A 56034-nucleotide genomic window follows, 5' to 3' on the forward strand; every position below is an offset into this window, starting at 1 on the left:
CCTCGATCCCCCCGAGTCTCGGCAGGTAACAGTCACTCACGTGAAAGATCCGCACCCCTCCCAGACTAATCTGGGCGTGTGCCTCCACGTACCGCGGTCTTCTTCCACGCCCATCCCGACGACGAGGCCCTGCTCACGGCGGGCACCATGGCGATGCTCGCGGCCGAGGGCCACCGCGTGGTGCTCGTGGTCGCGACCGCCGGCGAGCGCGGCCTGGCCGAGATCGGCCCCGGCGAGGAGCTGCGCGAGACCAGGCTCAAGGAGCTCTACGAGTCCGCCGCGCTGCTCGGCTGCGCCCGCGTCGAGTGCCTGGGCTACGGCGACTCCGGGCTCAGCCCCAAGGGCGGCGTCGCCGAGGAGCGGCCCGACAACGCCTTCATCGACGCCGACACCGAGGCGGCGGCCAGGGCCCTCGCGGCGATCCTGGAGGAGGAGAAGGCCGACCTGCTGTCGATCTACGACCCGGCCGGCGGCTACGGGCACCCCGACCACGTGCAGGTCCACCGGGTGGGCAAGCGGGCGGCGCAGATCGCGGGCACGGAGATCGTCCTGGAGGCGACGGTCAACCGCGACCCGCTGGTGCGGCTGCTGCGCATGGCGGGCCGGGTGTACAAGTTCCCGCCGGAGTTCGACGTGCGCACGTTCGAGAGCGCGTACTCGGCGAGCGACACGATCACCCACCGGGTCAACGTCCGCCGCTACGCCCGGCAGAAGCGCGCCTCGATGGCCGCGCACGCGTCCCAGGCCAGCGGCGGCGACAGCGACCGCACCCTCGCCGTCATGCTGAAGGTCCCCGGCACGCTCTACCGCCTGGTCTTCGGCACCGAGTGGTTCGTACGCCGTGACCTGCCCCCCGGCACCCGGCTCACTCACCCTTTCGACCCATGGCCGAAGTAGCACCTGAGGGTGACGTGCCGGCTCCGGCGACCCGTCAGACTGGTGGGCGATGAAGAACAAGCCGCTCCAGATCGCCCTGTCCGTCGTGTCGCTCGGGCTGGCCGTGCTGCTCGTGGTCTACCTGCCGCAGATCGTGCGCACGCTCACCGGCAAGCCGGTCTCCTGGCACGAGATCGGCGCGGTCTTCGGGGCGCTCAGCTTCGGTCAGATCGCCCTGATGACGGCTTTGTGGCTGCTGAGCCTGCTGGCGTACACGTTCGTGCTGACCAACTCGCTGCCGGGGCTGAACAACCTCCAGGGGCTGGCGCTCAACGCGGCGGGCAGCGCGGTCAGCAACCTGCTGCCGTTCGGCGGCGCGGTCGGGGTGGCGCTGTCGTTCGCCATGACCAGGGGCTGGGGCTTCGCCAACCGGCCCATCGTGGTGATGACGCTGGTCAGCGGCATCTGGAACACGCTGTTCAGGTTCATCCTGCCGGCCGTGGGCATCATCGCGCTGCTCATGGCGGACGAGGTGCTCGACCCGGCGTTCGTCAAGGCGGGCTGGACGGGCGCGATCTCCATCCTGGTGCTCTGCGTGGTCGTGGCCGTCGCCCTCTACTGGGACCGCGCCGCCGCCGTGCTCGGCCGGGCGCTCGACGGGCTCACCCGGCTGCTGCGCCTGAAGGTGCACGCCTCCGAGGCCTTCCACCGGCTGCGCGCCGACACCGCGGAGATCGTCCGTACGCGCGCGCTCGGCCTGTCGCTCGGCATGGTGTTCTTCCTGGGCTTCCAGTGGGCGATCATGGCGGCCTGCATGACGGCCACCGGCGCCTGGCCGGGCCTGGCCCAGTCGATCGCGGTCTTCGCGCTGTCCCGCGTGCTCACCAGCGCCGTGATCACGCCCAGCGGGGCCGGCATCATGGAGAGCGGCGTCGCCGCGCTGCTGATCACGTTCGGCGTGCCCGGCACTCCGGCCGTCGCGACAGCACTACTTTTCGGCTTCTGGACTTACACTATCGAGATCCCGTTCGGCGGTCTCGCGCTCGGCGCGTGGGCGCTCCTGCGCAGGCGCAACGGCCGGAACGCCGCCGCGGAACCCCCGTCCGCGATCTCGAAGGCCCCGTAGTGACAATCCCAAAGCCGTCAAAGACCTTGTGCGTCGTTCGGAAGCCCGCATAGCGTGGCGGCTGACATGGTGGCGTTCCGGGTTCTGGGGCCAGTCGAGGCGTACGAACACGACGACGAACTCGACCTCGGCGGGTTGCGGCAGCGGGCCGTCCTCGCCCGACTTCTCGTGGCCAGAGGTCAGGTCGTGCCGGTTGACACGCTTCTTTACGATCTGTGGGACGACGACGCCGCCAAGGGCGCCCAGTCGGGCCTGCAGGTCTACATCTCCCGCCTGCGCAGGGTGCTCGAACCGGGCCGGCCGCGCGGCGGCCCCAACCGCCTGCTGGTGACCGTCGCCTCCGGCTACGCGCTGCGCGTGGCCGCCGAGCAGGTCGACGCGCTGCGCTTCGAGCAGCTGGTCAGGGCGGCGGGCGAGCACCTCGAAGAGGGCGACCCGCAGTCCGCCCGCGGCCGCCTGGAGAAGGCGCTCGGGCTGTGGCGCGGCACCCCCTACTCCGACTTCGCCGACCAGCCCTGGGCCGAGGCCGAGGTCAACCGGCTGGCCGAGCTGCGCCTGGTGGCCCGCGAGCGGCACGCCGACACCGGCCTGCGGCTGGCCCTGCACGCCGAGACCGTCCCCGACCTGGAGGCGCTGACCACCGAGCACCCGCTGCGCGAGGAGGGCTGGCGGCTGCTGGCCCTCGGCCTCTACCGCTGCGGCAGGCAGGGCGACGCGCTGGCCGCGCTGCGCAGGGCCAGGAACATGCTGGCCGACGAGCTGGGCATCGACCCCGGGCCCGCGCTGCGCAAGCTGGAGTCCGACATCCTGGCCCAGTCCCCCGAGCTGGAGCTGGCCGCGCCGCCGCGTCCCGCCCGGCCCGCCCCGGCCACCGACACCTGGCCGCCCCGACCGGCCGCCGCCCACGTCGAGCCGCCGCCGCTGGAGCCCGAGCCGTTCGTCGGCCGCGACGCCGAGCTGGCCAGGCTGACCACGGCCGCCTCGCGCACCGGCCGCTTCCAGGTCGCGATCGTGACCGGCGTCGCGGGCGCGGGCAAGACCACGCTGCTGCGCCAGCTCGACGGCAGGCTCGGCGGCGACGGCTGGATCACCGCCTCCGGCGCCTGCCCCGACTCCAGCGCGACCCCGCCGGGCTGGGCCTGGGTGGAGATCCTGCGCTCGCTGATCGACGCGACCGGCGCCGGCGAATACGCCCAGCTCCTCGCCCCCCTGCTCGACGACACCGCCCCCGACCGCGACGAGGACGAGGTCTCGGGCGGCTTCCGCCTGCACCGCGCGGTCGGCGGCTACCTCGCCGGCGTGGCCCGCCGGGCGCCGGTGCTGCTGACGCTGGAAGACCTCCACTGGGCCGACGACCAGACGCTGGCCCTGCTGCGCGCGCTGCCGAGCCTGCTGGCCACCAGCCGCGTCCTGCTGGTCGTGACGTGCCGGGAGAGCGAGCTCGACGACCGCCAGTCCGACGTGCTGGCCGCCCTGGCCCGTCTCGAGCCGCTGCGCGTGGGCCTGTCCGGCCTCGACCCCAAGGCCGTGGCCGAGCTGGTCAAGGCCACCTGCGTACGCGAGATCGACGAAGACGCGGTCGAGTCCATCGTCGAGCGCACCGGCGGCAACCCGTTCTTCGTGCGCGAGACCGTCCGGCTGCTCGACGCCGAGGGCGCGGCCGACCGGGCCAGCGCCACGCAGGTGCTCTCGCGCGTGCCCTCGGGCGTGCGCGACGTGCTGCGGCGGCGCATCTCACGGCTGCCCGCGGGCGCCCAGCAGATCCTGCTCCAGGCCGCGGTGATCGGCCGCGACGTCGACCTCGACGTGCTGGTCACGGTCGCCGGCGACGAAGACGCGGTGATCGAGGCGGTCGAGGCCGCGCTGCTGGCCGGGCTGGTGACCGAGCCGGGGCCGGGGCTGCTGCGCTTCGACCACGACCTGGTGCGCGACACGATCTACTCCGACGCCTCCCGCCTGCGCCGCACCCGCCTGCACGCCGCCGTGGCCGCGGTGATCGAGCAGCGCACGTCCTCCGACGTGGCGGCGCTGGCCCACCACTACTTCCTGGCCGACGCGGCCGAGAAGGCCGTCCACTACGCGGGCCTGGCGGCCGAGCAGGCCGAGCGGCGTTTCGCCCACCGCGAGGCGGCCACCCTGTGGGAGCAGGCCATCGCGGCCTTCGACCGCGGCGGTCCGCGCAAGGACGACAAGGGCCGCGAGTCCGAGCCGGAGCGCGCGAAGGAGCGGCTGCGGCTGATGCTCCGGCAGATCAAGGCGCTGGCGTTGTGCGGCGACATGACGGCGGCCAGGCTGCTGCGCCGCCAGGCCATGGACGCCGCGCTGCCGCTCGGCGACCTGGAGATCACCGCGAAGGTGGCCGCGTCGCTGGCGGTGCCGCACAAGGGCATGGCACGCGACTTCACCCGCACCGCGTGGGAGATCGTCGACGTCACCGAGCAGGCGCTCATCGAGCTGCCCGCGGGCGAGCAGCGGCTGCGGGCGAGCCTGCTCACCACGCTGGCGCTGGAGCTGGAGGGCTCCTCCGCGCCCGAGCGCGGGCGGCAGGCGTCGCTGGAGGCGCTGGAGCTGGCCAGGCAGAGCGGCGACCCGACGCTGATCGCGGCGGCGCTGAGCGGCCGGCTGCGCCAGTCCTACGACATCCCGGCCGTCGACACCCGTGAGGGCATCGGCAGGGAGCTGCTGGAGGTCGCCCAGCGCTCGGGGCAGATGGCCACGCAGGCCCTGGCCCACCTGGTGCTGCTGGAGTGCGCGGCGGCCAGGGGCGAGTTCGCCGTCGCCGACGAGCACGCCGCCGCCGCCGACCGCCTGGCCAAGCAGTACGACCTGTCGGCCCCCGCCGCCGTCGTCGTCTGGTACGCCGGCCAGCGCCTGATGATCGCCGGCGACTACGCGGGCGCCGAACGCGCCTACCGCGAGGCCGCCAGGATGACCGCGCGGGCCGGCATGCTGGAAGGCCGCCAGGACCTCCCGCTGATCACCGCGTTCTGCCTGCAGCTCGTCGACGGCCGGGCGGCCGAGACCGTCGACCTGCTGGCGGCGGCCCACCAGCGCGGCGCCAAGTGGACGCTCGACGCCTACGCCCTCGCGCTGGCCTCGGCCGGGCACCTCAACGACGCCAGGGCCGTGGCCGCCACCCGCCCGCCCGTCCGGCCCGACTTCCTCTACGAGCTGGCGATGACCTGGCGGGCCCTGGCGGGCATGCTGCTCGACGACCGCGAGCGCATGGTCGACTGCTACGACAAGCTCAAGCCGTTCGCCGACCGGGTGGCCGGTGCGGGCACGGGCGTCGTGGCGTTGTGGCCGGTGGCGCTGACCCTGGGCGACCTGGCCATCCGGCTCGGCCAGCCCGACGCGGCGCGTGAGCACTACGAGAAGGCTCTTGAGGTGGCCCAGCGGGTGGGCGTGCCGCGCTGGGTCGAGGCGGCGCGCCGCTCGGTCAGCAGCTCACCTGGAAACGCTCGCTCGTGACGGTCCCGCCGGGCCGGGCGATCAGCTCGACCCGGTACCACCCGGCGTTGCCCGAGATCTGCGGCTGCCACTCCACGCTCTGGCTGCCGCCGGCGAACCCGGAGTGGTCCGCCAGGTAGGTGCGCCACGTCCCGGCGGCCGGGCTCCAGCGCGACAACCTCCAGCGGTACAGGACCGTCGTCCCGGGCCGCGGGTTGACCAGCAGGCTGCGGGCCAGGAACGACTTGCCGCAGCCGGGGGCGCCGTCGGTCAGGGCGCTGAGGGCGATCTCGCCCGCCCGGGCGGGGGCGCTCTGCCGGGCCGGGGCGGTGATGGGCAGCTCGCGGGCCGAGAGGGTGACCGTCCGCACCGGCTCGGCGGCCGATCCGGCGCTGCTGTAGGTGGAGAAGCCGACGTAGGCGCTGGTGAAGGCGAGCGCGGCCACGAAGAGCTTGACCGCGTTGGCGGTACCGCCTGCCAGGACCACCGCGCTTCTCGACGACATGATCAACACCCCTTTTACTCAGTTCAGGTATAGGGCGGGATGGTTGAGGGGTGGTTGTCGGCTACTTGCAGCTGGTGGCCCGGCCTTGCAAGCTGATGTGGCGAAACGCCTCTTCCTTGACTAAGGTAAGGCTGACCTAAGGCGTTGGAGTGGGGGTGAGCGGGCTCATGTGGCATGCGGCTGCCGCCCTCCCCGATCCCGCCCGGCCGTTCTGGTTCGGGCTGCCGTACTGGCTGGTGGGGGCCGTTCTCATCCTTGCGCTGTTCGGCGCGTTCCAGGTCTACTACTGGGTCGGCCGCAAGCTCGGCGAGAAGCTCTACGAGTCCAAGGTCGGCGTGCGGCTCGGCCGCGAGCGCGTCGCGCGGATCGAGGGCGTCGTCGAGAAGTGGGGCGCGCTGGCCGTCTACGGCTGCTTCTGGGTGCCCATGCTGCGGCACACGCTGCCGTGGGTGGCGGGCGCGCTGCGGGTGTCCTATCCCTGGTACGTGGTGGCGAGCGCGCTCGGCTGCCTGACCTGGGCGCCCATCTGGTGGTTCGGGCTCACGGCACTGGTGTGGGGCTGGCTGCAGCTGGCCGCCCGCTCGCCCGTCAGCGCGCTGGTCCTGCTGCTCGCGGTCGCGGCCGGCGTGGCCTGGTTCTTCGTCCGCCGTCGGCGCAAGGCCCTGGCCTCGTCCTAGATCGCGGCCGGGGTCTGGTCGTCGATGGCGGCCTCGGGAGCGTTCCTGCGCACGGTCTCGATGCCGTTGACGCAGGCGGCCTTGCTCGGATAGCCCTCGCCCACGGCCAGCGTCTGCCCGTTGTTCGCGACGAGCGCGAAACGGAACGTGCCCCGCTCGTCCTGACTGATGATGAACCTGCCTGCCACGGCCTCGTCTCCCCGCAGATGTCGGATCTATCAAGCATTTACCCCCAACTGAGGGCCACTTACGGCCGAGTTTCGCAAACCAGCCCTTGATCTCCTGCGAACATGTCTGGCATGCGTATTGGGGGTTTCATCGGCTCTGCCGTACTCGCGTTGCTTGTGGGGATCTCTTACCCGGCGTCCGCCGCACGGGCCGCCGACGTCCCGACCGTGAAGGCGGGCGCGGCATATGTAGTGGACTCGGACGGAACGATCCACTTCGCGAAGCGGGAGACCCGGCGGGTGCCGGTCGCCAGCCTGGTCAAGGTGATGACGGCCTACGTCGTCCTGCGCGAGGGACGCCTGAACGAGCCGATCACCGTCACCGCCGCCGACATGAAGCACGCCACCAGCAACGGCGCGACCACGGCCGGCCTGCGGACGGGCGAGCGTCTCGCGGCCAGGGACCTGCTGTACGGCCTCATGCTCCCCTCGGGCGCCGACGCCGCCAACGCCCTGGCCAGGAAGTACGGGCCGGGCAAGACGGCGTTCGTGGCCAAGATGAACCGGGCCGCGCGCTCGCTCGGCCTCGGCGACACCCGCTACACCAACCCCGACGGACTGCCCACGCCGGGCAACGGCGGCTACTCGACCGCCGTGGACCAGGTCAAGCTGGCACAGCGGGCGATGGCCGACCCGGTCTTCCGCACGGTGGTCGGCAGCAAGGTGTACAAGGTCGCCAAGTCGGGCCTGCACCGGGCGCACACCTGGCGCAACTCCAACAAGCTGCTCGGCCGCTCCGCGGACGTCGTGGGCGTGAAGACCGGATACACGAACGCGGCGCAGTACTGCCTGCTGTTCGCGGGCGACCGCGGCGGCAGGCGCGTGTTCGGCGTCCTGCTGCACGACGGGGACGAGCGCCGCTTCAGCACCGCCGAGCAACTGCTGGACTTCGCGGGCGAGCAGATCGCCGGCGGCTGACCCGCGGAGGTCAGCCGAAGGTCAGCCGGCCCGCCGCGGACAGCGTGCTCAGGCCGCCGGTCGCGCAGGCCAGGAGACCCATGGCGGGCGTGATCGTGCCGCGGACGCCCTCGCGGGCCAGCGGCCCCGACACGACCGTGCCGGTCAGGAAGCTGTCGGCCGGGCTCTGGGTGGCCAGCCGGTCGGCCCGCGTACGCACCTCCGAGGTGCCGACCGGCCGCCCGTCGAGGCCGAACCAGGTGATACGGGCGGTGCCGTGGACCTGCCGGGCGCTCGCGCACGAGGCCCGGCCGACGCTCTTCAGTGCGACCCAGCCGGAGCGCAGGTAGGGGGCCGAGCCGTCGCCCGACAGGCAGCCGGTGAGCTGGAGGTTGCCGCGGGCCGACACCGGCCGCGCGGTCAGGCCGATGCGCGGGCTGAAGGTCAGCGGCCGGCCCGCCGGCGAGCTGACGGCGCAGGTCAGGGCACTGCGGTCGGCGGAGGCGGCCCGCGGGTGCGTGGTCGCCGCCGGGCGGGCGGCCGCTCCAGCGCGCGGGGTCGTCCAGGCGTGCGGGGTCGTGAGGGCGGGCGGGGTGGCCGCGACCGCGGCCGCGATGATCCAGGTCGGCTTCACGGGACCTCCGTCGGTCGCTCTCGGTGATCGGCGGATCACATCTTGCCGCATCCTGTCGCGATTGAGGCCGCAGATCTCGGGTACCGGCTCGTCGCAACCGACGCCACCCAGGCGGACTTTCGCCACCAGAAGCCGACCCCATGGTCGATTCACGCAGATAGGGTGGTGAATGTACCCCTCCGCAATAAGGAAGATCATGGCGGAATTCCTCGAAGTCCGCACGACGATCGAAGGCCATGAGCAGGCCGCCGCGCTCGCGCACACGATCCTGCTCGCGGGGCTGGCCACCTCGATCGACATCGCGGAAGTCCCGGCCGCGCAGGCCGGGGTCTCCTGGCAGCTCACCCTCATCACACCACGCGAACAGGCCGCCGAGCTGGCGGCGCACATCAGCGCGAACGGCGGCACCGGAACCGTCGAGTCCCAGCCGGTGCTGCACGACATCGACGCCTACCCCGACTGGCTCACCGAGGACACCGACCGCCCCTGACCGGCTACTCCGGCGGCCGCTCCCAGTCCCAGCGCGGCACCTCGCGCAGCGGGTGGAGCTGGTCGTCGGTCTCGGCGTGGGAGTTCTGCAACGCCACCTGCGTGCCGAACTCCACGTGCGAGCGGAGCGAGGCCCGGAACGGCTCGTCGCCGGGCAGCTTGGCCGCGTCGGCGGCCTCCATGTACAGCTCGACGAACCGCCGCCGCTGGGCCTCCTCGATGCCCAGCCCGCGGTGCGCCTCGATGAGCAGCGGGAAGCCGCCCATCTCCGCCGAGAACGTGTCGGGGCCGCCGAACGTCTCGACGGTGAAGGCGGTCAGGTTGTCCACGTGGCTCGACTTGCCCTCGCCGAAGAGCGGCTGGAGCAGCGGGTCCGCCAGCAGGCTGCGGTAGAAGATCTCGATGAAGCGGCGTAAGCCCTCTTCGCCGCCGGCGTGCTCGAACAGGGTCTGCATGATTACAGGGTTACACCCCTGCTCGTAGCGCCACCAGACCCATTCGCGCGCCCTCGGCCGGTCAGCGCCCGGCGGAGCGCATCAGCCCGTGGCAGGCGATCGCCGCCGCGGCCACCACGTTGAGCGAGTCGACGCCGGCGTCCATCGCGGCCGGGCTCATGGGGATGCACACCGCGTGGTCGGCCTCGTGCAGCCAGTGGGAGGACAGGCCGTCGCCCTCGGCGCCGAGCAGCAGCGCCACCCGTTCGCCCATCGGGACCCGGTCGAGAGGGACCGCGCCCTGGTCGGGGGTCAGCGCGAGGCTCTGGAACCCCGCCGCCCGCAGCTCGCCGAGGCCGGTGTACCAGTCGTCGAGCCGCGCGTACGGGATCGAGAAGACCGCGCCCATGGAGACCTTCACCGCCCGGCGGTAGAGCGGGTCGGCACAGCGCGGCGAGAGCAGGATGCCGTCGACGCCGAGCGCGGCGGCGCAGCGGAAGATCGCGCCGACGTTGGAGTGGTCGACCAGGTCCTCCAGGACCAGCAGCCGGCGGGCGCCGCCCTTGATCAGGGTCTCGGCCGTGGGCAGCGGCAGGCGCCGCATGGAGGCCAGCGCGCCGCGGTGGATCGGGAAGCCCGCGATGCCGGCCATCAGCTCGTCGCTCACCTCGTAGACGGTGGCGTCGCCGATGACGTCGGACAGCGACTCGTACCAGCGCCGGGTGGTCAGGACCGAGCGGATGGGGTAGCCGGCGGCGATGGCCCGCCGGATCACCTTCTCCCCCTCGGCGAGGAACAGGCCGCGCTCCGCCTCCAGGCTCTTGCGCAGCTCGACGTCCCGCAGCCGGGTGTAGTCGGCGATTCGGGGGTCGTCGGCGTCGAATACGTAGTCAGGCACCTTCCGATACTGCCATGCGCCGCCTGACCTGCCAGACGATCGCATAGCAGGCCAGGACGGCCGAGAGCCCGACCACGGTGCCCGCGCCCGTCTTGGTGAGCACGCTCCGGTAGCCGAACGCGGGGTTGGGCTCGTCCACCAGCGGCCACAGGAGGGCGCCGGCGACCGTGCCGAGCGCGCAGGCGCCCAGCACGGCCCACCGTACGGCGGGCGCGAGCCGCAGGCGGCCCGGCACGTCGGCCGCCTCGGTCCTGGACAACGCGCGCCAGGCCCACCACACGACCACGGCCAGCCCGACGGCCGACGAGGTGTACTGCAGCACGCTGAAGAGCCTGGTCGTGCCGAAGACGGGGGTGTCCGGCCAGGCGCCCCAGCGGGCGGAGGCGTAGGAGTGGGTGAAGGAGTCCCAGAACAGATGGGTGGCCGAGCCGATCACGCCCCCGGCCGCCATCGGGAGGATCCTGAGCCGGCCCGGCCGCAGGAGCACCGCTGCCGGGCCGGCCAGGGACGCCGGCAGCAGCGAGATCAGCGGATCGCGCAGCACGAGATGGAACAGCGGCAGGAGCAGCAGCACCGCGGCCAGGTCGAGGGTGAACACGCCCGGCAAGGAGTGCCAGTCGCCGTAGACCGGCAGGAACGGCAGGAAGATCGGCAGGTCGGGGACCATCGCCCCGAGCGCGAGCGCCCACGGATCGGCGAACCTCCGCACCCGTCCGGAGGCCACCAGCGGCAGCACGGCGGCGATGTGACTGGGCGTGAACGGCACGATCCCTCCCCCGGACGCGATCACCGCCATTATCCGGTGAATCTTGAACATCCTTTGCCGCACAGGGCTTAAGGTCACGTTGAGTCATGGGTACGTTACGTAACGCTGTCGACGGCCGGATAGCCGGGAGTTCGGGGGTTCATGGTGTCTGACCAGCGGATTCATGAGCATCCGGCCGCGACGGCCGACTGGCTGCGAGCCGCCCGCGCCGCGCGGGCGCTGTCGGTGGCCACGCTCGCCTGGCTGGCCGTGGAGAGCACGCTGGGCCTGGCCGCCGGGCTGTCCGCGCATTCCGTCGCGCTGATCGGGTGGGGGCTGTCGGCCTTCGCCGAGGCCGGAGCGAGTTTGATCGTGGTGTGGCGCTTCACCGGCGCCCGCACGCTCTCGCCGCACGCCGAGACCACCGCCAGGCGCGCGGTGGCGGTGAGCTTCTGGCTGCTCGCCCCCTACCTCGTCGTGCACGTCGCGCACGACCTCGACGCCGGCCACCGGGCCACGCCGACCGTGCTCGGCATCGCGGTCACGACGGTCAGCCTGGTCAGCATGCCCGCGCTGGGGCTGGTCAAGCGGCGGCTGGGGGCGCGGCTGGCGTCGGCGGCGACGTCCGGCGAGGGCACCCAGAACCTGATCTGCGCCGCCATGGCGGCCGGTGTGCTGGCCGGTCTGTGGCTGAACACGCTGGGCTGGTGGTGGGTGGATCCGGCCATGGCGGTGGCCCTCGCGGCGGTCGCGGTGCGTGAGGGAGCGCGCGCCTGGCGCGGTCACGCCTGCTGCCATTGACCGCCACTCTCCGTAATAGGCGCACCAAAAGAGCGGTTTTGCCACACAGAGCCCACCGAGTAGTGTTCCCGGAGTATTGCGGAGCAACTCCCGCTAGGGTCTCCGGAAGGTCTCAACACACCTAAGAGGACATCGTGGGGCGACACCGGACAGACGAGCTCGATGGCGGCTACCGAGCCCAGGAACCACCCTCCCGCAGGCGGTCGGTCAGCGGGCGTGGCAGGGTGCTCGTACCGCTGGCCGGGGCCGTCGCGCTGGCCGTGCTCCTCGGTGTCGCGGCGTTCGTGATCTTCAATCGGGAGCACGACTGCTCGGCCGGCAAGCTGCCGCTGCGCGTCGTGGCCACCCCCGACATCCACCCCGCGCTCAACAAGATCGCCACCAACTACACCAAGGCCCTGCACTCGATCGACAGCAAGTGCGTCGAGGTCACCGTGACCAGGGAGGCGGCGGCCAAGACCGCGAACGGGCTGGCCGCCGGCAAGTCCGGCGCGGACGTGTGGGTGGCCGACTCCAGCCTGCTGGTGGGCAACCTCCGCAACTCCCCCGCGGGCTCGGCGCTGCCCGAGCCCGCCGGCTCGGTCGCCCTGTCGCCCGTCGTGCTGGCGGCGGCCAAGTCCGCCGCGGCGAAGTTGTCCGGCAGCCTGACGCCGAGCTGGGCGGGCATGATCGCGGCGGCGAACGTGGCCAACCCCGACGGTCCCGGCAGGAAGGTCCGGGTGCTGGCGCTCGACCCGCAGAAGAACTCGGCCGGGCTGGCCGCGCTGCTGGCCGCCGCCACCTCGGCCAAGGAGGCCGGGCAGAACAAGGCGCTGGTCGGCGCGCTGAAGGAGATCTCCGGCCAGCTCGCCTCCGACCCGGCGGCGCTGCTGGCCAGCCTGACGGTGAGGTCGGGCAGCAAGGTGCCGGTCGGCGTCGCCTCCGAGCAGGCCGTCTACGCCCACAACGCCAAGAAGCCCGAGGCCCCGGTGGTCGCCCTCTATCCCAAGGAGGGCACGCTCAGCCTCGACTACCCGATCACGATCGTCACCAAGGACCCGGCGGTCCAGAAGGCGGCCGCGGACTTCAAGCAGGACCTCGGCACGGACGCGGCCAAGAAGATCCTGCGCGACGCGGGCTTCCGCAGCCCCGACGGCAAGGCCGGCGAGACGCTGACGAAGGAGAAGGGGTTCGTCCCCGCCAAGCCGGAGGCGCTGCCGAGGCCCGACGCCAAGAGCGTGGCCGCGATGGTGCAGACCTGGTCGCGGCTGAACCTCGGCACCCGGCTGCTCACCCTGCTCGACGTCTCCGGCACGATGGCGCTTCCCGTCCCCGGCACGAACATGACCCGCATGCAGGCCATCAACAAGATCGCCATGGAGGGCCTGGGGCTGTTCCCGGCCGACTCCGAGCTGGGTCTGTGGACGTTCTCCACGCACATGGACGGACAGGGCAAGGACTGGCAGGAACTCGTCTCCGTCGGCCCGCTCGCCGAGTCCACCAACGGCGTGCTCCGCAAGCAGGCCCTGGTCCGGCAGTTCGGGCAGATCCAGGCCAAGGCCACCGGCGACACCGGCCTGAACGACACCATCAAGGCCGCCTACGGCGAGCTGACGAAGACGTACCAGGAAGACAAGATCAACACGCTGCTGATCCTCACGGACGGCGCGGGCAACGACGACCCCGACGGCGGCGTCACGAACGCCCAGATCCTGCAGTACCTCAAGAAGACCTACAACCCGAAGCGGCCGATCAGCATCCTGCTCATCGCCTTCGGGCCGGAGGCCGAGGCGGGCAGGAAGCAGATGGACACGCTGGCCAAGACGACCGGCGGCGAGGCGTACATCGCCAAGGACGTGCTCCAGGTCCGCGACTTCTTCCTCCAGGGCATGGAACGCCGGCTCTGCGCCCCCGACTGCGACGGCTGAGCCACTCCCGTCACACGGATCACGAGGTCATGCCGGTTGGGCATGACCGCGGCCGCCCCGGTCAACCTGGCCGATCGAGGCGGCGTCCTCTCCCGCGTGGGGGCTTCAGCGCCCGTTCCACCCGCGGGGAGGGGAATCCGTGCCTGGATGGCCGACGGTCGGCCGCGCCGACGATCAGGAACTGGTCGCCGCTCTGCGGCGGGCCGACACCGACGCTCCCGCCGCCCTGTACGACTCCTACGGCGAACGGCTCTACGACTACGCCCTCTCGCTGATCGGCGACCGGGACTCGGCCGCCGACGCCGTGCACGACGCCCTGGTGACCGCTCAGGGCTGCGTGGACCGGCTGAAGGAGGCCGGCCGCCTGCGCGCCTGGGTGTACGCACTGACCAGGTTCCAGGTCCGGGCCAGGATGGCGCACCGCGGCACGCCCGCCGGGGGCCTGCCGCAGGCGCCGCCGTCCACGCCGTCCGGGGAGCCGGACTCCGAGCTGGCCGGGCTGGTCCGCGAGACGCTGGGCGAGCTGAGCGGGAACGAGCGCGAGATCGTCCTGCTGTCGCTGCGTCACGGCCTGACGCCGGTCGAGGTCGCCTCGGTGCTGGGGCTGACCTCCCGTCAGGCCGCCACCCGGCTGGGCCGGGCCCGCGACCAGCTGGAGAACGCCGCCGCGGCGGTCGTCCTGGCGAAGACGGGCCGCGCGCACTGCCCGGACCTGTCGGCGATGGTGGACTCGTGGGAGGGGCCGCTCACGCCGTTGTTGCGGCGGCGGCTGTCGGGCCACATCGCCGGGTGCGAGGTGTGCACCGAGGGCAAGCACCGGCAGGTCCCGGCGTCGCGGCTGCTCGACCTGGTGCCGGTCGAGTTCCCGCCGCTCTCGCTGCGCCGCCGCGTGGTGGACACCTGCGTCGATCCCGGGCGCGACCAGACCAGGACGCTGATCACCGACCGCGGCGACAACTTCGACCGGACCGGCTTCCCGGTGGCCGCCGAACGACGCTCGCGCCGCCGCCGTCCGCGCCGCCTCGGGCCGGTGGTGCTGGCCGGCGCGTGCGTGCTGGCCGCGACCGGGGCGGTGGTCGTGCTGAACGGCGGCGACGCCGCACAGACCGCGCTCACCCTGACGCCCACGCCCACCCTCTCCTCCCCCGAGCTCACACCGGAGCCGGCGCCGGAGGAGGACGTGACGCCCGAGCCCACGCCGAGCGCCGATGCGCCGGAGACGTCCCCTTCCGCCACGCCGACGGTCCGGCGGCCCGCCCGGCGGCCCAGCGGCGGGCCGGCCGCGCCCACGGTGAGCCGCCGCAGGCCCGTGCCGGTCGCCCGGCTCGGCACGACGTGCCCCGCCTCGATCGCGGGCGCCGCCAAGATCGGGCTGCGCGCCCGCAACGCCGCGGTCTCCTGGGTGGCGACCGCGTCACAGGGCCTGGACGTGTTCCCCGCCAGCGGCTCGGTCAAAGCGGGCGGCTCGGTGTCGATCTGGGTGACCGTCGTGGACCCGAGCGCCGGCGGCCGCGGCCGCGTCTCGTTCACCTCGAACGGCGGCGCCGCCACTTGCCCGCTGGCCTGGAACGCCGACCGCGCCCCGGAGACCGATCCCCCCTCCGATCCGCCCACCCCCACCGCCGAGCCGTCCGAGACGCCCAGCGAGGCGCAGACGTCGAATGTGGACGCGGCACCCCAAGGGTGACGAACAGCTCCCCAGGGAGAGCGGACATAACGGGATAAACAGGACCCTGGCTCGAACATCATAGGCCACATAGGGCATTCTGGTTAGCTTGGGGAACACGCCCGGAAACCCGGAGTCACCATGTCGTGTGGCGGAAGTCACACGAGAAACTTCGCCATGCCGGTGAACCTCAACGGCTCACCAAGCGTCGGCATTGACGTGCCCGGACCCGGATTGGTCCCATGAAATTCGATCAACCATGTCTTGACCAGAAAGAGCAGGAGAGAAACAGGAGATGCTCAAGCACCGCAGAGCGCTGGCATGGCTGCTGGCGCTCGCCTGCATAGCGGGGGCCGTGGTCGCGCTGTTCGACCTCGACACCCCGCTGCGCCCGTTCTTGATCTCCCTGTTCCTCATGGTGGTGCCGGGGGCGGCAGTGGTGGGACTGTTGCGCGATCGTGACCCCCTTGCCGCACTATCAGTAGGAGCCGCGGCCAGCCTCGTCCTGAACGTGCTCCTCGCCGAAGCCATGCTGCTGTTCAACGCATGGTCGCCCAGAGCCGGCGTGGCGACGGTCGCCGTGCTCGGAGGGTTCATGTACGTGCTTCGCGTGTTGTACCGGGGGAAGAACATGCAGACCGAACAGGGGGCCAGGGCAAGGTGAACATCCAGGTAGTGCGCCCGAGAGACCTCGGAGACTCCGAACGCGCCCGATGGCGCGAGCTCCAGAAGGCCGATCCGAGTCTGGACAACCCGTTCCTCTCCGTCGAGTTCGCCGTGGCGATGGACCGCTTGCGTGACTACGTGAGGGTGGCGGTCATCTCCGACGGCAACCGCATCGCCGGGTTCTTCCCGTACGAGCGGCACAGCTTCGGCATCGGCAAGCCGCTCGGCGGCTTCCTGACCACCTGCCACGGCCTGATCGCGGTCCCCGACCTGCAGCTCGACGCCAAACAGCTGCTGCGCGCCTGCAAGCTCAGCGTGTTCGACTTCGATCACCTGGTCGCCGGCCAGCCGACGTTCGCCCCGTACGAGGCCGACGTGCGCCCGGCCCCCGTGATGGATTTCACCTCCGGCTTCGACTCCTGGCTGGAGCAGGTCAAGAGCAACTCCCCCAAGAACCTCAAGACCGTCCGCTACAAGGAGCGCAAGTTCGGCCGGGAGCAGGGCGGGCTGCGTTTCGAGTGGAACGCCACCGACCCCGAGGTCCTGCGCACGCTCCTGGCCTGGAAGTCCGACCAGTACCGGCGAACCGGCCGGGTCGACCGGTTCGCCCAGCCCTGGATCGTCGAACTCATCGACATGATGCATGCCGAGAAGTCATCGGACTTCTCCGGCATCCTCACCATGCTTTATGCCGGGGACGTGCCTGTTGCCGGGCATTTCGGTCTCCGTACGGCCACGACGCTTGTAGGGTGGTTCCCCGCCTACGACACCGAGTACGCCCGCTACTCGCCCGGCATCGTCCATCACCTGCAGATGGCCGAGGCCGCCGCGAACGACGGGATGCACATGGTTGACATGGGCAAGGGCGGCAAGGAGTACAAAGACTGGCTCAAGAGCGGGGTCCTGTACGTCGCCGAGGGCCGCATCTCACGACCGTCCGCGACCGCGGCCGTCCACTGGATGGGCCGAACTCCTTTCAACAAAGCTCGAACAATCGTCTTGGATCGACCGTCTCTTTATAAGGCGGCCGACCGCGTCCTCAAGGGCTTTGGTCGGGTGCGCACCTCGATGCAGCAGCAGCAGGAGTCACCCAATGTAGTCAAAGAACCAACGGGAGCCGGCTGAACGCTCCCGGCACCACCCCCCGGCACCAGCACACACCCTCACTCCACAGGACCCAACAATGAACCGTTCGTCGGCTCCGCCATTCCCGCAGCACCCGGGGATGGCTCCGTGCAGTGAGCGGGGCCGGGTCCCGGAAGGATATCCCTCGTCATGAGTCCCGAGATCACCAAGCACAACGGCAAGGTCCAGAAGTCGCCCTTGCGTTCCATGCCGCCCCCTTCCAGCTTCACGCCCGTCACCCCTCACCTGGCCATTTCCCCTACGGTGAGCGTGGTCGTCCCGGCGATGAACGAGGCCGAGAACCTGCCGCACGTCTTCGCGACGATCCCCCAGTGGGTCGACGAGATCGTGCTCGTCGACGGCAACTCCGTCGACGACACCGTCGAGGTCGCCAAGCGCCTGCGGCCCAACGTGAAGATCGTCACGCAGACCGGCAAGGGCAAGGGCGACGCCCTGTCCGCCGGCTTCGCCGCGTGCACCAGCGACATCATCGTCATGATCGACGCCGACGGCTCGACGGACGGCCGCGAGATCATCTCGTTCGTGGGCGCCCTCGTGACCGGGGCCGACTTCGTCAAGGGCTCGCGCTACGCCGCCGGCGGCGGCAGCGACGACCTGACGCTCAACCGGCGCCTGGGCAACAAGGTCCTCACCGGCATCGTCAACGTGATGTACAAGACCAGCTACACCGACCTGTGCTACGGCTACAACGCGTTCTGGGCGCGTCACCTCGACGTGCTCGACCTCGACTGCGACGGCTTCGAGGTCGAGACCCTGATGAACGTGCGGGCGGCCAAGGCCGGGCTGAAGGTGCACGAGGTGCCCAGCCACGAGCGCAACCGCATTCACGGCGAGAGCAACCTGCGTGCCGTACGAGATGGCTTCCGTGTGCTCAAGACGATCCTGAAGGAGTGGCGCCGCCAGCCCTCCGCCCCTCAGCCTGAGCCCACCGCCACTCCCGCCGCTGACCGAGGCGTCGCGTAAGAGGAACCGTTGTGAACACGTCTGTTGTCATCTGCGTCTACACAGAAGAGCGCTGGGAGGACATCAGGCAGGCAGTCGAGTCGGTCGAGAACCAGAGCCGCCCGGCACACGAGCTGATCCTGGTGGTCGACCACAATCCGGACCTGCACCTGAAGCTCAAGCGCGCCTATCCACAGGCCATCGTGGTGGAGAACACGCACGAGCAGGGGCTGTCCGGCGGCAAGAACACCGGCGTGGCCACGGCCACCGGTGAGATCGTCGCGTTTCTCGACGACGACGCGGTCGCCGACGCGGGGTGGCTGGAGGCTTTGGAGGAGGGCTTCCAGGAATCCGGTGTGGTGGGCGTGGGCGGGCGTACCGACCCCTTGTGGGCGTCGAAGCGCCGGCCCGGCTGGTTCCCGTACGAGTTCGACTGGACGGTCGGGTGCACGTACCGCGGCATGCCCGCGGTGCGCGCGCCGATCCGCAACGTCATGGGCGGCAACGCCGCCTTCCTGCGCGAGGTCGTCGCCGAGGTCGGCGGCTTCCACAGCGGCATCGGCCGCAGCGTGCAGGGCCGCAAGTCGCGCCCGCTGGGCTGCGAGGAGACCGAGTTCTGCATCAGGCTGAGCCAGCGCAAGCCGGGCTCGGTCATGCTGTTCGAGCCCCGCGCGGTCATCGGGCACAAGGTGTCCAGGCAGCGCGAGGGCTTCGCCTACTTCAGGTCCAGGTGCTACGCCGAGGGCCTGTCGAAGGCCCTGGTCACGCGGGAGGTCGGCACCCAGGACGGCCTGGCCAGCGAGCGCGCCCACGCGATGAAGACGCTGCCGCTCGGCGCGCTGCGCGGCGTGGGCGACGCGCTGCGCGGTGATCTGTCCGGACTCGGCAGGGCCGCCGCGATCGTCGTCGGCCTGGCCTGGACGACCTGGGGTTACGTGGTCGGCACGGCACGGCTGAAGGTGGCACGCTCATGATCCGCATTCCGATCCTGATGTACCACTCGGTCAGCGACAGCCCCAACGACGACACGCGTCCGCACGCCGTGCGGCCGTCCGACCTGGCCGAGCAGCTCGCCTACCTGTCGGAGAGCGGGTTCACCCCGCTCACGCTGGGCGACCTGGTGGCCGCGCTGAACAAGATCGACGGCCGTACGGTGCCGGCGAAGCCGATCGTCCTGACCTTCGACGACGGCTACGCCGATTTCCACAGCCAGGCGCTGCCGCTGCTCGACCGCTACAACTTCCCGGCCACGGTCTTCCTGACCAGCGGCTGGGTGTCCGACGCCGGCAAGGACGCCGCGGGCCGTCCGCTCGACGACATGCTGTCGTGGGGGCAGGCCCGCGAGGCCGCCCAGAACGGCATCGAGATCGGCGGCCACAGCCACAGCCACCCGCAGCTCGACCAGCTCCGCACCGACGATCTGCGGCAGGAGCTGCGCAGGAACAAGGGCCTGCTGGAGGAGAAGATCGGCGCGCCGGTCGCCACCATGGCCTACCCCTATGGCTACTCCAGCGCCCGGGTCCGCCACGAGGTGCGCAAGGCCGGCTACTTCGCCGCCTGCGCCGTGAGCAACACCATCGCGGCCGACCGCCACGACATGCTCGCCATCCCCCGCCTGACGGTCGGCAAGCCGACGACCATCAGCATGTTCAAGCGCGCCGTCGAAGGCAACGCCGTACCTCTCATCTACCTGCGCGAACGCATCCTCACCAAGGGGTACGCGGTCGTCCGGCGGACGAGGTACGGGCTGCAGCGGGTGCGCGGAAATGTCTAGCCTGCGGGAAAAGATCCTCCGCGACCTCAGCAATCCGCTCTTCCGCCAGGGTTACGCCCTGATGGCCAACACGGTCGTCACGGGCACCCTCGGCATGGGCTACTGGCTGCTCGCGGCGCACTTCTACACCCCCGAGGAGTTCGGGCGCGGCCAGGCGGTGATCACCGCGATGCGGCTGTTCGCGTCGCTGACCGCGCTCGGCTTCGTGGGCGCGCTGGCCCGCTTCCTGCCGGTGGCCGGGCGGCGCACGCCCGAGCTGATCCTGCGCGGCTACGGCCTGGCCGCCGCCACGGGCGGGGTCGCGGCGCTCGGCTTCCTGCTGACGCTGCCGCTGTGGGGGAAGACGTACTCGGTGCTGGCCGGGTTCGGGCCGGGGCTGTTCTTCCTGGCCTCGGTGCTGGTGTGGGCCGTCTTCACGCTCCAGGACGTCGTGCTGACCGGGTTGCGCAAGGCCACCTGGGTGCCGGTCAACAACCTGGTGTTCGGCCTGGTCAAGATGGGCCTGCTGGTCGCGCTGGCCGGCGCGCTGCCCGACGGCGGGATCTTCGTCTCGTGGATGATCCCCACCGCGCTCGCGCTGATCCCGGTCAACTGGCTGATCTTCGGCGTCGTCGTGCCCCGGCACGTCAAGAGCCTCGGCACCGCCCACGAGCCGCCCCGCCTGCGGCAGATCGGCCGGTTCCTGGCCGGCGACTTCCCCGGCACCCTGTCGATCCTGGCGATCGTCTACCTGGTGCCCGTGGTGGTGGCGACCAAGGTGGGCGAGGCCACGTTCGGGCGCTTCTCGATGGCCCACACCCTGGCCAGCATGATTGAGCTGCTGGCCATGAACATGGCGGTGTCGCTGACGGTCGAGGGTTCGTTCGACCGTTCCAAACTGGCCCTGAACTGCCGGCGGGCGCTGCGGCGCGGCTTCATGATCGTGACTCCGATCATCGTGGTGGCGATCATCGGGGCGCCGCTGATCCTGACCGTCTTCGGCGCCGAGTTCGCCGACGAGGGGTCCACGCTGCTGCGGCTGATGGCGCTGGCCGTGCTGCCGCGGGTGCTGATCGAGGTGTACCTGAGCGCGTTGCGGGCACAGAGCCACGCGCGCACGCTGGCGCTCGTGCAGATCGGGCTGGCGGTGCTGGTGCTGGTGTCCACGATGGCCCTTTTCCCGCGCTTCGGGGTGAACGCGGTGGGTTACGGGCTGCTCCTCAGCGAGCTGCTGGTGGCACTTCTGATCTTCGGAAATCTACGCAAAATACTCAATTTTGGTGAAACTGGGCAGCCGACTGTCACTCAGGGGTCGTCCGGGGCCGCATGATGGTCAACGTGAGGCAACGGGACGGCGATGGCATGACTAAGGGGAAGACCGGCTCCTCCGACGTTCGCAAGGACGCCGGGGAGGGGACAGAGACGCCCTTCGATCCGGAGGCCACGGGGGTGATCCCGCGGCTGACGTTCGACGACGGTCAAGGGGGCGCTCCGGCGTCCCCACCGGAGTCGGACGAGGAGGCGCCGGAGGCGTCCGACTCCTCGGCGAAGGTGAACGCCGAGACGACGACGGCCTTCCGCGTCCCCGGAGCCGTGCACATCGGCCACCCGCCCACGGCTGACGAGCCCGCTGCCGAGCCCGCTGCGGGGCCTTCGCAGGCGTTCGCGGAGCGCGAGACGGAGGGGCAGCCCGAGTCCGCGGGGCCCAACGCGTTCACCGCCAGGGCACCCCACGCCCCGGCCCCGGCGGCCGGCCCGTCCGGCCCCGAGGGGGCGTCCACGGACGGCGCGGCTTCGAGCGGCGCGGCTTCGAGCGGCGCGGCTTCGAGCGGCGCGGCTTCGAGCGGCGCGGCTTCGAGCGGCGCGGCTGCGGACTCCAAGGGCTCGTCGGCTGCCGGGACCATGCCGATGCCTGCGGCGGGGTCTTCCCAGGCTTCCGCCTCCGGGGCTGCCAAGGGCGGCTCCCCCACGACTGCTGACAGCGGCGACACCTCCTCGAAGAGCCCCTCTGCACCCACAAAGTCGAAGGGCTCCGGATCGGCTGGGTCACCTGCGACGGGGGCTGCTCGTTCCGGGGCGTCCGACGCGAAGGGCACTTCGCCGAACGGCGGGGCGGGCGCCGGTCGTCCCGGTGTCGCCGACGCGGGCGCGTCCGGCGCGGACGCCGCCCGTACTACCGGCGCCGGTGCGTCTGGTGTGTCCGGTTCCCAGGGCGGCGGGCCCGAGGGGGCTGGTGCCGCGGGTTCCAAGGCGGGCCGTGCTGGTGGGGCTGCCGTCGAGGGCGATGGTGAGAGTGACGGCAGGACCGTAGCCTTCCGGGCGCCTGCTTCCCGGACGGCCAGTGGCGGTACGGCCGGTGCCGGTGCCGCTGGGGGTGTTGTGGCGTCGGGGGTCGGGGCTCCGGTTGTCGAGCGGGCTCCGGCGGCTTCCGGTGACGGGCAGGTCGTGGGCGGCCCGCGGGGGGGCGAAGGCGCGCCCGTGGCCGCGGGGCAGAAGGGCCGGGTCGCCGGCGGGCGGGTCGGGGCGCTGATCGCCAGCGCGCCCACGTGGTTGCCCGTCGTCCTCGTGCTCGAGGGCCTGCTCATGTACATCCTCGCCCTGCGCGTGCCCCCGGGCCCGCTGCGGGGTGTGGACCCGGCGAACATCAACGGCCTGGGCCTGATCTCGGCGCTGCCTGCGACGGCGTTCATCGCCATCCTGATCATGATCGTGTCGTTCTTCGTCACGGTCGCCCAGAGCACCGACCGCAAGTTCCTGCTGCTGTTCCAGATCGCCGCCATCACGTTCGCCCTGCACGGCGCGGGCGCGCTGGTGGCCAGCGAGCCGCGCTTCCCCACGGCGTACATCCATGCCGGTTTCGTGGAGTTCATCTCCAGGACGGGCGAGACGGCGATCAGCATCGACGCCCGCATGGGCTGGCCGGGCTTCTTCGCGTTGTTCGCGTTCGTCACCAAGGCCGCCGGCATCACCGACATGACGACGATCCTGCAGTGGACGCCGCTCCTGTCGAACCTGCTCTACCTGCTCCCGTTCGTCCTGATCCTGCGCCAGGTGGTGGCGACGACGCGGGCCCGCTGGTTCGCGGCGCTGCTGTTCATCCTCGTGCAGTGGATCGGGCAGGACTACTTCTCGCCGCAGGGGTTCACCTTCGCCCTGTATCTGGCGTTCGTGGCGATCCTGTTGCGCTGGTTCGGACGGGTGGAGCCGCGAACCAAGCCGGTCCCGCCCAAGGGGCTGCGCAAGCTGCTGGGCAAGCTGGACGCGATGACGCCCGGCGAGATCGTGAACACCGGCACCTACCGGGCCGACAAGCTGCTGATGCTGCTGATGTTGCTGGCGCTGTTCTTCGCGTCGGTGGCCTCGCACCAGATCACGCCGTTCATGATGCTCGGCGTGGTGACCGCGTTCCTGATCTTCAAGCGGACCTCGCTGACGTGGGCGCTGCCGTTCTTCCTCGGTCTCGTGACGCTGGCGTGGATCAGCTACATGACGGTCGGGTTCTGGGCGGGCCAGATCGACGCGATCTTCGGCGGCCTGGGCAAGATCCTGCAGAACATCGGCAGCGCCACCTCCGACCGCGTCGAGGGCAGCGACCCGGCGCACGCGCTGGTGTTGCAGGCGCGGCTCGGCATCCTCGGGGTCATCCTCTCGCTGGCGGCGGCCGGGCTGTTCCGGCGGCTGCGCCGCGGGGTGTTCGACCGCTCCGCCCTGATCCTGCTGTGCGTGCCGGTGCTCGCGCTGGGGCTGCAGAGCTACGGCGGCGAGATCGGGCTGCGCATCTACATGTTCGCGCTGCCGGGCTCCTGCCTGCTGGCCGCCTACGCGTTCTTCCCGAACCTGCCGGCCGACAGCGCGGACGTGCGCGAGGAGACCGTGCCGCTGCGCAGGCGTAACGTGCGCTTCAACCCCGAGCTGACCAGGAAGATCTCGGTCGTGCTCGCGGCCTGCTTCGCGGTGCTGTTCGCCTTCGCGTTCCTGCTGGCCCGGTACGGCAACGAGAAGTTCGAACGGGTCACCACCGGCGAGGTCGCCGCCCTGCACTACGTCTACGACCACGACAAGCCGAGCGCCAAGGTGCTCTACCTGGTGCCCAAGGAGGGCCCGGAGGTCACGCCGACCCTGCCGTGGGGTGAGCGGGACGTCGAGCTGGTCAACTTCGGCGTGCAGGCGCTGGTGCACAAGGACCCGACGCAGATCGCCGACGCGGTGGCCAAGCTGAAGGAGCAGCCGCGGAACTCGTACCTGATGGTGAGCCGCGGGCAGGTCAGCTACCTGCAGCTCAACGAGGGCTTCCCGGAGGACTGGGGACAGCGGTTCCGGGCCGCGCTGGACGCCTCGCCCGACCTGAAGAAGGTCTTCTCCAACGACGACGCCGCGCTCTACACCTGGAAGAAGTTCGTGAAGGGCACGGAGATCCCCGATCCCAACCCCTACAAGGGACGTGGCGACCCCACCTCGCCGTGGACGCCCGTCGGCATCGGGGCGCTGGTCGTGACGTGGGTGGCGCTGTTCGGCTACGAGGTCATCGGGCTGAACGGGCCGAACCGGGCACGACGGGCGCGCAGAGGGCTGATGTTCCTGGCCATCCCGGCGTTTTTGATCTCTATAGCAGTGATCGTGGAGAGATTTATCCACATCGCACTAAATAACTGAATTCACAGGAAACGCTAAGGTTTTGCGGGATGATGTAGGCCTGATGAGGACACAGGAGACACTTCCCGCCATGCCCGATGCACGACTCGCGGCTGCGAGGATCACTTCTGTGGACGCCCTGCGCGGCTTCTCGCTGCTGGGCATCCTCGTCGTCAACATCGCCTTCCTGGCCTCCGGTTACCGGATGGCCGGGATGGCGGAGCCCGGCTTCGACTCCTCGCTCGACTGGGTCGTGCGCTGGACCGTGACGCTGTTCATGGAGAACAAGTTCTACCTGCTGTTCTCCTTCCTGTTCGGGTACAGCTTCACGCTCCAGCTCGACTCGGCCGTCCGGCAGGGGCGGGCGTTCGTGCCGATGTTCCTGCGCCGCCTGGGCGGGCTGCTGCTGATCGGCCTGGCCCACGCGGTGCTGCTGTTCCCCGGCGACATCCTCACCACGTACGCGTTCGTCGGGATCGCGCTGCTGGTGCTGCGCAGGATCGGCCCCAAGACCGCGATCGTGCTGGCCGGGCTGCTGACCCTGATGCTCGCGTTCGGCTTCCTGATGCTGGCCCTGCTGGCGATGGTCGGCCTGGACGCGTCCGGCACGGTCGCCGAGGGCACCGCGGAGGCCGCCAGGTCCGACACCGCCCTCGGCGGGGTGTTCTGGCAGATCATCTCCGAGCACATGCGCAAGCTGTCGCTGATCGTCCTGCTGCGAGTGCTGTTCCAGGGGCCGGCGGTGCTGGCCGCGTGCCTGATCGGGCTGGCGGTCGGCAAGCTGGGCGTGCTGCGCGACCTGTCGGCGCACAAGGTGGCGCTGCGCCGGTTGCAGTGGACCGGGTTCACGGTCGGGCTGGCCGGCGCCTTCGTCTACACGCAGTCAGCCTGGAACGGCACGGTGAACAAGTTCCTGGGCGAGGCCATCGACCTGGTGACCGCGCCGCTGCTGGCCGCCGCGTACGCGGCCACGTTCCTGCGGGTGCTGCCGTACCTGCCGCGGATGGGCCGGGCCCTGGCCGCTCCCGGGCGGATGGCCCTGTCGAACTATCTGGGCCAGTCGCTGATCTGTTCGCTGATCTTCACCGGTTACGGCCTGGCCCTGGTGGACCGGGTCAGCCCCGCCGTCGAGGTGCTGATCGCGCTGGCCATCTTCGCCGTCCAGGTGCTCTACAGCCACTGGTGGCTCAAGGACCACCGGTACGGGCCGGTGGAGTGGGTGCTGCGCTTCCTGACGTACTGGCGCAGGCCCACGGGCGAGCGGCACAAGACCCGCGACTCCGCGCGAGCCGTCTGAAATCGTCTGTCCAAAGACCCCTTGGGCGATGTACGCTCCTACGTGTAAGGAAAACCTTTCACGTGACGGGAAACCATGACCGATGCCGGGCCGACCGGTGACGAGCTGGTCGAGATGCTGGCGGCGCTGGGCAACCCCCTGCGGGTGCGCATCGTCGCGACCCTGGCCGCCGGCCGCGACTATGTGAGCCACCTGGCCCGCGAGATCGGCGTCAGCCGTCCGCTCCTCCACATGCACCTGCGGCGGCTGGAGGCGGCCGGCCTGATCGTCGGCACGCTGGAGCTCTCCGAGGACGGCAAGGCCATGAAGTACTACGAGGTCACCGACTTCGATGTCCACCTCACCGCAGCGGCGCTGGCCGAGGCGGCCAAGACCCTCACCGCGCCCGACCCGGAGCCCAAGGAGCACCCCTGATGCCCACCGCCTGGCCCGAGGTGATCTTCATCCTCGGCGTGCTGCTCGTGACCGGCTTCCTGATCTGCCTGGTCATCGTCGGCCTCTTCGACTTCCGCAAGGCGAAGCTGGAAGCCCTGCAGAAGGACGACCTGCGCCGGCTCGTGCAGAGGTTCGAGCAGCTCGCCGAGAACACCCTTGACGCCCAGCAGCGCTCGGCCGCCGACCTGGCCGAGCTGCGCGCCCGTACGGCGTCGATCGAGCAGATCCTCAGAACCGTCGAATAGGAGCGTGCCATGAAGGCCATCCGTTACGCCGCCTACGGGCCGCCCGAGGCCGTCATCGAACTGCGTGAGGTCGATCCGCCGCCGGTCGGCGACGACGACGTGCTGGTCCGGGTGCGGGCCGCGTCCGTCAACCCGGGTGACTGGCACTTCGTGCGCGGTCTGCCGTACGTGATGCGGGCCGTCTGCGGGCTGCGCCGGCCCAGGTTCGACGGGCTCGGCATGGACCTGGCCGGACAGGTCGAGGCGACGGGCCGCAACGTCACCCGGCTGAAGCCCGGCGACGAGGTGTTCGGCCAGTTCCGGGGCGCCTTCGCCGAGTACGTCGCCGTCCCCCAGGACAAGGTGCTGCTGGAGAAGCCGTCCGGTTCGACGTACGAGCAGGCGGCGGCCGTGCCGCTGGCGGCGCTGACCGCCTACGAGGCCCTGGCCACCAGAGGCGAGGTCAAACCGGGGCAGAAGGTCCTGGTCATCGGCGCGGCGGGCGGGGTGGGGACGTTCGCCGTGCAGATCGCCAAGGCGCTGGGCGCCGAGGTGACCGGCGTGTGCAGCGGCGGCAAGGCTGACCTGGTCGCGTCCTTGGGGGCCGACGAGGTCATCGACTACACCAGACAGGACTTCACTCACCACGCCGGCCGGTACGACGTCATCCTCGACAATGTCGGCGACCGGCGTCTCGCGGACTACCGGCGCGCCCTGACCCCCGTCGGCACCTACGTCCCCAACTCGGGCTCCAACGGCGGGTCGCTCCTCGGGCCGACCGGTCGCATCCTGCGCGTCGTCGCGACGAAGCCGTTCGTCCGTCAGCGCCTGGTCAACTTCGTCACGGCCGGGAACCGGGACGCGCTGGCCGCCGTACGCGGGCTCATCGAGGCGGGCGAGGTCGTCCCGGTCGTCAGCCGGACGTACCGGCTGGACCAGGTGCCCGAGGCCATCGCCCACGTCGAGGAGGGCCACGCCACGGGCAAGGTCGTCGTCACCCTCTAGTGCGCTGCCAGGCGGCGCTGGGCGGAGCGGAGCATGGCCCGGACGACGATCGGGTGCACGAGGCGTACCGGCCAGAAGTAGAGCCGGCCGCGCCGGCCCTTCAGCCGGACGGTGGTCGTGACCCGCACGAGCCGGGCCTCGCGATCGACCCCCACCCCGCAGCGGAAGTCCAGGTGCCGGTCGTCGGCCACGATCAGCGCCTCCTCCCCCTCGACCCGGGCGACCCGGAAGACGTCGCGCGGCGCGCGCGGGATGCCGACCAGCGGCACGACCGCCTGGCGCAGCCACAGGGCCGCGGTGATCCAGCGGGGCATCGACCTGATCGAGAAGACGGCCTTCGCCCAGGCCCGCGGGTCGTCGGTCGCGCGCGGCGGCAGCACGCCGACGATCACGTCGGCGTAGTCGGGCGCGGGCATGTCGTCCAGGGCGGACGACCAGTAGACGGGTGTTCTCATGACGCCTCCATACGGTGCCGCATGGAGAGGACTATACGGTACCGTATGGCGAATGGCGCAAGGGGGCCGGATCACGGCGGAACAGTGGGTGGACGCGGCGTACGCGCGGTTCACCAAGATCGGGCTGGACTCGGTGCGGGTCGAGGCCGTCGCCCGCGACCTCGGCACCACCAAGGGCTCCTTCTACTGGCACCACGCCGACCGCGGCGCGCTCGTCCGCGCGGTCATGGAGCGCTGGGAGGCCGAGGAGACCGAGCACATCATCGCGGCCGCCTCCGCCGAGACCGAGCCGCGCGCCCGGCTGCGCGCCCTGTTCGGCACGGTCGCGGCCCGCGCGGGGCGGCGCGGCGGCGAGAGCCGCCTCTACCTCGACGCCGAACGCGAGGGCGTCGCCGACATCGTCACCCGGGTCACCCGCCGCCGCGTCGACTTCGTCGCCGGGCTTCTGGTGGGGCTGGGCTTCGACGAGGAGGAGGCGGAACGGCGCGCGCTGCTCGCGCTGGCGGTGGTGCTCGGCCTCCAGCAGCTCGAACGCGGCACACGGCCGCACATCCCGCTCGACCACACACTCCTCACGGAGACCGCCTTCACGATGGCCGTCACGCCGCCGCGCGCCCAGGGGGAATGAGAGGCGATCGCGGAGGTCCGTCGGGGCGGCGCCGGGACCTTCGGGGGATGTCGGGCCGCCGCTGAGCCGTTCACACGTGCGGCCCCCTCACACGTGCGGCCCCCTCAGACGTGCGACCCCTCAGGCCAGCCCGTTCGGGCGGTGGTTGTCAGGCGTCTGGGCCGTTGCGCTGGAGTTCCAGGAAGTCCTGGTCGCAGCTCAGGCGGTAGCCGTCCGGGGTGCGGAAGTGCTCCTGGAGGTAGGCGGCCACCTCATCCATGGCGGGCGGCTGCGACAGCGGGACGACGTTCAGCATGAACTGCGCGACGGCCAGGGCGGTTTCCAGGTCGGGCATGGTGACGGAGGCCGGGTCGGTGCTGATGCCGATCTCCCACTCGGTGCCGGCGGTGGCGGCGAAGGCGCGTCCGAGGGCGTCCAGGTCGTAGCGGTGGCCGGTGAAGCGGCGCAGCAGGCGCATGCAGTCGCTGTCCGGGTTCTGCATGACGACCACGACGAAGCCGCCCTCGGCCGTCCAGGAGGCCAGCCTCTGGAGCTGGCGCAGCCACGACTGCTGCGGCAGGTAGTACAGGACGTGCGCGCACAACACCAGGTCGGCCGTCTCCTCCGGATCGGCGGTGGCGATGTCCTGGCTGAGGAGCGTGGCCTCGGGACACCGGCGGGCCAGCTCCGCCCGCAGGTGCTCGTTCGGCTCGATGGCGATCGTCCGGTCGAACCTGGGGGCCAGCCACGCGGTGGTCTCGCCCGTTCCCGCGCCGGCGTCGATGAACGTACGGCGGTGGGGCAGCCGTCCCACGATCCGGGCCAGTTCTTCGCGGGCCCGGATCTTCTGGTCGGTGTGGGCCAGGAAGGTGGCGAAGGCGGCGTCGTAGGCCGCGCTCATCGGGTCGAGGATGTGCACGATGGGCGGCTCGGCGTTGCTGTCGGTCATCACGGTCCCCGGCATCACAAGTCGGTCACTTTCAGCTTATGGAGCACCACTCTACGTTCACGGGTGTCCGGATCGGTGAAGCGGTGGACCGTGCCGGGCGGCTGGCCCTGGACGGGCTCCAGGGGCGAGACGCCGGGCTCAGGTGTCGAGATGCCTGGGCGCGGGCTCTGGCGTCGAGCGGGGCCGGGGGTGAGGCGAGGCGGGTTTGGGGGCAGGCCGGTGGGAGTGGTGAGGGGATGCCGCGGGACCTCCCATGGGGGTTCGACGGGGGGTGACGGTGCTGCGGTGGCAGCAGGTCGGCCGGCGAACCCAGCAGTCGAGGCGCGGGCTGAACGCAGCACTTCGCCGGTAACCGAGCAACGGCACGCCAACCAGGGGTGCCGAAGCCGCCCTTCCAGGTGCCGAAGCCGCCCTTCCAGGGGTGCCGAAGCCGCCGAGAGCGGCAACCCTGAGCGCCGAAGGCGCCTCTCCAAGGTGGGCTCCAGCAGGCCCACCCGGTAACCAGGCAACGGGCTGGGTGGGCCATGGGCGCCGAAGGCGCCGGGGTTGGGGACCATGGGCGCCGAAGGCGCCGGGGGCGTCAGGCGCCGCCTCGTCCCGCCCACTTGATCTCGTACGCCCCCAGCGTCACCGCCTTGCCGTCCACCGTGGCCGTCACCTCCCGGTCGGACGTGTTCACCATGACGACCTGCTGCTCCTGCGCCAGCACCTTCACCTTCGGGTCGGACGACGTCACCGCGCTGTCGAGCCGCGCCCCCGCCGGGAACCACCGGGTGAACCCGCTCAGCAGCCCCGCCATCGGCATCTCGTCCCCCCGCCCGGGTACCCAGAGGCAGCCGTCACACTGGCCCGTCCCCTTCACCTGCGGGTTCCAGTACAGGGCGGTGGTGACGCCGCTCCTGGCGAACTCCATCAGCGCCGCCGCCTGCACGGCCGTGCGCCGCTCCTCGCTCCAGCCGGAGTTCTCCGGCTCGACGTACCATTCGGCCCACCAGACGGGCAGGTCGTCGCTCTTCTCCCGCAGCCACTTCGTGATCGCGCCGAACTTGCCGAGCGCGCCGAAGTCGTCGGGAACGTTCCCCTTGTCGGTCGTCATCGAGGCGCCGTCCACGACGATGAAGTCGGCGCCCTTCTTGTTCTGGATCCAGTACTCGATGGCGTCGAGCGCCCGCTGGTCGACGGTCCCCCACGGGCCCTTGAGCTCGGAGGGCCCGCCGCCCGAGCCGCTCTCGATCGGCATGTACGGCCCGCCCACCTTGATCTGCGGGTCGACCTTCTTCAACGCCGTGTAGACCTTGTTGTAGAGCTGGGTGTACCCCTCGGCGTCCCAGCGGTTGGTCGAGGGGTCCCAGAAGCCCTTGAACTCGTTCCACACCATGTAGTACTTGACGGTCGGGTACTGCCGGGCCACCCGCGCGGCCAGCTTGGCGTAGTCGTCGAAGTGCTCCGGCTTGGGGGCGACGGTGTGGTTCTTGCTCCAGTCGGTACGTCCGGGCTGCCCGCCCTTCATCCAGTCGGGCGCGCAGCACAGAGTGATCACCGGCACCGCCCGCGACGACGCCATGAACGTCAGCCGCCGGTCGAGGTCGCGGAAGCTGAACTGGCCGGGGCTCGGCTCGGGGTTGCCCACGCCCCAGCCCATGATGTGCTGGTTCTGCAGCATCGGGACCCGGCCGAGCATGCCCCTGGCCTGTTCGACGACCTGTCGCGGCTCGGTCTCGGTGCTGTACTGCGTGTGCGTGATGCCCCACCGGGGCCAGTCGTGGAGCACGGGCGGCTGTTCGAGCTGCGGCGGCGCCTGGGTGGGCCCGACCTCGGCCACCTCGCCGCCCCGGAAGCCCTCGCGCGAGCTCGACCGCATGCCCGCGTAGACCATGATGCCGACGACGAGCACGACCGCGAGGACGCCGGCCCCCAGGGCGATCGGCCATGGCGACCGTTTGCGCGCGTGTCTGCCCTCGGTGGGAATCACGGAACGCTCCTTACCATCACGCAACGTACAAAGGCCAGGCAGTGCCCGGCCCTTATGACGGTAATCGTTCCGCTTGCAGCAGACTTGCCATCAATCGGAAGCGGGTGGGCGCTGACCGCCCGCGGGTCCGGGAACCCCGGAGTAACGGTACGGCACCGGCTGCCTACCCGGCTGCACGATGAGCAGGGTGCCCGGCGTCTCGGCGTAGAAGGCGGACTCGACGGCGGCGGCGACGTCCTCGGCCGTGAGCAGCGGGAATCCGGCATCGACGAACATCTCCCGCGCGGCGGCCACCAGCGGAGTGTCGGTGAATCCGGGGCAGACGGCGTTGATCCGGATGTTCTGCTGGGACAGCGGCTCGGCCAGCGCCCGGACCAGGCCGACGACGGCGTGCTTGGTCATGGTGTAGATCGGGTCGCCGGCGAAGGCCACCAGCCCGGCCAGCGAGGACGTGGCCACGATCGCGCCGCCGCCCGACCTGGCCAGCAGCGGCACGCTGGCGCGCACGCCGAAGACGACGCCGTCCACGTTCACGCCGACGACCGCGCGGTAACGCTCCAGGTCGAAGGCCGCCAGGTCGACGCCCCCCGAGATGCCGGCGTTGAGGTGCACCAGGTCGAGGCGGCCGTACCGCTGCTCGGCGAGCGCGACGGCCTCCAGCGAGGCTTCCTCGGTGCTGACGTCGGCGGCCAGCCACGCGCCGTCGACCTCCTTGGCCACCCGCTCGACGCCCTCGCCGTCGCGGTCGACGAGGACGCACTTCGCGCCGCCCGACGACAGCCGCCGGGCCACCGCGGCGCCGATGCCGCTGGCCGCTCCGGTGATGAGTGCAACTGTGCTCATGGGGCTCCTTGCGGGGTCAGGGCTGATCGAGCATGCGATGGGCGCGGGCGATCAGCGTCGGCACGGCCGCGCCGATGCGGTCGAACCCCTCCCCCACGGTCTTACCCTGCTTGAACCGGGCGTGGATACCCTCCACGATCACCGCGAGCTTGAAATTGCCGAAAGCCACATAGAACCCAAGGTCTGAAATATCGCGACCTGACACCTTTGTGTAGTGGGCGGCGAACTCGGCGGCGTTCATGAACCCCGGCGCCACCGTCACGTCCCCCGCCACGGGGATGCGGGCCCGCTCGTCGTCCCCGCGGTCGTGCCAGTACGTCAGCGTCAGCCCCAGGTCGGCCAGCGGGTCGCCGAGCGTGGACATCTCCCAGTCGACCACGGCCATGATCTCGATCTCGGCCGGCGGCGGCGCCAGGCGCACCAGCGTGTTGTCCAGCCGGTAGTCGCCGTGCACCAGGGTGCTGTCGGAGGTGGCGGGCAGCCGCTCGCGCAGCCGCCGTACCAGGCTGTCGTAGTCGGGCCGGTCGGCGGTCTTCGACCGTTCCCACTGCTGGCACCACCGGTCGAGCTGCCGGGCCAGGTACCCCTCGGGGCGGCCGAAGTCGCCGAGCCCCACCTCGCGGTAGTCCACGGCGTGGATGGCGGCCAGCACCTCGGCCAGCCGCTCCGACAGCCGCCGCGTCTGGGCCGGCGTCGGTTCGCCCAGCTCGTCCCTGGTCTGGACGGCGGCGCCGGGGACGTACCCCATGAGATAGAACGGCGCCCCGACCACGTCCTCGTCGGCGCAGAAGGCGACGGGCTCGGGCACCGGTACGGGCGTCGGCGCCAGCGCGGAGATGACCCGCCACTCCCGCCGCATGTCGTGGGCGGTGGGCAGCACGTGACCCAGCGGCGGCCTGCGCAGCACCAGCCGGCGCTCGCGCGCCTCCACCAGGTAGGTCAGGTTCGACCTGCCTCCGGAGATCAGCGAGACGGACAGCGGCTCCCCTGCGTCCGGCACGTTCCTGCCCAGCCACGACACCAGTCGCGGCCAGTCGATCCCTGGTACGGTCATGGACACACATTAGAACGCCACTCGGTCCTGAAAGCCAGCTGAGAGTTGCATAACAGTAGGCCCGGCACATCCCAGGCATGGATGCTCATCCTTTAACCTGGCCATACACCTCTGACCGCACGCTGGTCAGGTTGTGGTAAGCCGACAGTAGGAGCCCATGCGCGTCACCGTTGCCCACCCTCGCGATCTGGGACAGCCCGAACTCAGCCGATGGCGCGCCCTGCAGGAGTCCGACGCCGCCTTCGACAACCCCTTCCTGTCCCCGGAGTTCACGGTCACGGTGGGCGAGCTCCGCGATGTGGTCCGGGTGGCCGTCCTGTACGACGGGCCGGACATCGTCGGCTTCTTCCCCTTCGAACGCCATCCGCTGGGCATCGGCAAGCCGGTCGCCGCGGGGCTGACCGACGCGCAGGGCCTGGTCCACGCCAAGGGCCTCGACCTCGACCCACGCCGGCTGATCAAGGCCTGCGGGCTGTCGGTCTACGAGTTCGACCACCTGGTCTCGGGCCAGCCGCTGCTCGACGGGCGGCACACCACGCACCCCTCGCCGATCATCGACCTGCGCGACGGCTACGGCGCCTACACCGAGACGTTGCGGGCGCGGTCCGGCAAGACGTACAAGTCGACCCTGGCCAAGTCGCGCAAGCTGCAGCGCGAGTCGGGGACGGTGCGCCACGACTACGCGATCACCGACACCGGGCCGCTGCACACGCTGCTCGGCTGGAAGACCGACCAGTACCGGCGTACCGGGCGCACCGACCGGTTCGCCCAGCGGTGGATCGTCGAGCTGGTCGAGCGGCTGCTCGCGACCCGGTCCGACAGCTTCGCCGGCGTCCTCGACATGGTCTACGTCGACGACGTGCCGGTGGCCGGGCACTTCGGGGTGCGCACCCGCACGACGCTGGCCGGCTGGTTCCCGGCCTACGACACCTCCTACGCCAAGTACTCCCCCGGGCTCATCCACCACCTGGCGATGGCCGAGGCGGCCGCCGCGTCGGGCGTCCAGGTGATCGACATGGGCCGGGGCGAGAAGGAGTACAAGGAGAAGCTCAAGAACGGCGAGCTGGAGGTCGCCGAGGGCCGGGTGGCCAGGGCCGGTGTGGCGGCCGGGGTCCACTGGATGATGCGGGTGCCGGTGCGCAAGACGCGGGCCACGGTGATGGCCAATCCGCTGCTGCTCAAGACCGCGGACAAGGCGTTGAAAACTTTTGGGCGATTGCGTACCGTCCTACAAGGGTGAGACTCATCGCGGAGCGCACCGGGCGGCACTGCCTGTGGCTCCCATCCAACCGCCTCGGCCTCTACCTCGCGCTGCGCCACTGGTGCCTGCCGGGTCAGCGGCTGCTCATGTCTCCGGTCTCGGCCGACGAGATCCTCTTCCTCGTGCTGGCCGCCGGTCTGCGCCCGGTGATCGCGCCGCTGTCCCCGCGTGACGGCAACATCGACGTCTCCCGTGTCGACCTGTCCACGGTGGACGCCGTCCTGACGACGAACCTGTACGGCCTGCCCGACCAGGTGTCCGCCTTCACGGGAAAGATCCTGATCGAGGACGTGGCGCACGCCCTGGAGACCGCGCCCGGCGGGCGCCCGCTGGGCACGTTCGGCCAGGCGGGGGTCTTCAGCCTGTCCAAACATCCGGGCGCGGGCTCGGGGGGCGTGCTCGCGGTGACCGACCGCGCCGACCTCGAAGCGCTCGAACGCGCCCGCGACGAACTGCTCGTCCCCGGCGCGCTGCGCGCCGACCTGTTCAGCGTGGCCACCTCCATGGCCCGGCAGGCGGCGCTCAGGCTCGACCTCGTCCGCCCCGCGCTCGCGCTCATGCGCGCCCTCGGCATGCAGGAGGAACGCGAGGGCTACCGCATCGCCCTGGAGCCCGACGCGCTGGAGCTGGCGCTCAAGCAGGTGCCCGCGCTGCCGCCGTTCGACCCGTGGGTACGCGCCGACCTGGCGGCCTACCGCGCCCGGCGTGGGCGGCTGGTCCGCTGGTACCAGTCCAGGCGCCTGGCCAAGGTGCCCGGCGAGCGGGCGCGGCGGCTGGCCGGGATCGCCCGGCTGGCCGAGCTGCCCACGGTGGCGCCCGCCGTGCGGGACCACCTGGACCAGCCGCTGTTCCGCGTCCCGCTGCTGGTGCGCGACAGGGACGCGGCCATCGCCGCGCTGGAGCGCCGCGGGGTGGCCACCGGCTACCTGTACGACCCGCCGTACGACGAGTACGCTCTCGGCTTCACCGACGCCTCGCCGGATCCGGGCCCCGCGCGCTGGTGGGCCCGGCACGTGCTGCCCGTGGACCCGCTGTACGCGGCCCGCTCGCTGCCCGTCCTGCGTGGTCTGGAGCCGCCTATGTGGGGTCCGCGCGAAGCAGCCTGAGGAACGCGCGCAGCCCGGTGATGATCTCCTGGTTGTCGTTGAGGCCGTCCACGGTCTCCTCGAAGCGGCGGGCCATCAGTGTGATCCGGCGGTCCAGGTCGTGGTCGGCCCGTTCCAGTCCGGCCCTGGCGGCCGCGAGCTCGCCGCCGATCTCCTCGACCTGCCGGGTGAGCCGTTCCGAGGCGGCGGACAGCTCCTCGACCTGGTCGCGCAGCGCGATCACGTCGAGGCGAGGGTAGTGGACCTCGCGTCCCAGCGTCCTGACCCGTTCCCGGAGGTGCCCGACGTAGGCCCCGGCCGGCCGGAACGCGGTGGCCAGCAGGTAGAACCCGGCGAAGTAGTAGCCGATCTGCCGCCCGGAGAAGAACGTGACCACCGCGACCACGACGGCCGAGACCACGTGCCCGGCGATCGCGAGGACGAGCATGCGGCGGGCGATCGTCCTGGCCTCCTCCTCACCGCGGGCCGGGACCTCGATGCCGGACTCGCGGGAGACCGCGATGTCGCGCACCACCTGCCGGGCGGCGAAGGACAGGTTCCACGGGAAGGTCAGCAGAACGACCAGCCAGATCAGGCAGATCGCGCCCAGGCCCAGCGACAGGAGGGTGGACAGGGGCACGCCCGCGTACAGGACGAGCCACGCGGTGACCGCCGTGACGATCAGCGAGGCCGGCAGGAGCCAGGGTTTCATGCCCGCAACCCTGCCGATGGCGACCCGGCGGCCACCAGCGCTCAGATACTCAATCCGTTCTGAGCATCCCGGATCAGGCCGGCCAGCACCGCGCAACCGCGGCGGACGTCCCTGAGCGAGGCCGAGCCGTAGCCGAGGACCAGGCCGTGCAGGCGGGCGCGGTCGTGGTGGTGGCGGTCGGCGGGGTCGAGCAGCACGCCGCGCTCCCTCGCCCGTTCCACGACCTTCTGGACGTCGCCCGCCGGCAGCTCGGCCAGCACGTGCAGGCCGGCGGTGTCGCCGCGCAGGCGGCAGACCGGGCCGAGGATCTCCACGACGGCGGCCCGGCGGCGGGCGTACTCCAGGCGCATCCTGCGCAGGTGGCGGTCGAGGTCGCCGCGTTCCAGGAGGGTGGCGACGGCCTGCTGGACCGGTCCGCTGGTGCGGTCGGAGACCATGCCGCGGAGGGCGGCGATCCGGCTCACCAGGTCGGGCGTGCCGACCAGCCAGCCGACGCCGACGTCGGGGGCCAGGGTCTTGGACAGCGAGCCGAGCAGCACGACGCGGGTGGGGTCGAGGCCGTAGAGGGCGGGCAGGGGGGCGACGTCGTAGCGGAACTCGGCGTCGTAGTCGTCCTCGACGATCGTGGCGCCGGTGCTCCTGGCCCAGGACAGCAGACGTTCCCTGCGCGGGATCGGCAGCCGGCCGCCCAGCGGGTACTGGTGAGCGGGGGTGGTGTAGAGGACGCGCAGGTCGCGCGGGAGGTCGTCGACGATCACGCCGTCCTCGTCCACCGGGCAGGGCACGACCTCGGCGCCCCTGGCCGCGAACACCGTGCGGGCCACGTGGTAGCCCGGGTCCTCGACGCCCGCCCGTCCGCCGCCGGTCAGCAGGGCCAGCGCGCACAGGTCGAGCCCGTTGCCGGTGCCCCTGGTGACCAGGACGTTCTCCGGGCCGACGGCCATGCCCCTGGCCCTGCGCAGGTGGTCGGCGAGCAGCTCGCGCAGGCGCGGCAGGCCGTGCAGGTCGGGCGAGTCGCCGGGCGGCAGCTCGCCGGCCCTGCGCCAGGCCCGCTTCCAGGCGGCCCGGTCGTAGTCGCGCACCCACGGGTCCCCGGGGCGCAGGTCGATCCACTCGCCCTCGGGGCGGCGGGCGGGCGGCGCCGGTTCGTACGGGCTCTCGCGCGGCGGGACGTGCGACTCCATGGCCGCCACGAACGTGCCGGACCCGTGGCGGCCCTCCAGCCAGCCCTCGGCGTAGAGCTGCTGGTACGCCTCGGTGACGACCGTCCGGCTCACCTTGAGCTGGTCCGCCAGCGCCCGCGTGGACGGCAGCCGCTCGCCCGGCGCGAGCGCGCCGCCCATCATGGCGTGCCGCAGCCAGCCGGCGAGCTGGGTGGTCAGCGGGACGGCCGAGTCGCGGGACAGGGATACCGGCAGGTCAATGTGGGTGCGCACGAAAGTGGTCTCTACGAAGGGTCGGTTAGTGGCCCTACAGGATAGGTCCACTTCGCGACTAGCGTCGAATCATGCTCTCCTCCACCCCGCGCACGACTCTCGGCCGAGAGAAGCACCGCGGCAGCACCGACCGGAACGATCTCTACGCCGTGCTCGACGCCGGGCTCGTCTGCCACCTGGGCGTGGTGGCCGACGGCCATCCCATGGTCGTGCCCACCGGCTACGGCCGGATCGGCGACACCCTCTACCTGCACGGCTCCACCGGTGCGCGCTCGCTGCGGGCCGGCGACGGCGCCGAGGTGTGCGTCACCGTCACCCACGTGGACGGCATCGTGCTGGCCCGCTCGGTCTTCAACCACTCCGTCAACTACCGTTCGGCGATCGTCTACGGCCGTGCCAGGCTGGTGAGCGACCCCGACGAGCGGCTGGCGGCCCTGCGGGCGCTCACCGAGCAGCTCGCCCCCGGCCAGTGGGACTACGTCCGGCCGCCCACGCGCAAGGAGCTGGCCGCCACCGCCGTGCTGGCCCTGTCCCTGGCGGAGGCGTCGGTCAAGATCCGCGGCGGGGCGCCGGACGACGACGAGGAGGACTACGCGCTGCCGGTCTGGGCCGGGGTGCATCCGCTGGTCACGACCTGGGGCGAACCGCAACCGGATCCGGCACTTCCAGAAGGTATCGATATACCGGTTCACATCCTCCGTCGGGAGTAGTTCCATGAATCCGGAACCACCTGGCAAACCCGACTCCTTGATCACGCGTCTCATCAGGTGGGCCGGCTCCTGATGGGAGAGGGCGATGGAGTGGAGTGCTCCCGGTTACACGGAGATCAGACAGCTCGGCGCGGGCGCGAGCGGGCGCGTCGTGCTGGGCGTGCACGACGAGACGGGCGTGAAGGTCGCGGTCAAGTACCTCGCCGAGGCGCTGTTGCGCGACCCCGCCGCCCTGTCCCGCTTCCAGGCCGAGGCGCGGGTGCTGACCTCGCTGCGCGACCCGAACATCGCCACGATGTGGGAGTACATCCAGGAGCCGAACGGCGCCTGCATCGTGATGGAGCTGGTCAACGGCGTCTCGCTGCGCGCCCTGCTGCGTGAGAACGGCACGACCGAGCCCGAGGCGGCGCTGGTCGTGCTGAAGGGCTCGTTACTGGGCCTGGCCAGGGCCCACGGGTCCGGGGTCGTGCACAAGGACTACAAGCCGGAGAACGTGCTCGTCCGCGACGACGGGACGAGCAAGCTGGTGGACTTCGGCGTCGCGGTGCCGCAGGGCACGGCCACGCATCCGGAGGGGACGCCGCCGTACATGGCGCCGGAGTTGTGGGCCGGCCGGCCCGCCTCGCCGGCGACCGACGTGTACGCGGCCACCGCGGTCTTCTTCGAGTGCCTGACCGGGCACCGGCCGTACCGGTCCACCGAGCCCAGCGTGCTCGGCTACCAGCACGTGCACGCGCCGGTGCCCTTCCACGACGCGCCCGAGCCGGTCCAGGAGCTCGTCCGGCGCGGCCTGGCCAAGGAGCCGCGGGACCGGCCGCCGAGCGCCCTGGCCTTCGTCGAGGAGCTGGAGGCCACGGCGCGGGCCGCGTACGGCGAGGACTGGGAGGAGCGGGGCAGGCGGCGCCTGGCCGCGCTGGTGGCCCTGCTGGCGCTGCTCCTGCCGGCCCCGCCGCAGCCCACCCCCGAGGTCACCACGTCCCTGGCCAGGACGGTCTTCCGCGGGCTGCGTTCCAACGCGGTGCGGGTGGGCATGGGCACCGCGCTGGTGGCGGTGGTGACGGTGGCGGTGGTGGTCGCGCTCGCCGCCCGGCGACAGCCGTCCGAGCAGCCGGTCGGCGCGGCCGTCGCGGTGCCGCCGGCCACGACCGAGGCGGTGACCGCGCCGCCGAGCACGGCCGAGGCCGTGGTCGCGCCGCCGACCACGCCGGAGGCGACGCCGCGGACCTCTCCCGAGGGGCCGCCGTCGCCGGCGTCCTCGCCCGAGCTGCTGCCGCCGCCGACGACGACCTCCAGGCCGCCCGCCACCACCCCGGCGCCGCGCACGCCGACGGCCGGGCCGACGAGGAAGCCGACCAGGACCGCCACGCCGAAGCCCCCGGTGACGCCCACCCGGCCTCCGACGCCGACCCCCGAACCGACCCCCACCCCGACGCCCACGCCGACCCTCACCCCCACGCCGACGCCCGTCGCGACCGTTCTCGGGGTGAGCGTGGGTGACGTCACGGTCGACGGCGACGGCGTCGCGCGCGCCTCCGTCACCGTCCGGACCGCCGGAGGCGCCCCCGTCACCGCCACCGGGACGTGGACCGCGCCGGGCGGCGACGGCCACGTCCAGCGCCTGCGGCTGAGCGGCGCGACGTCCTACACCCGCGCCTTCACCTGGGACATCGGCGAACGGCCGTGCGGCAGGACCGTCACGCTGACCGTCGTCACCTCCCCCGCCGCGCCGGGCGGCGCCCGGTCGTCCTCGGTGTCGGTGCCGGCCTGCCCGACGCGGGTGAGCGGGCTGCGCGTCTCGCTGGCGATGCCCGCCGCGCCGGGGCTGACCGCGCGTGCCCAGGTCGGCGTGACCGCCGACGGCACCGGCGCGATCCCGGTCGAGGCCGCGTTCGCGGTGGACGGCGAGACCGTCGGCACCCGTACGGCGAGCCTGTCCGGCCGGACCTCCTACTCCCGCGTCTTCACCCACGCCTTCCGCGCGCGCCCCTGCGGCTCCACCCTGTCGGTACGGGTCCGCGCCGGCGACCGCGTCCGGACCGCCCGCGCCGAGGTCACCTGCCCGCCCGCCGTGCGGCGGGTCTCGATCGTCAGGGCCGGGCTGGGCGAGAGCGGCCTGGTGGCGACCGTCTCGGTGGTCACCGCCGACGACCGGCCGGTGACGCTGGACGTGGGGTTCCTGCTCGGCGGCGAGCCGGCCGGCTCGGAGCGGGTCACGCTGTCCGGCGGCACCACGTACACCAGGACGGTGAGCCGGGCGCTCAGGGCCGTCCCGTGCGGCACCACCTGGACCGTCACGGCGAGCACGACGCCGGAGGCGGCCAACGGCTCGGACCGGGCGAGCGGAAAAACCCCAGAGTGCCCCAGAGAGACACCGAAGCCCGAAGAAACCCCAAAACCACAGGAAACACCCAAACCGCAAGAATCCCCACAATCCGATAAGCCTGGCACGGTGGACTAACCTCGCAAATTCGGCCATATCGGCATATCGGTGGTGGGAAAGCCCTTCCCTCTGGTTAAGCTACGCAGCGTTTGATGCGGGTGGGGGCCCGAATGACTCCAGAGGAGACCGTTATGTACGGCGAAGGGCAGTGGGGGGTCCCCGGCTACACCGAAGTCCGGGAACTGGGCAGCGGTGCCGCCGGTCGGGTGGTCCTGGCCACGCGCGACCACGACGGCGTGGAAGTCGCCATCAAATATCTCAATGACGAGCTCAGGTCCGACATGGGCTTCGTGGCCAGGTTCCGGCACGAGGCCCGGCTGCTCGGCACCCTGCAGAGCTCGCACCACGCGCGCCTGATCGACTACGTCGAGTCCGGGCAGGGCGCGGCGATCATCATGGAGCTGATCAACGGCGTCTCGCTGCGCGAGATCCTCCGCTCCGAGGGGCCGACCGGGGCCGAGGCCGCGCTGGTCGTGCTCAAGGGCTCGCTCCAGGGACTGGCCGCCGCGCACGCGATCGGCGTCGTCCACCGCGACTTCAAGCCCGAGAACGTGATGGTCCAGGGCGACGGCGTCAGCAAGCTGGTGGACTTCGGCATCGCGGTCCGCGCCGGCGAGGGGGCCGGCGCCGCGGGCACGCCGCCGTACATGGCGCCCGAGCAGTGGGCGGGCGGGGCCGCCGGGCCGGCGACCGACGTCTACGCCGCCACCGTCGTGTTCTTCGAGTGCCTGACCGGCACCCGGCCCTACCGGGCGCCCAACATCGCCGCGCTCGCCCGCCAGCACCAGAGCGCGCCGCCGCCCGTCGAGGAGGTGCCCTCGGCGCTCCAGAGCCTGGTCGAACGCGGCCTGGCCAAGCAGCCGGGCGAACGGCCACCGTCCGCCGAGGCGTTCCTGACGGAGCTGGAGGCCATCGCGGCCGAGGCGTACGGCGCCGACTGGGAGGAGCGCGGACGCCGCCGCCTGGCCGCGCTCGCGGGCCTGCTGATCCTGCTGTTCCCGAGCCCCCTGCACGATCCCGCCGAGACGCAGACCGCGCTCACCGAGAGCCGTTTCCCCGACCCCGCCCGCCTGCTGAGCAAGCTCTCGGCCAAGGTCGCGATCGGCGCGGTCGCCGTGGGCGTGGTGGTGGCCGTGGGCGTGATCCTGGTCAACTCCTCCTCCGACGAGCCGGTGCTGCGGGCCCAGACGAGCGAGGTCACGCCCAGCGCGACCGACCCGGTGATCGACGAGGAGCCCACGGAGGAGGAGCCGACCGCGACGCCCGAGGAGAGCACCCCGGAGCCGGACCCGACGCCGACCTCCGCGGACCCGGCCGTCTCGACCCCGCCGCCCGTCCTGCCGACGGCGACGGCGAGGGCGACGGCCTCGCCGTCCAGGACGCCGAAGGCGACCCCGACGCGGAAGCCGACCAGGAGGCCGGTCAGGACGCCGAAGCCGACCCCGACCGACTCCTCCGAGCCGGACATCACCGGCAGGAGCAGCACGAGCAGCGACGGCAGCAGGCCCACCTCGGCCGCTCCCACGCCCACCCGGACCTCCGCCCCGCCCACCAGGACGCCTCCGACCAGGACGCCCCCGACCAGCCCGGCGCCCTCGGAGACATCGCAGACGCCGACAAGGACCTCGACCGACGACGACGGCGGCGGAGGCGGCACCGAGACGCCCACTCTGGACACGGTGGGCAAGGCGCAGGCCGGACTCCTCGCGCTCGGCCTGATGACGTCCGGCGCGGTTCCGGTCACACTTGCGGTGAAACGTCGCATGGCAGGACGCCACAGAAAGCGTCGCTAGACGCGCCGGGGGGCAAGGGGGATGGACAACCACAGGAACGGTATCGCCGGGTTCCGGCTGACCGAGCACACGTGGATGACCGAGCTGGGCAACTGGATCGACGCCATCTCGCCGGACGGCCGCAGGGCCGGGGCGCTGCTGTTCGACCCGCGGGTCATCGGCCTGCCCGGCGTCCGGGAACGCGTGGTGAACACGGTCATGACCGACCAGCACCTCGTGCTGGGCGGCATGGGCGGGCTGATCCCGGTGGCCGACGTGGTCGCGGCGGGCGACCAGGTGTGGCTGCTCACCGCGCAGGCGGTCAGCCCCACGCTGGCCGACCTGCTCGCCGGCGCGCCCGTCGACCCGGCCGGGGCGGCGTCGGTGCTGATGGAGACCGCGCAGACGCTGCTCGCGCTGCACGCCGCCGGGGTCACGCACGGCTCGGTGCACCCGGGCACGGTGGTGATCACCGCCGAGGGGGCCGCGCTGCTGTCGGAGCGCGGCCTGTCCGACGCGATCCGCGGCCAGGTCTCGCCGCGCGAGCGGGACGCGGCGGGCTGGGCGTCGCTGGCCCGCGGGCTGGCCGCCTCCTTCACGCAGACCGCGCCGCGGGCCGCGGGCCTGTTCGAACGGGCCGCGGGCACGGCCACCACGCTCGGCCTCGAACCGGCCCGCGCCATGCTGAGCCAGGAACGCGCGGCGCTGCCCGGCGGCCTGATCAGCCGGGACGCGCTGGCGCGGGCGGCGCGCGGCAGGTCGGCGTTCGCGCAGCCGCCGTCGTTCGCCGCGCAGCCGCCGCCGGCGCCCCAGGACGAGGGCGACATCGTCACGCTGCTGCACGTGCCGGCGTCAGGGTCGGCGCCGCGCCTGCAGTTCGGCCCGGGGGTGGGCGGTCCGGGAGCCGGCCCAGGAGCCGGCGCCGGGACCGTGCGGCAGCCCCACCAGGAGACGACTGCCGAACGGATCTGGCGCGAGGGACGCGACGGCGCCGCGACCGTCCATCAGCCGGACAAGCGCTCCCAAGGCCGGGTGGCCAGGGTGTCGCGGCGACGGCGACGGCGCACGATCCTGTCCACGGCGCTCTTCGCGGTCGTCATGGCAGGCGCGATCGTGGCCTGGTTCAGGCTGACGGACGCCCCCGAGCTGGCGGTTCAGTCGATCGACGTGGTGGCGCCGAAGAAGACGCTGGGCTGCGGCGGCGCGATCGTCCTGACCGGGACGCTGGTCACCAACGGGGGCGTGGGCGAGATCCGCTACGAGTGGCGCAAGAACCTGGACAAGGAGGTCGTCAAGGGCAGCCTGCGCACGAGCGCCGACAAGACGTCCTACTCGGTGCCGCTGCGCTGGACGTTGTCGGGCAAGAGCAACGTCAAGGCCACGGCCACGCTGAAGGTGCTCTCGCCGGGCCCGGCGCGTACGGACAAGGCGAGCTTCACCTACAAGTGCTGACCTTCCCTGAATGCGCAACAAAGCGGTTCTTACTAATCTGACGGGCATGACCACGCAGACCCCCGCGGGCTGGTACCCCGACCCGTACGGAGAGCCGCAGCTCCGCTGGTGGGACGGCAACCAATGGACGGACGCCACCCACGCGCAGGAGCCGCAGCCTCAGCCGCAGCAGCCGTCCTCCGGGCCGCAGCCGGGCCCGGGGCCGCAGCCCCAGTCGTCCCCCGACTGGTCGGCCACCCCGGCGAACCCCACGCTCCAGTACGGCCGGCCCTCCTTCGGCCAGCCGCCCTACGGGCAGCCCGCCGACCAGCAGCCCACGCAGGGTCAACCTCCCTACGGCGGGCAGCCCGCCCAGGGCCTGCCCGCCTACGGGCCGCCCACACAGCAGCAGCCCGCCTACGGGCCGCAGCCCGGCCGGCAGCCCACGCAGTGGGCCGGCGGTCCGCTGCCCGGCCCCGGCCAGGCGCCGCCGCCCAAGCAGGGCAACCCGCTGCCGTGGGTGTTCGGCGGTCTGGCCGCGCTGGTCGTGGTCGCGCTGATCGTGGTCGCCGGGATCTTCTTCCTCAACCGGGGCAGCAGCACCCCGGTGGCCTCGCCCTCCACCGAGGAGCCGCAGCCGTTCCCGACGGCCGAGCCGCCCTCCGCCGGGCCGCCGACCGAGCTGCCCCCGCAGGGCGGCGAGCTGCCGCAGCCGCAGGACGGCCGCATCACCGACCCGCGGAGCGGCCTGTCCTACCAGGCGCCCGACGGCTGGAAGGTGCCCGCGTACGGCGACGTCAACGGCGCGGACCCGTCCCAGCAGATGTGGACGAGCGGCGTGCAGGCCAGCTCGCAGGAGAACTACGAGGGCGACAAGGACTGGATCGGCAACGCCTACGCCGGTCCGCTGGCCGCGCTCATCCCCTACGCCGGCGCCTCGGGGCTGGAGGAGACGGCCAAGGCGCTGTTCATGCAGTTCAGCACCCAGTTCTACGAGCCGCAGCACACCACCAAGCTGATCGAGAACAAGGCGACGAAGATCGGCGACCGGCAGGCGTGGGTGATGCAGTTCCAGCTCGACTTCACCGCCGTCGCGGAGAAGAACGGCTACAAGTGGAAGAAGGAGAACGCCGCGATCGTGCTCATGGACCGCGGGGCGGGGCAGCGTCCGACCTTGTTGTACATCTCCGTGCCCGACAATCTGGGCACCGACGTGGTCGCCAAGGTTCTCGGCTCGCTCAAGCCCGCGTAAGCGGGGGCACTAGGCTGGTGGGGTAACAAGCGGGCGGATTGCTCCGAGCCGCTGGGCGAGGAGATCGAATGAGTGACGTGCTGGTCTGGATCGACTGCGAGATGACCGGGCTCGACCTGGGGCGCGACGCGCTGGTCGAGGTGGCCTGTGTCATCACCGACAGCGAGCTCAATCAGCTCGACGAAGGCGTCGACGTGGTCATCAAGCCGCCGCCGGAGTCGCTGGAGCAGATGTCGCAGGTGGTGCGCGAGATGCACACCGCCTCCGGCCTGCTGCCCGAGCTGCCGGGCGGCGTCACGCTGGCCGAGGCGGAGTCGCTCGTGCTCGACTACATCCGGCGGCACGTGCCGGAGCCGAAGAAGGCGCCGCTGTGCGGCAACTCGATCGGCACCGACCGCACGTTCATCGCCAGGGACATGCCCGGAGTCGACGCCTGGCTCCACTACCGCATGGTCGACGTGTCGTCGATCAAGGAGCTGGTCCGCCGCTGGTACCCGCGGGTCTACTTCGCGGCCCCCGAGAAGCAGGGCGGCCACCGCGCGCTCGCCGACATCAAGGAGAGCATCAGGGAGCTGCGCTACTACCGCGCGGCGATCTTCGTGGCGCAGCCCGGCCCCGACTCGGCGACCGCCCGGCAACTCGCCGAACGGGTCAGCGGCTAATTGGATGGCGTAAAGACTCCCGAACCCCGCTACACTTTTCCTGTGCCGTCACGGAGCGGGCGGCCATGGTGGGTGTAGCTCAGTTGGCAGAGCGCCAGGTTGTGGTCCTGGATGTCGAGGGTTCAAGTCCCTTCACTCACCCCAAGCGCACAGCCGGTCCCTCGGGACCGGCTGTTGTCGTTTTCTCCCGACAACGCCCCCAAATCAGGACAATGCGAGTTATGCTCGCTGTCTACCGCTAACGCCGGAAGCACGGGGGCCATCGGCGATCAGACCGTCTGCGCGCCCCCGGAGGCCGGATGAGAGTCGACGACGCAGCGTTCGACAGCGTGATCACGTCCTTGAGCAAACGCGAGGCCGAGGTCATGGATCTGATCGCATCGGGCCAGTCCAACGGCCAGATCGCCCAGCGCCTGTTCCTCAGCGAGAAGACCGTGAAGAACCACGTCAACCGGATCTACGCCAAGCTCGGCGTCGACTCCCGGGTCACGGCCATCGGACTGTGGTTGTCGCTCAGGAAGGACGGCTCCTGACCCGGCGGGGGTTCAGCCGGTCGTGATCCGGCGGCCGGTCAGGCGGGTGGGCCTGATCTTCAGGTAGTGCTGGCGCCGCCCGCCGGCCCACGGCTCGACGCCCGTGCTCTCCGCCTCGGCCCGCTCGTCCTCGGTCGTGACGTGGTGCAGCGAGCCGTGGACGAGCACGCTCCAGCCGCCCCGCGTCAGCTCCTCGATGCGGTCGACCTCGAACGCGACCTCGTACTCGACGTCCTCCACACCCGTGCTCAGGTCCTCGTCGGTGCTGCCGCCCGCCGCCGTGCGAAACACGATCGACCCCTCCGACATCCGGAAGTTCACCGGCAGCACGGTCAGGCCGTAGCGGCCCTCGAAGGCGATCCGGCCCACTCCCCCGGGCCGCAGCAGGCGCAGGCACTCCTCCTCCGCCAGCGGCACCAGCGTGGGGTGCGCCGCGGCCGGCCCCGCGCCGGCGGGCTCGGCCACCTCCCCGAGCAGGCCCTCCACGGTGGTCTCCAGCGCCTCGGCCAGGCGGGCCAGGGCCTCGCGCACCGAGATGCCGGACTGGTCCTCCAGATAGGCGACGTAGCCGACCGCCACGCCGGACCTCTCGGCCAGGTCCTGCCGGCTCAGGTTCAGCGATTCGCGACGTTCGGCTATCCGGCGGCCCAGGCGTTCCATCGTGGTCACTTGCTCAGACATACCGGTGCCCTACCCCGGATCTCCCCACTTCCCGGTGGTGTCTATGGCAGAAATGGTTTAACCGATGCTCTGGGTGCCATATGGACCATGGAACGGAATCCGGGAAGGAACGTGGTCATGGTGCGGAGAGCGCGCGTCGTCGTCGTGGGAGCGGGCTTCGCCGGCCTGGCCGCGACGCGGGAACTGGCCAAGGGCGGCGCCCTGGTCACGCTCGTGGACCGGAACCCCTACTCGACCTTCCAGCCGCTGCTCTACCAGGTGGCCACGGCGGGGATGGGCACGTCCGACGTCTCCTACCCGATCCGTACGTTCGCCGCCAAGTGGCCGAACGTCCGCGCCCACCGGGCCGCGCTGAGCAAGGTGCACCCGTCCGACCGGCGGGTGGAGTTCGAGGACGGCTCCACCCTCGACTACGACTACCTGGTGATCGCCACAGGCGTCACCACCAACTGGATCCACGTGACCGGCGCCGAGGAGAACGCGCTGCCGATCTACTCGCTGCGCGACGCGGCCGACCTGCGGCGGCGGCTCCAGCACTGTCTGGAGGACACCGCGGCGGGCCGGCGCGAGAGCGCCCACGTCGTGGTGGTGGGCGGCGGCGCGACCGGCGTGGAGACCGCGGGCACGCTGGCCGAGCTGCGCCGCCGCACGATGCCGCTGACGCATCCCGAGATCCGGCCCGACCAGACGAGCGTCACCCTGGTCGAGCGGTTCGACTACGTGCTGGCGCCGTACAAGCCGCGGCTGCGGGACGCGGCGGCCGCGGCGCTGCGCAGGAGAGGCGTCCGGATGCGCCTGGGAGCCACGGTGGCGGGCGTGCAGCCGGACGCCGTCATCCTGGAGGACGGGACGCGCCTGCCGAGCGACGTGACCGTCTGGGCCCTCGGCGTCACCGCGCCCAAGGAGGTGACCGACTGGGGGCTGCCGCAGGGCAAGGGCGGCCGGATCACGCTCACCGACGCGCTCAACGTGCCCGACCATCCCGAGATCTTCGTGGCCGGCGACCTGGCCGGGCAGCCGGACGCGCTGCCGCAGCTCGCCCAGCCGGCCATCCAGATGGGCAAGCACGTGGGCAGGCAGATCCTGGCCGCGGCGCACGGGCGGCCGCTCAGCCGCTTCTCCTACCGCGACCCGGGGATCATGGCCACGGTCGGCAAGGCCGAGGCGGTGCTCCAGCTGCGCAACGGGCTGACCATGCGCGGCCTGCCCGCCTGGCTGGCCTGGATCTTCATCCACGTGGCGTACCTGCTGGGCGGGCGCAACCGGGTCAGCGTGCTGCTGAACTTCTTCTGGCGCTACGGCGGGCCGCGCCGCAGCGCCACCAGCATCGCCTCGACCGAGTGAGCGGCGCTCAGAGCGCGGCCGACAGCGCGCCCAGGCCGTGTTCGAGGTCGGCCTCGGGGATGTTCAGCGCCGGGCGCAGGCGGACCGACCGGGGCCCGCAGGGCAGCGCCAGCACGCCGTGCTCCTCCCTGAGCCGGGTCACGTAACCGTCCCTGGCGGCCTGGTCGGGCAGGTCGAAGGCGCACATCAGGCCCCTGCCGCGCACGCCCGAGACCGTGTCGGGGTGCTCGGCCTCCAGCTTGGTGAGCCGTTCGAGCAGGACGCCGCCGAGCGTGCCGGCCCGGGAGATCAGGCCGTCGCGCTCGATGATCTCCAGGAGGCCGCGGCTGCGGACCATGTCCACCAGGCCGCCGCCCCACGTGGAGTTGATCCGGCCGCTGAGCTGGAAGACGTTGTCGGCCACCAGGTCGACCCTGCGGCCGGCCATGATCCCGCCGACCTGCACCTTCTTGGCGAAGGCCACCACGTCGGGGGCCAGGCCGAGCTGCTGGTAGGCCCACGGCGTGCCGGTGGTGCCGCCGCCGGTCTGGACCTCGTCCAGGACGAACAGGGCGTCGTGCTCGTGGCACAGGGCCTGCATGGCGCGCAGGAACTCGCCGCGCATGTGGTTGTCGCCGCCCTCGCCCTGGATCGGCTCGGCGATGAAGCAGGCGATGTCGTGCGGGTGACGTTCGAAGGCCGCCCTGGCCTGGGCCAGCGCGCGTTCCTCGGCGGCCTCGACGTCGCCGAGGTGGACGGCCGGCACGTCGATGCGCGGCCAGTCGAACTTGGGGAAGCGGTCGGTCTTGCCCGGCTCGGTGTTGGTCAGGCTCAGTGTGTAACCGCTGCGGCCGTGGAAGGCGCGGGTCAGGTGCATGACCCTGGTGCCCAGGTCGCGGGGGCGGCCGGCGGCCTCGTTGCGCCGGCTCTTCCAGTCGAAGGCGGTCTTGAGCGCGTTCTCCACGGCCAGGGCGCCGCCCTCGACGAAGAACAGGTGGGGCAGCTCCGGGTCGCCGAGCACGCGGACGAACGTGTCGACGAAGTCGGCCAGGTGCTCGGTGTAGATGTCGGGGTTGGCGGGCTTGTTCCGCGCGACCTGGCCGAGCAGTGCGGCGAAGTCGGAGTCGAAGGGCGGGTTCACACCGAGCGGGGCGGACGCGAAGAAGGTGTAGAAGTCCAGGTAGCGGCGGCCGTTGCGGGCGTCCACCAACCAGGAGCCACGGCTGAGTTCGAGATCGAGGACGAGACGGTAGCCATCGACGAGCAGGTGACGGGCAAGGCGGGTGTGTACGTCCATGCCTTCTCCAATGTCGTGAGACAGGCCGGAGGTTCCATAGAGGGAACCCGGTCGTATCCGTAAAATTTACGGTATTCCTGCCCCGCGAGTGAACTTCTTCAAACGAAGTGACAGCACAATCATCGCGATTCCATAGAGGATCGCGAATATGCCGAGCAGCCAGACGAGGCTCAGCATTCCGGCGCCGGGCCGGATGATGAGCAGGACGCCGAAGATCACCGACAGGACGCCGGCGATGATGAACATCCACTCGTTGTCGATGGACTTGCGCAGCCGCACGCCCGCCACGATCTCGGAGACGCCGGAGACGATGGCCCAGAAGGCGATGAGGTAGAGCAGCGCGAGCGAGGTGATCCCGGGCCAGGCGAAGGTCACGATGCCGGCCACGATGCCGACGATGCCGGAGAAGATCAGCCAGGCCCGTGACCGGGCGCCGTGCCGGAAGGCGGCGAAGAGCTCGAAGACGCCGGAGACGATGGCGTACGCACCGAAGAAGATCACCAGCACCCACAGAGTGATACCCGGCCACTTCCACGCCAGCACACCGAAGATGATCGCGGCAATGCCACGGATGAGCAGCAGCCACCACGAACGCGAAAGTTCCTGCATACTGGTCTGCTTTCCGTGATTCGTGCGAAAAGAGACCAGCTTTGGGTCAAATGTCGACCTACATGTGGGAATAGACCACGATCGACACCGCGATGTACTGCACCAGGTACGCGGCGATCGTGAAGGCGTGGAAGACCTCGTGGAAGCCGAACCAGCGCGGCGACGGATCGGGACGGCGCAGCCCGTAGACGATCGCGCCGGCCGAGTAGAAGACCCCGCCCACGGCCACCAGCACGACGGCGGCCACCCCGGCCCCTTCGAGCAGCTGCGGCATCACGAAGATCGCCGTCCAGCCCAGCGCCAGGTACAGGACGGTGTAGAGCCAGCGCGGCGCGTTCATCCAGCACACCCGGAACAGCACCCCGGCCAGCGCGCCGCCCCACACGACCGAGAGCACGGCGACCCTGGCCGCGCCGTCGAGCGCCAGCAGCCCGAACGGCGTGTACGTGCCCGCGATGATCAGATAGATGTTGGCGTGGTCGAACCTGCGCAGCACCTCGGCCAGGCGCGGCCCCAGCGTGCCCCGGTGGTAGGTCGCCGAGATGCCGAACAGCAGCCCCGAGGTGATCGCGTAGACGCCGGCCGCCAGCCGGGCCTGCAGGGTCGGGCCGAGCGCCACGAGCACGAACCCGGCCACCAGCGTCACCGGCAACGCCCCGGTGTGCAACCAGCCACGCAGCCTCGGCTTCACGGTGATGGTCGTCATGTAACCTACGGTACCGTAGGTTACGGATTGAGCTGAAGTGCCAATGGTCACAAGCCCTCCGAGCGGCCCGGCCGTCACAGGCCGTTCAGGAAGCGCACGGCGATCGGCACCGCCGCCGAGCGGCCCGATCCGCCGTTCCTGACGAACACGCAGAAGGCCAGGTCGTCCCGGTAGCCGATGAACCAGCCGTGCGAGGTCTGGTCCTGCACCTCGGCGGTGCCCGTCTTGCCCGCCACGCCCTCCGGCAGGCCGGCCTGGCTCGCCGTCCCGTGGTCCACGACGGCGGCCATCATCTCCCGCAACGCCCCGACCACCCCCTCGTCCAGCTTGACGTCGGGGAACGGCTCGCCGTCCACGCGGCGCACGTCGTCCTCCGACAGCAGGCGGGGCGAGCGCCACGTGCCGCTCTGCACGGCGGCGGCCACGGTGGCCATGCACAGCGGGGTGGCCACCACCGTGCCCTGGCCGATGACGTCGAGGGAGAACATGTCCGTGTCGTCGGTCTGCTGCATCGTGCCGCACCGGCCGCCCACGCCGGTCGCCATCGGCCGGTCGAACCCCCATCGGGCGGCGGTCCTGCGCAGGTCCTCCATGGACAGCCGGCTGGTGGCCTGCTCGACGAACGTGGTGTTGCAGGAGTAGGCGTAGGCGTCGGCGAAGGTCACGGTCCCCCGGTCCACGTCGCCGTCGTTGCTGATCGCCGCCGAGAAGTCCGGCGCGTACGACGCCGGGCACCCCATCTCGTCGCCCGTGGTGACCCCCTTCTCCAGCAGCGCGGCGGCGACGATCGTCTTGAACGTGGAGCCGGGCGGGAAGGCGTCGCGCACCGCGCTGAAGTTGTCCTCCAGCCGGTCGGCCAGGGCCAGGATCTCGCCCGTGCTCGGCCTGAGCACCACGATCGAGGAGTTCGCCACGCCGTCCAGGGCCCGCGCGGCGGCGGCCTGGACCGGCTGCGACAGGGTGGTGCGCTCGACGTTCGCCTTCGGCAGGCGGGTCAGCAGCGCCTTGTCGGGCTGTCCCGGCACCCTCGACACCAGCTCCAGCCCGTGATTGGCCTTGGCGAACTCGGGCTTGAGCGGGTCGAGGTAGGCGTCGGCGTAGCTGTCGTTGGGGATCTTGGCGCCCTCGCTGGTCACCAGTTCGGCCGCCGAGGCCTCGACCTCCTCGACCTCCAGCGTGCCGCCGTCCTTGAGCAGCGGGTGCAGCGTCTCGGGCGTCCACAACACCCGCCAGGCCCGATCGCGCACGCCCAGCCGCAACGTGCTGTCGAACGGCCACGGCCCGAGGCCCGTCAGCTCCCGCACGCCCGCGAAGCGCACCTCGGCCGACTCCTCCCCCGTGCCGCGCACCGGCCCCGGGGTGAGCCGGATCGACTGGACGTGCAGGTTCTCCGACAGTTCGCGGTGCCGGTCGAAGAAGTCGGCCGGCGGCCGGTCGACCAGCAGGGCCATGCCCGCGATGTCCCCCTTCCGCCAGGCGTCGAAGTACGCGGCGGCGGTCTTGGCGGCGCTGCCCTTGACGTGCCCGGCGGCCAGAACGGCGAAGGCGCCCGCCCCCAATACCGCGACAACCGCGATGACGAGCACAATCAACCTCTTGCGTCGCATACGGTTCTCCCAGGGAGGGATCAGCGTGGCACGTGGACAGCGGGAACCGATGCCTGGCCTTTATCCGGTGACGTTCGGCGAGGTCGAGCTTCTCCGGGACCTGGACAGGCAGGACGGCTGGGTGCTGTCCAAGGATGGCGTACCTCAGTCGTACGTTGACCTACAAGACCCGACATTTCTGGATTTCGAGTACGTCCGGCTCATGGCCGACGTCATCGACCTCCTGCCGGAGGGGCCGCTGAGCTGCGTCCACGTCGGGGGCGGCGCGTGCACGATCCCGCGTTACGTCGCGGCCACCCGCCCCGGCTCCCGGCACATCGTGATCGAGCCCGACGGCCTGCTGGTCAACCTGGTCCGCGAGCAGCTCGACCTGCGCTCGGTCCCCCGGCTGAAGGTCATCGTGGCCGGCGGCCGCGAGGGCACGGCCAAGGTGTGGGACGACTCGGCCGACCTGGTCGTGCTCGACGCGTTCACCGGCGCCACGATGCCGGTGGAGCTGGCCACCGCGGAGTACATGGGCGACCTGGCCCGCGTGCTGCGCCCCGACGGCACGCTGCTGATCAACATGGCCGACGGCAAGGGCCTGGCGTTCGCCAAGCGGCTGCTGGCCACGGTGTGCGACGCGTTCCGGCACGTGGCGCTGCTGGCCGAGCCGGGGATCATGCGGGGGCGCCGATTCGGCAACCTGATCGTCGCGGCCTCGCGCACGGAGCTGCCGCTCGACCTGCTGTCCCGCCGCGCGGCCGGCGGCCTCACCCAGGCGCGCTGCGTGCACGGGGAGACGCTGAAGAACTTCATCGGCGGCGCCTACCCCATCAAGGACGGCGACGCCGTGCTCGCCCCGGTCCCGCCCCCGGCCGTCTTCGGCTGAGCCGGCGTAGCGCGGTCAGCGGTCGGACGGGCCCAGGTAGGCCAGGACGGCCGCCACCCTCCTGTGCACGTCGCCGCTGTTCTCCAGCCCCAGCTTGGTGAAGATGGCGTTCACGTTCTTCTCCACCGAGGAGATCGACAGGTGCAGGGCGCGGGCGATGCCGGCGTTGGAGCGGCCGTGGGCCATCTCGCGCAGCACGTCCCGCTCCCTCGGCGTCAGCGACTCCCCCTGCCCGCGGACCTCGCGCCTGGCCAGCAGGCCCTCGACCACCTTGGGGTCGATGACCGAGCCGCCCCCGGCGACCGCCCGGATCGCGCCGAGCAGCTCGTCGAGGTCGCCCACGCGGTCCTTCAGCAGGTAGGCGAACCCGGCCGTCCCGTGCTTGAACAGCTCGAAGGCGAACAGGGCGTCGGAGAACTGCGACAGCACCACCACGCCGGTGTCCGGGTGGCCGGCCCTGATGCGGTGGGCGGCGTCGATGCCCTCGAAGCCCGGCCGCCAGTCGCCGCCGGGCATGCGGATGTCGGTGACGACGACCTGCGGCTCCAGCCTGCGTACGGCGTCCAGCAGCTCGTCGGCGTCGCCGACCGCGCCGACGACGGTCACCTCGCCCGACAGTTCGAGGAGCTGCCGGGTGCCCTCGCGCACCAGGTAGTGGTCGTCGGCGACGACCGTGCGGACGGGCTCAGGCATCGGTCGGCACCCAGGCGTGCATCCTTGTCCCCTTTCCGGGTTCGCTGTCGAGTTCCATGCCGCCGCCCAGCGCGTCCAGGCGGTCGGCGAGCGTGGCCAGGCCCCGGCGGGCGGCGGCGGCCGGGTCGAAGCCCCTGCCGTCGTCGGCGACGGTGGCCCGTACGCGGCCCGGCGCCAGGGTCAGGCGCACCTCGATCCTGGCGGCGGCGGCGTGCTTGAGCGCGTTGGCGACGGCCTCGCTGACGGTGAAGTACATCGCGCCCTCGACCTCGTCGGCGAAGCGGCGGGCCCGCAGCCCGGGGTCGGCGGTGACGGTCGTGGGCACGGGCAGCCCGGAGCAGCGTTCCTCGACGGCCTCCACCAGGCCGCCCTGGCTGAGGGCCGACGGGTGGATGCCGGCGGCCAGCTCGCGCAGGTCGGTGAGCGTCTGGCGGGCCTGCTCGCGCAGGCGGGCCAGCGAGTCGGGGCCGGCGCCGGTGACGCGGGCCAGCTCCAGCCCGGCGATGAGCGCGACGAGCTGCTGCTGCACGCCGTCGTGGATGTTGCGCTCGATCCGCCGCCGCTCGGCCTCCTGGGCGTTGACCAGGCGGGCGACCAGCCCGGCGCTCTGGATCGCCAGCCCGGCGGGCACGGCCAGGGCCTCCAGGAAGCGCCGGTCCTCCCGGTCGTACCGGCCGGCTCGGCGCGGGCCGAGCTCGATGCGGCCGAGGCCGCCGCGCACCGGCACGGTCAGCGCCGTCCCGCCCTCCTCCTCGCCCGCGGCCACCCGGGTCCCGTCGGCCAGCTCCACGGCCGCCCACCTGGCCTCCAGGCCGTCGCGGACGGCGGCGGCGAGCCTGCCGAGCTGCTCGACCGGCTCGGGCGTGGCCGCCAGCGCGGTGCCGAGGCCGGACAGCACCTCGTCCACGGTGGGCCGCAGATCGAAGATCAGGTGGAGGCGGGAGCCCCGCAGGCCGAGCCGGATGTCGAGCAGCCGGTGCCGCACGATCCCCACCAGGACGGCGACCGGCAGCGCCGCCATCACCGTGAGCAGGCCGACCACCGCGGCGCCCCACAACCGCGCGTCCAGCAGGAACAGGAGCAGCACGCCCGCGAAGAGCTGGACGGCGGTGCCGGCGACCATCCAGGCGTACTGTCCGCGCTCGGCAGGCACGCTGCGCCGCCAGCGGACCACGAGCCCGGCGAGGACGACGACGGCCGTCAGGAAGACGAGAAGCTGGCCCAGCGCGCTGGCCAGGGCCGCCCAGATCGACCCGGTCGTCAGCTCGGCCGGCAGCTCGCCGGGCCGAGCCGGGTTGACGCCGAACAGCCCGTTTCCCACCGTGTGCAGGGCGATCGCGACCCCGCCGATCCAGGCCACAGGGCGCCAGCGCCGGGACGGCAGGCGGCCGTCGGGGAAGAGCAGCGGGACGAAGATCCAGGTCAGGCCGTAGAACGTGGCATAGAGCGCGGACAGCCAGACGACGATCGGCCCGCTGTAGTGGAACCTGACGGCCACGCCGGTGCCCAGCGCGCCGAGCCCGAGGCAGGCGGCCGCGGTCAGGAACAGCCAGCCGTACCGCAGGTCGGGGCGGCGGACGGTGAGCAGCCAGCCCAGACCGGGCAGCGCCAGGCCGAGGACGCCGAACGCCCACTCCTGCA

The 56034-nt window shown here is 71.6% G+C and carries 54 protein-coding genes and 1 tRNA gene (2 of these 55 running past the window's edge); 33 read left to right on the forward strand and 22 right to left on the reverse strand.

Going from position 1 to position 56034, the window contains the following annotated elements; genetic code table 11:
- Positions 1-40 carry the 5' end (the start) of a glycosyltransferase gene (locus ABZ459_RS31970; protein ID WP_357978286.1) on the reverse strand. The gene continues 1043 nt to the left of window position 1, outside the view, so the window shows 40 of its 1083 coding nt (coding positions 1-40); its start codon is at positions 38-40; its stop codon lies beyond the left edge, outside the window.
- 38 nt (positions 41-78) lie between these two features.
- Between ABZ459_RS31970 and ABZ459_RS31975 the strand changes: the two genes are divergently transcribed.
- The 3 genes from ABZ459_RS31975 (at position 79) to ABZ459_RS31985 (ending at position 5473) form a co-directional block, all read left to right on the forward strand.
- The gene (locus ABZ459_RS31975; protein WP_357978289.1) at positions 79-897 is read left to right on the forward strand and encodes a PIG-L family deacetylase; all 819 of its coding nucleotides are present in this window, start codon (positions 79-81) and stop codon (positions 895-897) included.
- A gap of 49 nt (positions 898-946) precedes the next feature.
- Positions 947-2002, forward strand: a complete 1056-nt coding sequence (locus tag ABZ459_RS31980) for a lysylphosphatidylglycerol synthase domain-containing protein (RefSeq protein ID WP_357978292.1) — start codon at positions 947-949, stop codon at positions 2000-2002.
- 66 nt (positions 2003-2068) lie between these two features.
- Positions 2069-5473, forward strand: coding sequence for a BTAD domain-containing putative transcriptional regulator (locus ABZ459_RS31985; RefSeq protein WP_357978295.1), 3405 nt, complete (start codon positions 2069-2071; stop codon positions 5471-5473).
- Here the strand turns inward: ABZ459_RS31985 and ABZ459_RS31990 are convergent.
- Positions 5442-5957, reverse strand: coding sequence for a hypothetical protein (locus tag ABZ459_RS31990; protein WP_357978298.1), 516 nt, complete (start codon positions 5955-5957; stop codon positions 5442-5444). The two genes, ABZ459_RS31985 and ABZ459_RS31990, sit on opposite strands and share 32 nt — an antisense overlap.
- Before the next feature lie 155 nt (positions 5958-6112).
- Here ABZ459_RS31990 and ABZ459_RS31995 point away from each other — a divergent pair, with 155 nt between their 5' ends.
- A complete protein-coding gene (locus tag ABZ459_RS31995) occupies positions 6113-6634 on the forward strand; it encodes a VTT domain-containing protein (RefSeq protein WP_357978301.1) in 522 nt (173 codons plus the stop codon).
- Here ABZ459_RS31995 and ABZ459_RS32000 read toward each other — a convergent pair.
- Positions 6631-6822 carry a DUF1508 domain-containing protein gene (locus ABZ459_RS32000; protein WP_357978304.1) on the reverse strand — a complete coding sequence of 64 codons (192 nt, stop codon included), beginning with the start codon at positions 6820-6822 and terminating at the stop codon, positions 6631-6633. The genes ABZ459_RS31995 and ABZ459_RS32000 overlap by 4 nt on opposite strands.
- A gap of 156 nt (positions 6823-6978) precedes the next feature.
- On the opposite strand from ABZ459_RS32000, the gene ABZ459_RS32005 reads away from it, so the two are divergent.
- Positions 6979-7779, forward strand: coding sequence for a serine hydrolase (locus ABZ459_RS32005; RefSeq protein WP_357978307.1), 801 nt, complete (start codon positions 6979-6981; stop codon positions 7777-7779).
- A 10-nt stretch (positions 7780-7789) separates the two neighbouring features.
- Here ABZ459_RS32005 and ABZ459_RS32010 read toward each other — a convergent pair whose 3' ends face one another.
- The gene (locus ABZ459_RS32010; RefSeq protein WP_357978310.1) at positions 7790-8392 is read right to left on the reverse strand and encodes a hypothetical protein; all 603 of its coding nucleotides are present in this window, start codon (positions 8390-8392) and stop codon (positions 7790-7792) included.
- Positions 8393-8588: 196 nt separating this feature from the next.
- Here ABZ459_RS32010 and ABZ459_RS32015 point away from each other — a divergent pair, with 196 nt between their 5' ends.
- Positions 8589-8882, forward strand: coding sequence for a hypothetical protein (locus ABZ459_RS32015; protein ID WP_357978313.1), 294 nt, complete (start codon positions 8589-8591; stop codon positions 8880-8882).
- A gap of 4 nt (positions 8883-8886) precedes the next feature.
- Here the strand turns inward: ABZ459_RS32015 and ABZ459_RS32020 are convergent, their stop codons facing one another.
- From ABZ459_RS32020 to ABZ459_RS32030, 3 genes are all read right to left on the reverse strand, one after another.
- A complete protein-coding gene (locus ABZ459_RS32020; RefSeq protein WP_357978316.1) occupies positions 8887-9336 on the reverse strand; it encodes a group II truncated hemoglobin in 450 nt (149 codons plus the stop codon).
- A 61-nt stretch (positions 9337-9397) separates the two neighbouring features.
- The gene (locus ABZ459_RS32025; protein WP_357978319.1) at positions 9398-10213 is read right to left on the reverse strand and encodes an RNA methyltransferase; all 816 of its coding nucleotides are present in this window, start codon (positions 10211-10213) and stop codon (positions 9398-9400) included.
- Entirely contained in the window at positions 10206-10979 is a 774-nt protein-coding gene (locus ABZ459_RS32030) for a DUF4184 family protein (protein ID WP_357978322.1), read from the reverse strand. The genes ABZ459_RS32025 and ABZ459_RS32030 overlap by 8 nt, the downstream gene beginning before the upstream one ends.
- 141 nt (positions 10980-11120) lie before the next feature.
- On the opposite strand from ABZ459_RS32030, the gene ABZ459_RS32035 reads away from it, so the two are divergent.
- The 9 genes from ABZ459_RS32035 to ABZ459_RS32075 all read left to right on the forward strand — a co-directional run bounded on the left by ABZ459_RS32035 (position 11121) and on the right by ABZ459_RS32075 (position 21169).
- Complete coding sequence (locus ABZ459_RS32035) at positions 11121-11759, forward strand: hypothetical protein (RefSeq protein ID WP_357978325.1); 639 nt, start codon at positions 11121-11123, stop codon at positions 11757-11759.
- Between the two features lie 224 nt (positions 11760-11983).
- Positions 11984-13666 carry a substrate-binding domain-containing protein gene (locus tag ABZ459_RS32040; RefSeq protein ID WP_357978328.1) on the forward strand — a complete coding sequence of 561 codons (1683 nt, stop codon included), beginning with the start codon at positions 11984-11986 and terminating at the stop codon, positions 13664-13666.
- A gap of 139 nt (positions 13667-13805) precedes the next feature.
- The gene (locus tag ABZ459_RS32045; protein WP_357978331.1) at positions 13806-15353 is read left to right on the forward strand and encodes a sigma-70 family RNA polymerase sigma factor; all 1548 of its coding nucleotides are present in this window, start codon (positions 13806-13808) and stop codon (positions 15351-15353) included.
- 274 nt (positions 15354-15627) lie between these two features.
- On the forward strand, positions 15628-15996 hold the full coding sequence (locus ABZ459_RS32050) for a hypothetical protein (protein ID WP_352327059.1): 369 nt from the start codon (positions 15628-15630) through the stop codon (positions 15994-15996).
- On the forward strand, positions 15993-17123 hold the full coding sequence (locus ABZ459_RS32055) for a GNAT family N-acetyltransferase (protein ID WP_357978335.1): 1131 nt from the start codon (positions 15993-15995) through the stop codon (positions 17121-17123). Before ABZ459_RS32050 ends, ABZ459_RS32055 begins: the two co-directional genes overlap by 4 nt.
- Positions 17124-17273: 150 nt before the next feature.
- Complete coding sequence (locus tag ABZ459_RS32060; protein WP_357978338.1) at positions 17274-18107, forward strand: glycosyltransferase family 2 protein; 834 nt, start codon at positions 17274-17276, stop codon at positions 18105-18107.
- A gap of 11 nt (positions 18108-18118) precedes the next feature.
- Complete coding sequence (locus ABZ459_RS32065) at positions 18119-19060, forward strand: glycosyltransferase family 2 protein (RefSeq protein WP_357978341.1); 942 nt, start codon at positions 18119-18121, stop codon at positions 19058-19060.
- Positions 19057-19860 carry a polysaccharide deacetylase family protein gene (locus tag ABZ459_RS32070; RefSeq protein WP_357978344.1) on the forward strand — a complete coding sequence of 268 codons (804 nt, stop codon included), beginning with the start codon at positions 19057-19059 and terminating at the stop codon, positions 19858-19860. The genes ABZ459_RS32065 and ABZ459_RS32070 overlap by 4 nt, the downstream gene beginning before the upstream one ends.
- Positions 19853-21169, forward strand: a complete 1317-nt coding sequence (locus ABZ459_RS32075) for a hypothetical protein (RefSeq protein ID WP_357978347.1) — start codon at positions 19853-19855, stop codon at positions 21167-21169. The genes ABZ459_RS32070 and ABZ459_RS32075 overlap by 8 nt, the downstream gene beginning before the upstream one ends.
- 148 nt (positions 21170-21317) lie before the next feature.
- Here the strand turns inward: ABZ459_RS32075 and ABZ459_RS32080 are convergent, their stop codons facing one another.
- Positions 21318-21794, reverse strand: a complete 477-nt coding sequence (locus ABZ459_RS32080; RefSeq protein ID WP_357978350.1) for a hypothetical protein — start codon at positions 21792-21794, stop codon at positions 21318-21320.
- 523 nt (positions 21795-22317) lie between these two features.
- Here ABZ459_RS32080 and ABZ459_RS32085 point away from each other — a divergent pair.
- From ABZ459_RS32085 to ABZ459_RS32105, 5 genes are all read left to right on the forward strand, one after another.
- Positions 22318-24492 (forward strand): hypothetical protein, encoded by a 2175-nt coding sequence (locus tag ABZ459_RS32085; RefSeq protein WP_357978353.1) that lies wholly within the window; start codon positions 22318-22320, stop codon positions 24490-24492.
- A 109-nt stretch (positions 24493-24601) separates the two neighbouring features.
- Entirely contained in the window at positions 24602-25768 is a 1167-nt protein-coding gene (locus ABZ459_RS32090) for a DUF418 domain-containing protein (protein WP_357978356.1), read from the forward strand.
- A 75-nt stretch (positions 25769-25843) separates the two neighbouring features.
- Positions 25844-26182 (forward strand): winged helix-turn-helix domain-containing protein, encoded by a 339-nt coding sequence (locus ABZ459_RS32095; RefSeq protein ID WP_357978359.1) that lies wholly within the window; start codon positions 25844-25846, stop codon positions 26180-26182.
- Positions 26182-26448 (forward strand): hypothetical protein, encoded by a 267-nt coding sequence (locus ABZ459_RS32100; protein ID WP_352351958.1) that lies wholly within the window; start codon positions 26182-26184, stop codon positions 26446-26448. Before ABZ459_RS32095 ends, ABZ459_RS32100 begins: the two co-directional genes overlap by 1 nt.
- A 9-nt stretch (positions 26449-26457) precedes the next feature.
- A complete protein-coding gene (locus ABZ459_RS32105; protein ID WP_357978363.1) occupies positions 26458-27432 on the forward strand; it encodes an NAD(P)-dependent alcohol dehydrogenase in 975 nt (324 codons plus the stop codon).
- Here the strand turns inward: ABZ459_RS32105 and ABZ459_RS32110 are convergent.
- A complete protein-coding gene (locus ABZ459_RS32110) occupies positions 27429-27887 on the reverse strand; it encodes a DUF2867 domain-containing protein (RefSeq protein WP_357978366.1) in 459 nt (152 codons plus the stop codon). The genes ABZ459_RS32105 and ABZ459_RS32110 overlap by 4 nt on opposite strands.
- A 52-nt stretch (positions 27888-27939) precedes the next feature.
- Between ABZ459_RS32110 and ABZ459_RS32115 the strand changes: the two genes are divergently transcribed.
- A complete protein-coding gene (locus ABZ459_RS32115; RefSeq protein ID WP_357978369.1) occupies positions 27940-28515 on the forward strand; it encodes a TetR/AcrR family transcriptional regulator in 576 nt (191 codons plus the stop codon).
- A gap of 148 nt (positions 28516-28663) precedes the next feature.
- Here ABZ459_RS32115 and ABZ459_RS32120 read toward each other — a convergent pair whose 3' ends face one another.
- From ABZ459_RS32120 to ABZ459_RS32135, 4 genes are all read right to left on the reverse strand, one after another.
- Positions 28664-29443 (reverse strand): class I SAM-dependent methyltransferase, encoded by a 780-nt coding sequence (locus ABZ459_RS32120; protein WP_357978372.1) that lies wholly within the window; start codon positions 29441-29443, stop codon positions 28664-28666.
- A gap of 580 nt (positions 29444-30023) precedes the next feature.
- Positions 30024-31415 carry a xylan 1,4-beta-xylosidase gene (locus ABZ459_RS32125; RefSeq protein WP_357978375.1) on the reverse strand — a complete coding sequence of 464 codons (1392 nt, stop codon included), beginning with the start codon at positions 31413-31415 and terminating at the stop codon, positions 30024-30026.
- Positions 31416-31505: 90 nt separating this feature from the next.
- Positions 31506-32258, reverse strand: coding sequence for an SDR family NAD(P)-dependent oxidoreductase (locus tag ABZ459_RS32130; RefSeq protein WP_357978377.1), 753 nt, complete (start codon positions 32256-32258; stop codon positions 31506-31508).
- A 16-nt stretch (positions 32259-32274) separates the two neighbouring features.
- Positions 32275-33312, reverse strand: a complete 1038-nt coding sequence (locus ABZ459_RS32135; RefSeq protein ID WP_357978380.1) for a phosphotransferase family protein — start codon at positions 33310-33312, stop codon at positions 32275-32277.
- Positions 33313-33469: 157 nt separating this feature from the next.
- On the opposite strand from ABZ459_RS32135, the gene ABZ459_RS32140 reads away from it, so the two are divergent.
- Together ABZ459_RS32140 and ABZ459_RS32145 are read left to right on the forward strand one after the other, a co-directional pair.
- Entirely contained in the window at positions 33470-34552 is a 1083-nt protein-coding gene (locus tag ABZ459_RS32140) for a GNAT family N-acetyltransferase (protein WP_357978383.1), read from the forward strand.
- Positions 34549-35679: a DegT/DnrJ/EryC1/StrS family aminotransferase gene (locus ABZ459_RS32145; RefSeq protein ID WP_357978386.1), complete on the forward strand. Its 1131-nt coding sequence runs from the start codon at positions 34549-34551 to the stop codon at positions 35677-35679. The genes ABZ459_RS32140 and ABZ459_RS32145 overlap by 4 nt, the downstream gene beginning before the upstream one ends.
- On the opposite strand, the gene ABZ459_RS32150 is transcribed toward ABZ459_RS32145, so the two are convergent.
- Positions 35651-36370 carry a hypothetical protein gene (locus ABZ459_RS32150; RefSeq protein WP_357978389.1) on the reverse strand — a complete coding sequence of 240 codons (720 nt, stop codon included), beginning with the start codon at positions 36368-36370 and terminating at the stop codon, positions 35651-35653. The two genes, ABZ459_RS32145 and ABZ459_RS32150, sit on opposite strands and share 29 nt — an antisense overlap.
- A 41-nt stretch (positions 36371-36411) precedes the next feature.
- Positions 36412-37806: a PLP-dependent aminotransferase family protein gene (locus tag ABZ459_RS32155; protein WP_357978392.1), complete on the reverse strand. Its 1395-nt coding sequence runs from the start codon at positions 37804-37806 to the stop codon at positions 36412-36414.
- 71 nt (positions 37807-37877) lie between these two features.
- On the opposite strand from ABZ459_RS32155, the gene ABZ459_RS32160 reads away from it, so the two are divergent.
- The 8 genes from ABZ459_RS32160 to ABZ459_RS32195 all read left to right on the forward strand — a co-directional run bounded on the left by ABZ459_RS32160 (position 37878) and on the right by ABZ459_RS32195 (position 46606).
- Positions 37878-38516 carry a pyridoxamine 5'-phosphate oxidase family protein gene (locus tag ABZ459_RS32160; protein ID WP_357978395.1) on the forward strand — a complete coding sequence of 213 codons (639 nt, stop codon included), beginning with the start codon at positions 37878-37880 and terminating at the stop codon, positions 38514-38516.
- An 85-nt stretch (positions 38517-38601) separates the two neighbouring features.
- A complete protein-coding gene (locus ABZ459_RS32165) occupies positions 38602-40974 on the forward strand; it encodes a protein kinase (RefSeq protein WP_357978398.1) in 2373 nt (790 codons plus the stop codon).
- 113 nt (positions 40975-41087) lie between these two features.
- Positions 41088-42749: a protein kinase gene (locus ABZ459_RS32170; protein WP_357978401.1), complete on the forward strand. Its 1662-nt coding sequence runs from the start codon at positions 41088-41090 to the stop codon at positions 42747-42749.
- A gap of 21 nt (positions 42750-42770) precedes the next feature.
- Positions 42771-44180: a hypothetical protein gene (locus tag ABZ459_RS32175; protein WP_357978404.1), complete on the forward strand. Its 1410-nt coding sequence runs from the start codon at positions 42771-42773 to the stop codon at positions 44178-44180.
- 46 nt (positions 44181-44226) lie between these two features.
- Entirely contained in the window at positions 44227-45411 is a 1185-nt protein-coding gene (locus ABZ459_RS32180) for a DUF2510 domain-containing protein (RefSeq protein ID WP_357978407.1), read from the forward strand.
- Between the two features lie 68 nt (positions 45412-45479).
- Complete coding sequence (gene orn / locus ABZ459_RS32185) at positions 45480-46073, forward strand: oligoribonuclease (RefSeq protein WP_357978410.1); 594 nt, start codon at positions 45480-45482, stop codon at positions 46071-46073.
- Positions 46074-46141: 68 nt separating this feature from the next.
- A tRNA-His gene (locus ABZ459_RS32190) sits at positions 46142-46217 on the forward strand.
- A 155-nt stretch (positions 46218-46372) separates the two neighbouring features.
- Entirely contained in the window at positions 46373-46606 is a 234-nt protein-coding gene (locus ABZ459_RS32195) for a helix-turn-helix transcriptional regulator (protein WP_357978413.1), read from the forward strand.
- A 12-nt stretch (positions 46607-46618) separates the two neighbouring features.
- Here the strand turns inward: ABZ459_RS32195 and ABZ459_RS32200 are convergent, their stop codons facing one another.
- Positions 46619-47287 carry a pyridoxamine 5'-phosphate oxidase family protein gene (locus ABZ459_RS32200; protein WP_357978416.1) on the reverse strand — a complete coding sequence of 223 codons (669 nt, stop codon included), beginning with the start codon at positions 47285-47287 and terminating at the stop codon, positions 46619-46621.
- Between the two features lie 117 nt (positions 47288-47404).
- Between ABZ459_RS32200 and ABZ459_RS32205 the strand changes: the two genes are divergently transcribed.
- Positions 47405-48631 (forward strand): FAD-dependent oxidoreductase, encoded by a 1227-nt coding sequence (locus ABZ459_RS32205; RefSeq protein ID WP_357978419.1) that lies wholly within the window; start codon positions 47405-47407, stop codon positions 48629-48631.
- A 7-nt stretch (positions 48632-48638) separates the two neighbouring features.
- Here the strand turns inward: ABZ459_RS32205 and lat are convergent, their stop codons facing one another.
- The 4 genes from lat to ABZ459_RS32225 form a co-directional block, all read right to left on the reverse strand.
- On the reverse strand, positions 48639-49907 hold the full coding sequence (lat, locus tag ABZ459_RS32210) for an L-lysine 6-transaminase (RefSeq protein WP_357978422.1): 1269 nt from the start codon (positions 49905-49907) through the stop codon (positions 48639-48641).
- A 66-nt stretch (positions 49908-49973) separates the two neighbouring features.
- A complete protein-coding gene (locus tag ABZ459_RS32215) occupies positions 49974-50516 on the reverse strand; it encodes an HdeD family acid-resistance protein (RefSeq protein ID WP_357978425.1) in 543 nt (180 codons plus the stop codon).
- Positions 50517-50574: 58 nt separating this feature from the next.
- A complete protein-coding gene (locus ABZ459_RS32220; RefSeq protein ID WP_357978428.1) occupies positions 50575-51222 on the reverse strand; it encodes a hemolysin III family protein in 648 nt (215 codons plus the stop codon).
- Positions 51223-51296: 74 nt separating this feature from the next.
- Positions 51297-52829, reverse strand: coding sequence for a penicillin-binding transpeptidase domain-containing protein (locus ABZ459_RS32225; RefSeq protein ID WP_357978431.1), 1533 nt, complete (start codon positions 52827-52829; stop codon positions 51297-51299).
- Positions 52830-52896: 67 nt separating this feature from the next.
- On the opposite strand from ABZ459_RS32225, the gene ABZ459_RS32230 reads away from it, so the two are divergent.
- A complete protein-coding gene (locus tag ABZ459_RS32230) occupies positions 52897-53700 on the forward strand; it encodes a fused MFS/spermidine synthase (RefSeq protein WP_357978434.1) in 804 nt (267 codons plus the stop codon).
- A gap of 15 nt (positions 53701-53715) precedes the next feature.
- Here ABZ459_RS32230 and ABZ459_RS32235 read toward each other — a convergent pair whose 3' ends face one another.
- On the reverse strand, positions 53716-54393 hold the full coding sequence (locus ABZ459_RS32235) for a response regulator transcription factor (protein ID WP_357978436.1): 678 nt from the start codon (positions 54391-54393) through the stop codon (positions 53716-53718).
- Positions 54386-56034, reverse strand: the 3' portion of a protein-coding gene (locus tag ABZ459_RS32240) for an ATP-binding protein (protein ID WP_357978439.1). 94 nt of this gene lie beyond the right edge of the window; 1649 of the gene's 1743 nt are visible here — the last part of the coding sequence; its start codon lies off the right edge, out of view — the gene reads right to left on this strand; its stop codon occupies positions 54386-54388. The genes ABZ459_RS32235 and ABZ459_RS32240 overlap by 8 nt, the downstream gene beginning before the upstream one ends.

It is taken from the genome of Nonomuraea sp. NPDC005692 (assembly GCF_040631115.1).
Taxonomy (GTDB): domain Bacteria; phylum Actinomycetota; class Actinomycetes; order Streptosporangiales; family Streptosporangiaceae; genus Nonomuraea.

Excerpts from the sequence above, each read along its gene's own strand:
- ABZ459_RS32095 (WP_357978359.1), top strand. The coding sequence starts at position 25,844 with ATGACCGATGCCGGGCCGACCGGTGACGAGCTGGTCGAGATGCTGGCG.
- ABZ459_RS31985 (WP_357978295.1), top strand. The coding sequence starts at position 2,069 with ATGGTGGCGTTCCGGGTTCTGGGGCCAGTCGAGGCGTACGAACACGAC.
- ABZ459_RS32120 (WP_357978372.1), bottom strand. The coding sequence starts at position 29,443 with ATGACCGACAGCAACGCCGAGCCGCCCATCGTGCACATCCTCGACCCG.
- orn (WP_357978410.1), top strand. The coding sequence starts at position 45,480 with ATGAGTGACGTGCTGGTCTGGATCGACTGCGAGATGACCGGGCTCGAC.
- ABZ459_RS32100 (WP_352351958.1), top strand. The coding sequence starts at position 26,182 with ATGCCCACCGCCTGGCCCGAGGTGATCTTCATCCTCGGCGTGCTGCTC.
- ABZ459_RS32110 (WP_357978366.1), bottom strand. The coding sequence starts at position 27,887 with ATGAGAACACCCGTCTACTGGTCGTCCGCCCTGGACGACATGCCCGCG.
- ABZ459_RS32160 (WP_357978395.1), top strand. The coding sequence starts at position 37,878 with ATGCTCTCCTCCACCCCGCGCACGACTCTCGGCCGAGAGAAGCACCGC.
- ABZ459_RS32130 (WP_357978377.1), bottom strand. The coding sequence starts at position 32,258 with ATGAGCACAGTTGCACTCATCACCGGAGCGGCCAGCGGCATCGGCGCC.
- ABZ459_RS32015 (WP_357978313.1), top strand. The coding sequence starts at position 8,589 with ATGGCGGAATTCCTCGAAGTCCGCACGACGATCGAAGGCCATGAGCAG.
- ABZ459_RS32140 (WP_357978383.1), top strand. The coding sequence starts at position 33,470 with ATGCGCGTCACCGTTGCCCACCCTCGCGATCTGGGACAGCCCGAACTC.
- ABZ459_RS32220 (WP_357978428.1), bottom strand. The coding sequence starts at position 51,222 with ATGACGACCATCACCGTGAAGCCGAGGCTGCGTGGCTGGTTGCACACC.
- ABZ459_RS32225 (WP_357978431.1), bottom strand. The coding sequence starts at position 52,829 with ATGCGACGCAAGAGGTTGATTGTGCTCGTCATCGCGGTTGTCGCGGTA.
- ABZ459_RS32135 (WP_357978380.1), bottom strand. The coding sequence starts at position 33,312 with ATGACCGTACCAGGGATCGACTGGCCGCGACTGGTGTCGTGGCTGGGC.
- ABZ459_RS32035 (WP_357978325.1), top strand. The coding sequence starts at position 11,121 with ATGGTGTCTGACCAGCGGATTCATGAGCATCCGGCCGCGACGGCCGAC.
- ABZ459_RS32060 (WP_357978338.1), top strand. The coding sequence starts at position 17,274 with ATGAGTCCCGAGATCACCAAGCACAACGGCAAGGTCCAGAAGTCGCCC.
- ABZ459_RS32235 (WP_357978436.1), bottom strand. The coding sequence starts at position 54,393 with ATGCCTGAGCCCGTCCGCACGGTCGTCGCCGACGACCACTACCTGGTG.
- ABZ459_RS32105 (WP_357978363.1), top strand. The coding sequence starts at position 26,458 with ATGAAGGCCATCCGTTACGCCGCCTACGGGCCGCCCGAGGCCGTCATC.
- ABZ459_RS32150 (WP_357978389.1), bottom strand. The coding sequence starts at position 36,370 with ATGAAACCCTGGCTCCTGCCGGCCTCGCTGATCGTCACGGCGGTCACC.
- ABZ459_RS32165 (WP_357978398.1), top strand. The coding sequence starts at position 38,602 with ATGGAGTGGAGTGCTCCCGGTTACACGGAGATCAGACAGCTCGGCGCG.
- ABZ459_RS32170 (WP_357978401.1), top strand. The coding sequence starts at position 41,088 with ATGTACGGCGAAGGGCAGTGGGGGGTCCCCGGCTACACCGAAGTCCGG.
- ABZ459_RS32200 (WP_357978416.1), bottom strand. The coding sequence starts at position 47,287 with ATGTCTGAGCAAGTGACCACGATGGAACGCCTGGGCCGCCGGATAGCC.
- ABZ459_RS32205 (WP_357978419.1), top strand. The coding sequence starts at position 47,405 with ATGGTGCGGAGAGCGCGCGTCGTCGTCGTGGGAGCGGGCTTCGCCGGC.
- ABZ459_RS32020 (WP_357978316.1), bottom strand. The coding sequence starts at position 9,336 with ATGCAGACCCTGTTCGAGCACGCCGGCGGCGAAGAGGGCTTACGCCGC.
- ABZ459_RS32180 (WP_357978407.1), top strand. The coding sequence starts at position 44,227 with ATGACCACGCAGACCCCCGCGGGCTGGTACCCCGACCCGTACGGAGAG.
- ABZ459_RS32050 (WP_352327059.1), top strand. The coding sequence starts at position 15,628 with ATGCTCAAGCACCGCAGAGCGCTGGCATGGCTGCTGGCGCTCGCCTGC.
- lat (WP_357978422.1), bottom strand. The coding sequence starts at position 49,907 with ATGGACGTACACACCCGCCTTGCCCGTCACCTGCTCGTCGATGGCTAC.
- ABZ459_RS32215 (WP_357978425.1), bottom strand. The coding sequence starts at position 50,516 with ATGCAGGAACTTTCGCGTTCGTGGTGGCTGCTGCTCATCCGTGGCATT.
- ABZ459_RS32075 (WP_357978347.1), top strand. The coding sequence starts at position 19,853 with ATGTCTAGCCTGCGGGAAAAGATCCTCCGCGACCTCAGCAATCCGCTC.
- ABZ459_RS31990 (WP_357978298.1), bottom strand. The coding sequence starts at position 5,957 with ATGTCGTCGAGAAGCGCGGTGGTCCTGGCAGGCGGTACCGCCAACGCG.
- ABZ459_RS31980 (WP_357978292.1), top strand. The coding sequence starts at position 947 with ATGAAGAACAAGCCGCTCCAGATCGCCCTGTCCGTCGTGTCGCTCGGG.
- ABZ459_RS32195 (WP_357978413.1), top strand. The coding sequence starts at position 46,373 with ATGAGAGTCGACGACGCAGCGTTCGACAGCGTGATCACGTCCTTGAGC.
- ABZ459_RS32115 (WP_357978369.1), top strand. The coding sequence starts at position 27,940 with ATGGCGCAAGGGGGCCGGATCACGGCGGAACAGTGGGTGGACGCGGCG.
- ABZ459_RS32070 (WP_357978344.1), top strand. The coding sequence starts at position 19,057 with ATGATCCGCATTCCGATCCTGATGTACCACTCGGTCAGCGACAGCCCC.
- ABZ459_RS32175 (WP_357978404.1), top strand. The coding sequence starts at position 42,771 with ATGGACAACCACAGGAACGGTATCGCCGGGTTCCGGCTGACCGAGCAC.